Source organism: Gillisia sp. CAL575 (assembly GCF_000403785.1).
In the GTDB taxonomy this organism is placed as follows: Bacteria; Bacteroidota; Bacteroidia; order Flavobacteriales; family Flavobacteriaceae; genus Gillisia.
The window spans coordinates 1-57,671 of record NZ_APHJ01000039.1; the positions used below are offsets into that span (position 1 = coordinate 1).

The window sequence follows — 57,671 nt, forward strand, 5'->3', positions numbered from 1 at the left end:
CCACAATCATAGTGATGCTGGTGGCACTCAAGAAGTGACCACAAATAGGATGCTGAGCAGGTTATTTTTGTGTTGAATTCTTACTGAAGCAAAGCTTCATCAAAAATTCAACACGTTAAAATATTATAAGTATGAAATAAGAGAAATTAAAATATTATCTTTAAGAAATAAGGTTATTGCTTTTCATAGGAAACGATGTTGGCAATAGTTTTTATTCCTCAGTATTCAATTCTGTCAAATGTTTGTCAATTTCTTGCCATTTAGTTTCATTTCCACCTTCTGTGTAATAAGTGATAGTTCTATTTCTAGCTAAGACTATATTTTTCGGATATGAATTTCCAAATAATTTCCTCCCATTTTCAGTAATAAATGTTATATCATATTGAAAGTCATTCTGTTCTAAAAACCTCGAAACTTTATCTAAAGAGTCATCCGTAATTGAAATAAATTTTACATTTTTATTAGAATATTTACTAACCAATCTGTTTAATCCTGGAATTTCTTTTCTACAAGGCTCACACCAAACAGCCCACCAATTAATTACAATAATCTGTTCTTTAAAATTATCTAAATTGATTTTTTCCTTAGCCATATTTGTAAGTCCAATTTTTGGAAATGTTTTTCCTTTTAAAAGAGGTTTCTCAATTACTGAGATTTTTACGGAGTCTGCTAAGGTTGATTGATTAATCCAAGCATAGTTAATTCTATTTTCTATCGTGTCAAATTCTTTAATTCTTAATGATGCTCGGTTTGTAGAATTATTAAAGTTTATATCGACATCATTTTCTTTTTCATTTTCTGAATTTTGTCTAAAATCAAACGTACTAAATTGTTTTATTTTATTATTAGAAGCTAGGGCGAACCAATTTCCAGACTGTTTTCCTTGTTTTAAAGTTCCAAGATAAATATCGATTGAATCATTATTTGATTCCAATAAGGAATGACTCTGAATTTTAAAAGGTAAACTTTTTTCAAGCGGTTTTAAGATTTCGGGATAACCTTGTTTTAATTCTGTCGTTTTGTAAAGATTCTTTTGTTCTTTTTGACATCCAGCTAAGATTGTTGTGATGAATATCAAAATAAACATTTTCTTCAGCATTTTTTTTTTCGTTTAAATTATTGCCAACACGTTATATCCTTATTTATAAACACCTTAACCCTCACCATTCTCAGGATATCAAATGTTTTCAATAATAAAAGGGAGAAATTCTAAATAGGTAGGGCACCCGGAAATTCTGTATTTCAAAAATAATTCAATTTTTTTAAATCGACTAACTCTTTAGTCTACGAGTTATAAACACTTATTAACGAAGTGAGTGATTTTTTTACCTTATCCTCAATAAATTAAATTTTATTTTTTTTATGCAATTCAAAATAAAAAGGCAGCAAAAACTCCTGCTGCCTTTATGAATTACTCCTTTTCAATCCGGATCTTTACCGATTTGCTTATGGGGGTGTTACTTCGTTCTGCAAAATGATTATATGGCACTAAAGGATTGGTTTCTGGAAAATAAGCTGCGATATTACCAGGTGGAATTTTATACGGCAACACTTTGAACTTATATGCAGTTCTTTTTTTACCATCGTAGGTACTAGTTAAATTTACAATTTCAAACTTCTTTAAATTTCGTTGATCCATGTCACTCTGATTCATAAATATCACCCGTCGCTCATTATAAACTCCGCGATACCTGTCGTCCATCCCATAAATAGTAGTATTAAACTGATCGTGGCTTCGTATGGTCATCAGCATCAATTCATCTTCTTGTAATTTATGGTCTGGCAGTTTATTCAGTGTGATTTGCGCTTTTCCATTAGGCAACATACTAAAATCCCTTTGTCGGGAATTATTGGGAAGGTAATATCCAAAACCTTTAGAATTTTCACTCGTCTTTTCAAAGCCTTTGGCTACCAGATCTATTTTCTCCCGAATAAGATCGTAATCTTCTCCCATCGCTTTCCAAGCCACAGGATGGTTTTCCTTAAAAAAGCTATGACCAAGATTCCCTATGATTTCTGGTTCACTCATAATACTTTGGGAAGCAGGTTTCAAGATACCTTTAGATTGTCTTACGCGGCCCATACTGCTTTCCATTGTTAAAAAGCGTGGGTTTCCATTTTTCTCATCTTTTTCAGACCTTCCAAAGGTTGGTAATATCAAAGCAGTTTTTCCTGTAACCAAGTGAGAACGGTTTAGTTTTGTGCTTATTTGCACCGTCATTTGACAATTATTCAGCGCTTCTGCAGTATAATCGGTATCTGAAGCTGCCATTAGAAAATTACCTCCTAATGCAATAAAAACACGTGCTTTCCCCGTGTGCATGGCTTCCATAGATTCTACAACATCGATCCCTTTTTTAGTAGGCGGATCAAAACCCATGTGTTTTTTAATACGTTCATTAAATTCTTCATCTATAAAGTGCATAATCCCCACACTGCGATCGCCTTGCACATTGCTATGCCCACGCACCGGGCAAGTTCCAGCATTGTCTTTCCCTATAGCACCTTTTAAGAGCAATAAATTCACGTATTCACGAATAGTTTCTACCCCGTTTTTATGTTGGGTAAGTCCCATTGCCCAACACACAATAATTTTTGATTTTTTAGCTAAAATCTCTACTGCTTCGTTAATTTTTTCGTTTGAAACTCCCGTCATCGCCAATAACTCCGCTTCATTAAACGATTTTAAATCGTTTAATAATTCTGAATAACCTTGGGTGTAATCGCTTAAAAAAGCATGATCAAAAACAGTTTCATCTAAAGCATCTTTTTCTGCAAGACGTTTTAAAATTAGCTTCATCAAAGGAATATCCTGATTGATATTTACAGCTAAATGCAGGTCGGCGATATCTTCTCCACCCCCTAACAGCCCTTTAATATTTTTCGGATTTTTAAAATTTACTAAACCAGTTTCTTCTAACGGATTAATTGCGATAACGTAACCTCCGTTCTGCTTGCACTTTTCTAAAGCAGTTAACATTCTTGGGTGGTTGGTACCGGGATTTTGCCCTGCAATTATAACTACCTCGGCTTCATAAAAGTCTTCCAGCTTGGTACTTCCCTTTCCAATTCCTAATGTTTCGCCTAGAGCAACACCACTAGATTCATGGCACATATTACTGCAATCTGGCATATTATTGGTGCCATAAGCACGTACAAACATCCCATATAAAAATGCGGCTTCGTTACTGGACCGGCCCGAAGTATAAAAAATAGCTTCGTTTGGTGAATCTAAGCTGCGTAATTCTTCTGAAATTAAATCAAATGCGTCTTGCCAGGAAATCGCTTCGTAATGAATTTTACCTTCTCGTAAAACAAGAGGTTCTATAAGTCTTCCAAATTTATTCAGCTGAAAATCGCTTAATTCTGAAAGTTCTTCTATGGAATATTTTTTAAAAAATTCGGCATCAATATGACTATGAGTAGCTTCATCTGCCAAGGCTTTGGCACCATTCTCACAATATTCTCCAATTTTAGACGGTTTTTCTGGATCTGGCCATGCACAACTAGGGCAGTCAAATCCATCCTGTTGATTTATAGTAAATAGGCCACGCATAGAATCTACCACGCCCATTTCTTTAAAAGTATGCTTTAAAGTTTCTTTAATGGCGAGCTTTCCAGCAGCATGGGTTATTGGATCTTTAAATTCGAGTTCTCGAAATTCTGTAGGACCTCGATGATTTACTTTTCTAATTATTTTATCTTCCATGTTAATGAGTAAGAGATTTAGGATTAGGGTAATTGTTAGATTCATCTTCGCCACGATCTTCCAGACAAGTAAAATCTTTTTCCAATAAAATATCTATAGTTCTTCCGTTGGAAGTTGGGACAGAATGGGAATACCCAACCTTGTTATTGGTGTCCCAACCTTGTAAAAGTTCTTCGGAGATTTGTAATGAGATTTTATTATTGGCAAAATCAACTTCCAAATTTTTGGTAGCTGAAACCCTTACGGCATAAGTGAAATCTAAATTCGGAAAATTGGTTTGTTCTTCTATAAATTTCTCTCTGCATAATTGTTCAACTTCATTCTTTGTTAATCTAAATCGCACCGAATTTCCGCGAATCCTTATTTTCATTGTTCTATTTTTTAAATTAGATGTTGGGTAATTTCAACAATCCCTTAAAGTTAATGGATTAGTTCTGAAAAATAAAAAAGAATATTATTCCATTTAAGACTTTTCTAATGACTTTATGATCTATATAAATTCAGAAATAAGTAACTGAAATTAATTTCCGACACCTCAAAAAACATATAAATCGTTTTGGAATTCTACTTGAGATTATGATAAATGATGAAATCACATAATCTGGTAAATTTGAAATAAACTTCAACTGAATCAAAAATGCTTAAATTTAGAACAGATTAAATTTGTGGCTAACTGAAGCAACAGAGAGTTTAGCAAGAAGACAAATTTTTAAAACTTAATTTGTATACCCGTAAAGCGTCATAAATTGAAAAAGCACTTCATTCTGAACCTGTTTCAGAATCTCAGAACATTAATCATTAGTTTGATAAATTGAGGCCCTGAAATAAATTCAGGCTAACGAAAAAATTATATGACTTCAAGCGGACATACAGAAAACTTACTTTTTATAAACTGAAATAATAAAACATTGATAAAGGAATCTGAAATAGAAGTTTTTATACTGGCAGGAGGAAAGAGTAGAAGAATGGGAAGTGACAAAGGACTTGTCAATTTTAAAGGAGAACCAATGATTTTACATATTATAAGAGTCCTTGAAAAGCTAAAGATGCCAACCAGTATTATAAGTAGTAACAAAACTTATAGAAAGTTTGGAAAACCTGTTTATCAGGATCTAATTCCTGATAAAGGACCTCTTGGCGGATTATATACTGCTTTGGAACGTTCTAATTCTCCAATGATCATTCTTCTGGCTTGTGATATGCCTTCTATTAATCTTGAAGCTTTAAATAGGTTAATTGAATTAGCTATTTTTGGCAAAATGGTCGTGTCTACTAATGGTAAACAGATTTCTCCACTTTTTGCCTGTTACCCAAAATCTTTGAAAAAAGCGGCAAAACTTGCTATATTGAAAGATGAACTGAAAATGCTAGATTTTGTCTCTAACCAATCTTATAAAGTTTTGGATTTGGCAGATGAAGAAAATACGCTGGTATTACAAAATTTGAATACAAAAGAAGAACTAATTACTGCTGAGAACCGCGAAGTGTTTAAAGGTTGAAAAATTTAGGAAGTATTAATTTCTGACTATATAAGATTATATTCTTAAGAATTGCAGAGGCTTTATGGGTTCTAATTTATAAAAGAATACATCGTTTCATTGAAATAAACTTATGTGTCTTAATCTTTCCCTACTCTAAGGAAATTCAATTTAATTGAATAGGTTTTTTTGGCAGCAATATTAAAAACTTAACTGCTCTTTAAAAAGGTAGGATTGCCTTCTGGAGATTTCCACTTCTTCCCCAGAATTCATTTCTATTTTTAATTTTCCGTTAAACCAGGACACCACTTTTTTAACGTGATTTATATTTATTAGTTGTTGTCTATTGGCTCTAAAAAAAACATCGTTTGGTAATTTTTCTTCAACTTGTCCCAAGGATTTATAGATTAGCGGATTGTTGTTTTTGAAAAATACCCGGGTATAATTACCAACAATTTCAAACATATAAATATCCTGAATTTTAACCAGCCAGCACTTTTCTCCATCTTTAATAAATATCTGTTTATCTAAACTTAAAGCAGCTTCAGTATTATTTTCTGAAGAAGAACTGTGAGTTAGTTTCTCAATTACTTTTTTTATGCTTTTAGTAAATCGTTTTTGATTGATAGGTTTCAGTAAATAATCAAACGCATTGTATTCAAAAGATTTAATAGCGAATTCATCAAATGCAGTGGTGAAAATTGTGATTGGAACGTCATCTAACATTTCCAATAAGTCAAAACCATCTTTTTCTGGCATATTGATATCTAAAAACAAAAGATCTGGATTTGTTTCATTAATTAGCTTAAAACCTTCATCTACATTTTTTGCTTCGCCTAAAAGTTCAATTTCCTTGTGGGCTTTTAAAAGTTCTTTTAACTCATTACGAGCCAGTCTGGAATCTTCTACAATAACTGCTGTTAATGATATCATGCTACTGGGATTTTAATTGTGGCAACCACTCGATTTTCTATTTCATTTAGATTGAAAGTCGCTGCCTCGCCATACAGGAGTTCTAGACGCTGCTCAATGTTTTTTAAACCTAATTGAGTACTATCAGGACTTTGTATTAAATTTCCTGTATTTGCGACTTCTATGAGTAATTGATTGTCCTTTTTAATTGCTGATAAACTAATTTTCCCTCCATCTTTCAAATTTGAAATCCCATGTTTAATCGCATTTTCAACCAACATCTGAATGATCATTGGAGGAATTTGGACGTTTAAAGATGACTTGTCAATGTTTGATTCAAAGAGAAGGCGATCTTCAAATTGTATTTTAGAGATTTCAATATAATTTTCCACCATTTCCAATTCATCTTCTAAGGCGATAGCATTTGAATCACTTTTTGTCAGTGAATATCGCAAAGTTTCAGATAAGCTGGTGAGCATATTTCTTGCTCTATCTACATCTTCTAACATCAAACCACGAATATTGTTCAAACTATTAAACATAAAATGCGGATTGATTTGCCCTTTTAAGGTGTTTAACTGGGACTCTTTTAAATTCGCAAGTAATTCCGCATTCTTAACTCTTGCTTTCTTAACATCATTGTTTAATGTTAATGAGGTAGTTATAGAATACCAGATAATCCATACAAACCAGTTATAGATATTAGTTCCCAAATTACCTTCTTTTGGAGATTCCTTATGTTGAATATATTCATAAAGAACATCTAAAATTGGCCATAGAATTAGATTAAATAGTAGGCTAGCTATTGCTACAAAACCTATAAATTTAATTATTTTAAATCCAAAATGCTCATCTATTTTTCTAAATCTAGCTATACCATATTGTATAGCTGCGGTGAGTAGAATAGCTATAATTAACCATAGTAAACCCTCTAATACAACGTAAACAGGCTTGAGTCTTCCATCTTCAACAGATGTTTGATACTTTAATATATATGATGGGATGAGAACAAGTAACCATATTATATAATTGGGCAAAGCAATTTTAGAAAATAAGTACTTCATCCTTAATTAGCTGATTTTTGAATAATCAAACTTAGCATTTTAATTTTCAATATTTTTTGCGAAATAATCATTTATCTACCTTTAATTCCTTCTATTAAACTTGAAAGGGATCTAAAATTATAATCAAAATAGTTTTCATACTGAAGATCCTGATTAATTCACCCTGTTATTAATTCAGTTATTAACTCGACAATAAAGATTGCAATAGCGATCATAGTGGTTTGTTTTATAATTATAGTTTAAATTTAAGAGAGAATGTCTTTCCACAAGGCAGTTTTATGATGAGTGGTAATTGAAGTAGGAGGAATGGGAAATTCCTTTTGGGTTAAATCTGACGGCGCAGGAAAACCTCATAAATAGCAATCCACAAATAATTTAAAGTTGCCAGATAAGATCTTGTCTTTAATTAAGAAAGTTATAAACTTTCTTTAATCCCTCATTGAAGGATTATCAAGAAAATCCAATTTTTATTAAAAATTCATGTAACATTTAGTTGCTCTAGTATCTAAAGGAAAACTAAATTTAAAAATCATGAAAACTTTTAAAATCTTTTGTCTTGTATTAGTAGTATGTATAACTCAAAACATTCAATCTCAGGAAGTATTCCAAGTTGAAGTTTCTGGGACGGGTCAACCTGTTTTATTATTTCCGGGATTCACTTCCACAGGAGAAGTATTCAAAGACATTACAGAAAACCTGTCTAAAAATTATGAAGTACACGTTTTTACTTTTGCAGGATTTGGAGGGGTGCCGGCAATTGAAAAGCCATGGTTTCCTAAGTTGAAAAAAGGTATGGAGACTTATATTTCTGAAAAAGGAATTAAAAACCCTATCATTATAGGTCATAGTATGGGCGGAACGCTTGGTCTTTGGCTAGCTACAGATCATCCAAAACTTATTTCAAAATTAATTATTATTGATGCATTACCAGCAATGGGTGCTTTGATGATGCCAAACTTTAAAAGTGAAAATATCACTTATGATAATCCTTATAATCAGCAGCTGCTAGATATGAACGAAGAGGAATTCGGAAAAATGGCCTCACAGATGGCTGTTTCTATGTCTACAAATAAAGAAAAGCATCAGCAATTAAGTGATTGGATAGTGCAAGCCGATAGAAAAACCTACGTGTATGGTTATACAGACCTTTTAAAATTGGATTTGCGGGAAGACCTATCCAAAATTGAAACACCGGTGGTTCTCTTGGGTGCTACCCATCCCTATGGAAAAGAGGCTGCAGAAAAAAATTATAGAGATCAGTATAAAAATCTAAAACATTATTCTTTGCGATTAGCTGAAGGTTCTGGTCATTTTATCATGTATGATGCTCCCGAATGGTTTGCAGAACAAATTAAATCTGAACTTGATCTTTAATGAACCAGAACAATCAATTCAATAAAATATATGAAGACAATTATCATAAGGTTTTTGGACTTTGTCTGGGATATGTGAGTGGGAATGAAGACTTGGCGAAGGAACTAGTGCAACAAGTATTTATTAAAGTCTGGGAGAATCTGAAAAATTTTAGAAATCAAGCAAAGCTTTCTACATGGATTTATCGAATAGCAGTAAACACCTGTCTACAGGAGCTTAGGAAGAAAAAGAAATATTCTTTAACAATAGAAATCCCCGATGAAATTGATACTGAAGTTTTTGAAAAAGAAGAACGTTTTAAAGCGATGTATCACTGTATCAATCAGCTATCCAAAGAAAACAAAAGTATCATCTTATTAGATTTGGAAGAAGTGTCTCAGCAAGAAATTGCGGAAATAATCGGGATATCTTATGAAGCACTCCGCACTAGAATTCATAGAATTAAAGATAAACTCTCAAAATGTGTAAAAAATGAATAATTATAAGGATTTCAAAGAACAGTGGGGGAAACGTTCTCAAAGCGAATTACCAAAGAATGCTGTTGCTGATATTATTACTAAAGGAAAAATAGTTAAAAGAAAACAGATAATTACACAGATCGTTCTTGGGGTAACTTGTGTGGTTCTGATTGGTTTCTTTTTCTATATTTCAGCCTATAATGATAAAACTGTGAGCATCGGGTTATTATTAATGATTGGTAGCTTAAGTCTGAGAATGTTGATAGAATATTTTTATACGTTTAGTACAAAAAAAATTCTACCAGATGAGACTTTACATACTTATAGCGAAAAATTAAAACGGTATTATAAATCGCGCTTATTTATTAGTTATCTGGTAACACCTGTTTTGTTTATTAGCTATATAGCTGGCTTTATAATGCTTTTACCTTCTTTTGAACAAAATTTGTCTTCAGGTTTTTATCAATACATTCTCTATTCTTCATTATTAATATTCATTATTCTAGCGGTATTGATTGCGATTCAAATTCGGAAAGAGTTAAGTTTAATTCGTGATTTAAAAATGGAAATTGAATGAATTATTTGAAGCAAATAATATATAGTAAGATCATTGATTGATGTACAAAACACAACCAGAACGAAAGTTTTGGTTGTTTTGTTTTAAAAATTTTGATTTACATAATTAAAAGGAAACTTTTGAATATGAAATCCCTGAATTTAATTTGAAATTCTAAATCTTAATAAGAATTTAATATGCAGAATAAAACCTTCTACTAAATTTTGTTTAACCTTAACACAAAATGGTTAAACATTTTTTATCTTTACATTAGTTTGTTAGAAGCTTAATTCTAGGAATCGCTAAAGAGAAGAAAAGATGTTCGGACTATTCAAAAAGAAATCAGAGAAGGAAAAATTACAAGAGCAATATGCAAAGCTTTCAAAAGAAGCTCATAGCCTATCAACTACAAATAGAAAGATGAGCGACCAGAAAACCTTTGAAGCAGAGGAAGTAATGAAGCAACTCGAAAAGCTGAACTAAACTCCTAGAATAAAATGCCAGAAGCTAAAAAACCCGATAATGTTGTTTTTAATCCAGAAACTCAAAAATACGATGCGGCACTAAAACCTTATGCAACTTCTGTTGGTGCACCGGTAATAACCACTCCAGATACTATTACATGGAAGAATCGAAGCATCAATAAAGTAAATCACAAGGTAGCGGCAAAATATCAAGAGCTTAAAAAAGAATACGATAAAATGATGGAGGAGTTTGAGTATAACAAGCTCATTTTTAATGCGAAATTCAATTTTGAACCTATTATTGGTGTAGTATATCATTTGTATAATCGAGAGAATGGAGAAAGCTTTCTCTCTATTATATCTCCAACGGAATGTAATTTTATTTCTTTAGGTAGTTTCTATTTAAATGTGGATCAAATTTGGGAGAAAATATAATTTATATGAATGAAACAAAAGAATTTACCGAAAGAGAATTAGACCGAATAATAGAAATGGCTTGGGAAGACAGAACTCCTTTTGAAGCGATTGAGTTTCAGTTTGAATTGCCAGAAAAAGAGGTTATTAAGGTGATGCGTGGCAACTTGAAAGAATCTAGTTTTAAGCGTTGGAGAAAACGTGTTAATAGTGGTGTAAGTCAGAAACATTTAAAGAAACGTTTATCTGATATCAACCGATTTAAATGCTCACGCCAAAAAGCAATTTCCGGAAATAAAATCAGCAAACGATAAATGGAATTATTTGAACAGACAGATTCGATATTTCCCACTTCTTATTCAGAAATACTTCAGCGTATTCGTTCTATAGATCCTGTTAAATACGGTTCCACCCGAAATTATATAAATGGATCAGTCACCTATTTATCACCCTATATTTCCAGAGGAATAATTTCAACAAAATTTGTGCTTGCTGAAATTTTAAAACAACGATACCAGCCCGCACAAATCGGAAAATTTATTCAGGAATTGGCTTGGAGAGATTACTGGCAACAAGTATGGATCGCAAAAGGAGAGGATATTAATCAAGATCTAAAACACCCGCAAACTGCTGTTTCCAATTCTGGGATTTCAAAAGCAATTGTAGATGCCAACACCGGGATTGAAGCTATAGATACTGCCATTAAGGAATTTTATAAAACCGGTTATCTACACAATCACCTTAGAATGTATATTGCTTCCATAGCTTGTAATAGTGGAAAAAGTCACTGGAAATTGCCTGCACAATGGATGTACTATCATTTACTGGATGCAGATTGGGCTAGTAATGCTTTAAGCTGGCAATGGGTAGCAGGATCTAATGCAAATAAGAAATATGTTGCCAACCAAGAAAACATCAATAACTACTGTTTTACTAATCAGCAGGGCACTTTTTTAGATGTACCTTATGAGACTTTGCCTTTATTGGAGATTCCCGAAATTTTAAAAGAGGTAGAACAATTAGAACTAAAAACACATTTACCAAATAAGCATTCCATTGTATTTAATATAAAGCTTCCAAGCTGTATTTATAATTTCTATAACCTGGATCCATTGTGGAAAAAGGAGATTTCCGCAAATAGGATTCTATTATTAGAGCCTTCGCATTTTCAAGAATACCCCGTTTCTCAAAAAACGATCGATTTCATTCTGAAAATTTCTGAAGAGAACATTCCAAACATTCAGATCTATGTAGGAGAGTTCGACGAACTTATTAAGGATCATGATTTTGGAGATATATATTATAAAGAGCATCCACTAAACAATCATTATAAAGGAACTGAAGAGCCTAGAGATTGGATGTTTGATGTTAAGGGCTATTACCCTTCGTTTTTCTCTTTTTGGAAAAAATGTAAAAAGCAGCTTGTCTTTTAGAAAGGCAAGACGGAAAATATTTTATTTAAGGCCTGATAATCACTAACAAGATTGTCAAGGCTCAATAATGACTTTCTAGCGGTATTTTAAGTTGTAATACTCATAAAATAAATAATGATTTACACTAAAGAACAAATAGAACAATTGGACCGAATAACTCGGCTAAAGATCATCAATTCTGTTACAGGCATAAAGCCTGCAAATCTTATTGGGAGCGTAAATAATAGTGGGCAAACCAATCTGGCTGTATTTAGTTCTGTAGTTCATTTAGGGAGTGATCCTGCGCTTTTGGGATTTATATGCAGGCCACAAACTTCTGAAGTTGGGCATACCTATAAGAATATTCAAGAAAATGGACAGTATACAATTAACCATATTCATCCAGAATTTGTAAAAAATGCTCATTACACCTCAGGCAAGTTTGATGAGGATATTTCAGAATTTGAACGTTGTAAACTTTCTGAAGAATATATGAAAGATTTTAAAGCACCTTTTGTAAAAGAAAGCAGCTTTAAAATTGGAATGCGATTTAAAGAAGCGCTTGATATTCGACTTAATGGGACTGTTTTAGTTATAGGAGAAATAGAACATCTGATACTTCCTGATACCGCATTAGTTGATGATGACATCGATCTAGAGGCCACAAATAGTGTTGGAATTTCAGGCTTGAATAGCTATTACTCATTGAGTAAAATTGAAAAATATCCTTATATAAGAGTGAACGAAGTCCCAGAATTTTAAATGAAAAAACAACATCTTCCTCAAAAAACATGTCCCGTTTGTCAGCTTACATTTTCGTGGCGTAAAAAATGGGAGATGAATTGGGATGAGGTAAAATATTGTAGTGAACGTTGTAGAAGAAATAAATGAAAAGTATCAATTTAATATTTCCGCATCAGCTATTTCAAGAATCGCCACTCTTTGAAAGGAATGCCCCTGTGATTATAATTGAGGAATATTTGTTCTTTAAACAGTATAAATTCCACAAACAAAAAATAGCTTTCCATAGGGCTAGCATGAAGCGATATGCAGATTTTCTTCAGAAAGAAAAAAATTTGGAAGTACGTTATGTAGAATCTACGGAAGAAATTTCGGATATCAGACTTCTTATTCCTGAATTAAAAAATCAGGGTGTGGAGCATATTTATTATATAGATCCAACAGATAACTGGCTTGAAAAACGACTGGAAAATAAGCTCCTTGAAAACGGAATTAAATCGACTAAATATCCCTCTCCTTTATTTTTAAATACTAAGGAGGATCTTGCTCCATTTTTTAAAAGCGGTAAAAAGAAATTTTTTCAGAAAACCTTTTATACAGAGCAGCGACAATTACGAAATATCTTAGTTAATCCAGATGGAACCCCAACTGGTGGGAAATGGAGTTTTGACGCTGAAAACAGAAAGAAGTACGAAGCCAAAAAGACACCGCCAGCTATTCAATTTCCAGATATAGATGAATATTATGAAGAGGCCAAAGAATATGTTGAAACTCATTTTTCAGATAACTTAGGGAATCTAACGCCGTATCAATTATATCCAACAAATTTTGATACTACCAGAGCCTGGCTAGATCAATTTTTTGAGCAACGTTTTATGGAATTTGGGAAGTATGAGGATGCCATTGTTGCTGAACATGGAATATTAAATCACAGTGTTTTAACCCCAATGCTGAATGTGGGTTTAATAACGCCTAGAGAAGTTATAGATGCTTGTTTGCTGTATGCTGAAGAAAACAAGGTGCCTATTAATTCTACCGAGGGTTTTGTTAGGCAGATTATTGGGTGGAGAGAATTTATTAGAGGCGTCTACGAAACTAGCGGAAGTAAAGCACGCACCACCAATTTCTGGAAATTCAAGAAGAAAATACCAGTTTCTTTTTATGATGGTACCACAGGAATTCCGCCGATAGATCTCACTATTAAAAAAGTGTTAGAAACGGGTTATTGCCATCATATAGAGCGCTTAATGGTTCTGGGAAATTTTATGATGCTGTGCGAATTTGATCCAGATGAGGTATACAAATGGTTTATGGAACTGTTTATAGATTCTTACGATTGGGTGATGGTGACTAATGTTTATGGAATGAGTCAGTTTGCAGATGGAGGTTTAATGGCTACCAAACCTTATATAAGCGGGAGTAATTACTTAATGAAAATGAGCAATTACAAAAAAGGAGAATGGCAGGCAACTTGGGATGGGCTATTTTGGAGATTCATGCATACCCATCGTGAATTTTTTCTATCGAATCCTAGGTTAGGGATGCTGGTGAGAATGTATGATAAAATGCCTGTGGAAAAGCAAGAAAAGCATCTTCAGAATGCTGAAGACTATCTATTGAATTTATCAGATTAATACAATTGATTCATAGAAAATCCAATATCTGAGATAACTTTTTAAGCCGGAATAGTTTTTTATAAGTGGTTATAATTCAGTATTTTAAATAATAGATAAAAACATCCCTCAACATTTAAACCTAAAGTGTTCTTGGAAAGCACGTCTTAGTAGTACTAACTTTTCCCGGATTTATAATAAATATAGGTAACTGCAAATTTAGGGTGTAAACAGAATAAAAATAATAATTATGATGCTATTTGATACAACTGATAAAAACAAAGACTATCTAAAAGAGAAAAAGGATACAGTAGGTAAAGCATTCTCTTTTGTAGATAAAATTAAAATGGGTGGTGTAAGCTCTGGAAAATTAGAAGTAGAAGAATTTAGTGCTAAACTGCAACCCAAAGATCTGCTCCCTTCAGCAGTTAATTATGCAACGATTGTATTAAAGCCTAATGGGGTCATTGTACATTTTAGGAATGAAGGAAAACGATATTCTTGGATAATCCCTTATTATCGATTGGTTATTTATAACACGCGAACCTTTACTATTCACGCAAATGGGCATTTTATAAAGTTAAAGCGAAACAAGAACTTTCAAGATAATAAAAAATTTCTTGATAAGATGATAGATCTTAAAAACGACTCTTTAAATTTAGAGTACTACGATGGTTAAGAGGAAACATCACTAAAATCCACGATCATGTCAAAAACTATAATTCTATTCATATTAATAATAACTACTATGCAGACAGCTAGCATTTTTGAATTCAATAAAAAAGCAGATATCTCTAATTGGAATATTGTAGATGATGTGGTGATGGGTGGTAGGTCATCTGGGAATTTCTATTTGGATAACGAAGGTCATGGGATTTTTGAAGGTAAAGTTTCTCTGGAGAATAACGGTGGATTCTCTTCTGTGAGATATAGCTTTGAAGAAAAGAGCACAAAAGGCTTTTCCAAGGTAGTTATTAAAGTTAAAGGGGATGGGAAAAGTTATCAGTTTAGAGTGAAAAATAAATCTTCAGATTATTACTCATATATAACCTCATTTAAGTCTTCCAAAAATTGGGAAACTATTGAATTGCAACTTTCAGAAATGTATCCAGCATTTAGAGGTCGTGACCTCGATATGCCAAATTATGATAAGGAGAGTATAGAAGAAATAGCTTTTCTAATCGGAAATAAAAAAGCAGAATCCTTTAAACTAGAAATTGAATCTATTGTTTTGAAGTAATTTTAGATAATTACGTCTGCGTCTATTTTTAAAAATCCAATACTTCAAAAAAACTATAGATAAATAGTAGCGTCCACAAGATCGTTCGCATCCAATTCTTATTCACCAAGGATCCCAAATCAATTTCGCTCGAATTCTCATTTGAAATAATAGCGTGGATAGGTACAAAGATCGCAAACGTAGAGATCCATATTAAAATGATAATTACTAGACTACTCACTGTATAAAAACTAGTATTTGTGAACACTTGATAAATAGAAATCCCAAGTTGCCCAAACATTAGCGGAATGACTATTGTGCTAAAACGAGAAGTATATATTCTGTGCCATCTTACGAGGTTTTCTGTGTTATAATGAAGAAAACTTGGATATACAATACGCTGAATAATCCATATTAAAACAACTAATCCAAAATCTAATAAAAGCCGAATAATATCTATTTGCATTATAGGTGCTTAGTGATTTTCGAACTCATTGGGTTAGTAATAGAAAAATAATAATTGATTAAATCTCCTTTATCGTCCACTAAATATTTCTGAAAATTCCATTTAACACTAGAACTTTTCTTTCCGTTTAAGTCTTTTGACGTAAGCCATGTATACAACGGATGTTGTTTACTTCCTTTTACATCTATTTTTTCGGTAAGTAAAAATTTAACACCAAAATTCAACTCACAAAATTCTTGAATTTGTGAAGCATCTCCGGGCTCCTGTTTACCAAACTGATTACAAGGAGAACCAATAACAACAAGCTCTTCAGGATAGCTATCACTAAGCTTCTGCAATTCTTTATATTGTTTGGTAAAACCACATTCTGAAGCCACATTCACAAATAGTATTTTCTTGCCTTTAAATTCTGAAAGCGAAATTGGTTTGCCATTTATTGAGTTAATAGCAATATCATAGATTGATTGTCTTTTTGATTCTGATGAAGTATTTGGGGACAATTTTGCTTTATCGATAGTTTTCATGCTAATTTATTTTTCTTTACAAAATTCAATTTAAAAGCTGGAAGGTGAAGTTAATCAATTATTAAGCTATTGCTAAATAAACAAGATGGATAGGTTTTATAATATCTATGTGTTATTGAATTAAATATCAATATCAATATTTTTATAACTTAGTCTATACGCTTATCAGAGCTAAGGAGAAGATTTTAATAATTTTAAAAGCTTAAATAATGAGATTAGAACTAAAGGATTATGCATTCGTTGGAATTCAAATCATCTTATTTATAATCTATTTTTTAGATCTCCAATTTTTGAATTTTAATATTCCATCCTTGGTCAAGGTTGTGGTAGGGATATGTATAATGCTTGGGATTTTAATTATTCTGATTTCAATTTTTCAACTCAATACAAATATATCTCCCTTTCCTTCGCCCAGATCTAAAACAATTTTAATAAAAAGTGGAATGTTTAAATATATGCGTCATCCTATTTACAGTGGTATTATAATGTGCAGTATTAGTTATGCTATATATTCTGGCTCCATCTACAAGCTGATCATTGCTGTAATTTTATATTTCCTATTTTATTTCAAATCTATTTATGAAGAAAGAAAATTGTGTCAGCAATTTTTAAACTATGAAAATTATAAGAAAGTCACAGGTAGATTCTTTCCGATATTTAAATGATAAAATTAGATCGAAACAGGATTTCTTACTAAATCCTTTATAATCTTTCTTTTCTAATCGCTCTTTTTGGTCTAGATGCAGAATAAAAAACAGTATTCAGAATTCATCTAAATATGGCTGGAAATGATAATTATCAGTTCATCTAGGTTACAACTAGCTTAAATTGAGTACATCAAAGGAATATCTTTAATACAAATTTTATGGGTATAAATACTTTCGGAATAGTTGGTCTAAATAAAGAGGAAGTATTGAGTTCTCGTCTCAAACATGGTTCTAACACCATAGCATTCAAGAAAAAAAATCAAATACTTGAGGCTCTAAAAAGTTTGCTAAAAGAACCAATGGTGCTCTTATTATTGGTTGCTTCTTCCATATATTTTATAGTAGGAGATATTGGAGATGGTATCTTTTTAGCCATTGCCATTGTGTTAGTGGCAGCAATTTCTCTATACCAAGATTCCAAAAGTAAGTCTGCCTTAGACAAATTAAAGAAAATTACTAAGCCTCATTGTAAAGTTATTAGGGAAGGGGAAGTTTTAACTATTGGCACAGAGGAGCTTGTGCTACGAGATAGTGTCATGATGGAAGAAGGCACCACCATCCCGGCGGATGCTATAATTGTACATTCGAATGATTTTTTAGTGAACGAATCTTTACTTACGGGAGAATCTTTTTCTATTTATAAAGATAAAACTGAAGATAATAATTTAATATACATGGGCTCTTATGTTACGGGAGGTTTGGCAATTGCCAGCGTATCAGCTATTGGCATTAAAACCAAGTTAGGAGAAATAGGAGAAAGTGTTGAAACCATAGATCAAGAAAAGACTCCATTAGAGAAACAGATAAATAATTTTGTAAAAAAAATGATAGGTGGGGGAGCCATTGTTTTTATCATTGTCTGGATACTTAACTTTAGAAGCTCATTAGATTTATTAGATAGTTTCTTGAAGGCATTAACTCTTGCAATGAGTATTTTACCTGAAGAAATCCCTGTAGCATTTACCACTTTTATGGCATTGGGAGCATGGCGACTAATGAAGCAAGGAGTAATTGTAAAGCAAATGAAAACGGTAGAATCTCTGGGAAGCGCTACCGTTATTTGTGTAGATAAAACTGGTACCATCACTCAAAATAAGATGAGTTTAGTCTCCATATATGCTGCTGAAACAAAGGAATATCAAGATCCAAAGGAACCTTTAAACAAAGCAGGAAAAGAACTTATTAGAATTTCTATGTGGGCCAGCGAGCCAATTGCGTTTGATCCTATGGAAATAGCCTTACATGAAGCATATTCTGATAATTTTCTTGTGGATGAGCGATTGGAATATAAAATAATTCACGAATATCCTCTTGGCGGGAAACCACCAATGATGACTCATATATTTCAGAATAGTAAAGGAGAGAAAATAATAGCAGCAAAGGGAGCTCCCGAAGCATTTTTAGAAATATCTAATCTAGATCCTGAAGAAAAGGATGAAATTCTTAAGGTTATTAAGCATTTAGCAAAAAAAGGATACAGACTTCTAGGAGTAGGATTAGCCGATTTTAATGGTGACAAATGGCCCAAAACACAGCAGGAATTTCAGTTTAGTTTTAAAGGCCTTGTGGCTTTTTACGATCCTCCCAAAAAAAATATAGAAAAAGTTTTTCAAGGTTTCTATAAAGCTGGAATTAAAGTAAAAATAATTACGGGAGATATTGCTGAAACTTCTATGGCTATTGCACAAGAAATAGGCTTTGAAGGATATGATAAAAACATGAGCGGAGATGAGCTTATGGAGTTGTCAGATTCTGAAATTCAAGAAGTGGTCTTAAAGACTGAGCTTTTTACCAGAATGTTTCCTGAAGCTAAACTCAGAATTATAAACGCCTTAAAAGCGAATGGAGAAATCGTAGCGATGACGGGAGATGGTATAAATGATGCCCCAGCTCTTAAAGCTGCCCATATTGGAATTGCCATGGGAAAAAAAGGGACAGAAATAGCAAAGCAAGCTGCCTCTTTAATTTTACTGGAAGATGATTTAGAAAAGATGATTGACGCAATTGCAATGGGGCGCCGTATCTATACTAATTTAAAGAAAGCAATTCAATATATCATTTCCATTCATATTCCTATTATACTCATTGTTGCTATTCCATTAATGTTAGGTTGGATCTATCCTAATATTTTTTCTCCTATTCATATTATTTTACTGGAGTTAATAATGGGGCCTACCTGTTCTATAGTTTATGAAAATGAACCCATAGAAAAGGATATTATGATTAAAAAGCCTAGACTCCTTTCTACCACATTTTTTAATTGGAAGGAACTAACAACAAGTGTTTTGCAAGGTTTGGTAATTACGTTAGGAGTGCTTGGAATATATCAGTTTTCTGTGAGTTATGGTTATGATGAATATACAACGCGAACCATGGTTTTTACCACTCTTATTTCAGCAAATATTTTTCTAACCTTTATTAATCGTTCCTTCTATTATTCTTTACTCACTACTTTCAGATACGTAAATAAGTTGATTCCATTAATAATTGGAATCACCGTTGGAATTACATTGATGCTGCTATTTATAGCACCTATAACTAAATTCTTTGAGTTTCAGTCATTAGACATTTTTCAAATTATAATAAGTGTTTCTACCGGATTCATCTCAGTTATTTGGTATGAACTGGTAAAATGGAGAAAGCGAATTAACAATATAGACCACTCGAAAAGTATAAGGTTTAGCTGAGTTTCAGTAAACATAATAAACTTCATTATTTCAGATTAATGATAATTATCATTGTTAAAATTGGTTTGTCTCTCTAGTTTTAAACATTAATAATTCTTAACTTATTCGAAATGAAACCATTTAAATATTCGATTTTCTTAAGTTTTTTGCTTCTTAGTTTAAATTTAATGGGTCAAGATAAATGGACTCTGGAATTTAAGCCAGGACTAAATTTCCCGAGTACAGATATTGGCGAAACTAGCTTGCAAACTGGTTTTGGTTTCGAACTGATTGGAGCGTACAAAATTTCACCTCAGTTCGATGCGTATGCGGGTTGGGGATGGAATCAATTCACAACGAAGAAAGCTCTTATAACTGAAGAAAGCGATATCAGGGAAACCGGCTATAGCTTCGGGTTAAAGTTCTCAAATCCTTTTCTTAATTTCTCTAAAACATTCTATGTGCTAAATGCTGGTGGAATCTATAATCATTTGGAAGTAGAGGATAGATTTAATGAGACCCTTGGAGATACTGGACACGGATTTGGCTGGCAGGCTTCAGTAGGACTGGAATATTTTATTGCAGATAACTGGTCTTTACGTCCAGAATTGAGATATCGCTTTTTATCAAAAGACTTGACATATTTAAATATTACTGAAAAAATTGAGCACAAATATATTTCCTTCGGTTTGGGACTTGCTGTAAGTTTTTAGCAAATATTCTCATTCTGCTTTATCCTGTTCATAGCTGATTAATATCATTTTTACTAATTTCAACACAGGTTATATTTGAGTTTGGAATAAATTCAACTTAATGGGGAGAGATAAAACCATAATAGACAATACAAAAGATTTCTTTGCTGAAGTAGGAGATATGTCCTATTTCACTCTCCGATTTTTTAGGGAGGTATTTAAGCCGCCTTTTGAGTTTAAGGAGCTTATGCGCCAATGTTTTAATATGGGTAATAGGTCATTATTACTTGTAGTGGTGACGGGGTTTATTTTAGGATTGGTATTTACATTACAATCCAGGCCCACTCTAACAGAATTTGGTGCAGAATCTTGGATGCCTTCTATGGTGGGTATTTCTATAGTACGTGAGATAGGTCCAGTTATTATTGCTCTTATTTGTGCAGGTAGAATTGGTTCTGGAATTGGTGCAGAACTAGGCTCTATGAGGGTTACAGAACAAATAGATGCTATGGAAGTGTCTGGTACCAACCCTTTTAAGTATTTAGTGGTTACAAGAATTGCTGCTACAACATTAATGTTACCGTTACTTATCGTTATTGGAGATACAGTAGCATTATTAGGATCGGCACTTATAGAAAATCTGAAAGGGGAAGTCTCCTATCTTCTATATTTCAATCAAGTATTTGATGCTATTAGTTATGCTGATATTATTCCTGCAACTATCAAATCTTTTTTCTTCGGATTTGCGATTGGCTTAGTAGGTTGTTATAAGGGATATTATTGTTCTAAAGGAACAGTTGGAGTAGGAGAGGCCTCGAATTCAGCAGTGGTATATACTTCTATGCTTTTATTTGTAATAGATTTTATTGCAGTATTTATAACCGATATATTTTTTTAAAGCTAATGGAATCAGAAAATAAAACAGCGCCGGTTCTCGAACTCAAAGATTTACGAAAAAGCTTTGGAGAAAATCATGTATTGGATGGTTTTAATCTAAAACTTTTTAAAGGTGAAAATCTGGTAGTGATGGGCAAATCTGGCTCTGGGAAGTCTGTAATGATAAAATGTTTGGTTGGTTTAATTGAAGCTGATAGCGGCAGTATAAGAATTAAAGATCATGATATTACTAAGTTGGGGCAAAAGGAATTGGACATTTTACGTACAGAGATTGGTTTTTTATTTCAGGGAAGCGCGCTGTATGATTCTATGACCGTTCGGGAAAACTTGGAATTCCCACTAAGACGCCATAAGAAAAAGCTCGAATTAAAAGGGAATACAGAATCGCTGGTCTTAGAAGCCCTAAATAATGTGGGTTTGGCAAACTCCATAGATCTTATGCCAGCAGAACTTTCTGGAGGAATGCAGAGAAGAGTGGCTTTGGCCAGAGCACTTATTTTAAAACCAAAAATAATTTTGTACGATGAGCCAACAACGGGTTTAGATCCCATAACATCTAAAGAAATAATACAACTTATGCGAACTATTCAAGACACTTATAGTACCTCTTCCTTAATTATAACCCATGATGTGGATTGTGCACGAGTTATTTCTAATAGAATGATATTATTGGTGGATGGTGTAAATTATGCTGAAGGCACTTATCAAGAATTAATAGCTTCACAAGATCCAAAAGTGCAAGCATTTTTTAAAAATTAATAGATATGAACAAGTCAACTTCACAAAAAATAAGATTAGGGGTATTTGTAGTGGTAGGATCCCTACTTCTTATCGCCGCCCTATATTTTATAGGAAACAGGCAGCATTTATTCAGTAAAAACATTTCTATTTATGCAGAATTTGCCAATGTTAATGGATTGCAACTGGGAAATAACGTGCGCTATTCTGGAATTAATGTTGGAACAGTAGCTAAAATTGAAATGCTTGGGGAATCTAATATCATTGTAGAAATGATGATTGAAGAAAAAACAGCAAAATTTATTCGGAAAAATTCGATTGCTACTATTGGTTCTGATGGATTGGTAGGGAGTATGGTGGTTAATATTCTACCAGCAACAGGAGAGTCTCCTTTTGTTATTTCCAGCGACACTATTGTATCTTATAGTAAAATTGGAACAGATGAGATGCTTTCTACTTTAAATGTTACCAACGAAAACGCAGCACTGCTTACCGCAGATCTATTAAAGATTACCAATAAGATTTTAGAAGGCAAAGGTACCCTTGGAGTTTTGATAGCAGACACTACAATGGCCGGGAACATTAAAGAAACCATAGACAAACTCAAAGCCACTTCCAAAAGTACTTCTAATACTATGTATAATTTAAATAGAGTTATTGCCAAGATAGATATGGAAAAAAGTGTAGCTGGTGTTCTATTAAATGATACCGTTGCAGGTAATCAAATAAAACTAGTCTTGGATAATTTAGAGCAATCCAGCAAGGATATAAATAGCGTTACTGAAGATCTAGGAGGTATTGTTGCTGAAATAAAAAAAGGAAAAGGGACTCTTAATTATCTAACTACAGATGAGGAGTTGGTTAAGAATTTAGACTCTACTATGATATATATTAAAGAATCAACTTTTAAGTTGAATCAAAATATGGAAGCCTTAAAGCATAATTTCTTCTTTAAAGGATATTTCAACAAGTTAGAAAGACAAAAGGAAAGAGATGATAAACGCAACTAATTTGATGGACATGAAAGTAGAACATTTAGAGGAAAGAATTAATGATTATATAGATTCTATTTAGACAGTTGTAGATAAAAAGGTACAGTGGAATGATCTTATAAAACCACTATTACATAAAACCTTGAAAGAAATTGCTGTGAAGTATGAGCTGGGATGGAGTGTGCAGGAACTCAATTGGATACACAATAATGAAGCATTAAATATTTCGTTCGATTCTTTTGCAAAAGACTTAATAGATTGCACAAATCAGATCCCCACATTTCAATTCATTCCGGGCGGAGCATTGGTGTTCTCACAAACCTATAGTGGGGATGTTTTTATTTTTATCCTATTTCCCGAAATAGATTAACTACCCTCAGAAAACAATATTGCTGAGTTAGGGTTATATAATCCATTAGATATAACTGAAAAGTTTATTATAGAAAAAATTGATGAATTCCTGAAAGGAATGATTCAATGGGAGCTTCCTAATAAGCCAAGAAAGTTAGGCTTTAATCAATCTGCTTAATAAGTTTATAATAGCTATAGTAAGTTTTTGTTTATTTCTAATGCTTCAACGGCAGCACGATAACCTATTTCAAAAATAGCATCGAGGGTTTTTAAATCAAAGATTCTAAACTTTGTAAGACCCGTGGGGGAAATAACAAAATCACAATCTTTAAATTTGTGAAGCGATTGATTCCCTAAACTTATTTGTAACGATCTATTGAGAATTTGATAGGAATGAATTAAATCTCCAATTTTTATAGTCTCTAATGGATTTACAAATACTCCAATTATTTGATTGCAAAGAGGTCTCAAAGGTTCTACCGGGAAATTATTAAGAAGTCCACCATCAACATAAACTCCTTTTTTAATTGGAATAGGAGTAAAAATTCCAGGAAATGAGGCTGAAGCTAGTATTGGTTTTATTAATTCTCCTTTATTAAAGATCTTAATTTTACCATCTATCAAATTTGTGGCGGTAACAAAAAGCTCTTTCTCTAAAAACGCAAAATTATCTTCTTTAAATATGCCTTCAAAATCTTTATAAAACTTTAGAGTGTCTATAAATCCTGGTTTATTTATCGCATAGCGGCGATAATTGAAGACAGAGATTTCTTTAAAAAATATAAAAATATCTTGCCAAGAATTTCCAGCAGCAAACATCGCTCCAACGATTGCACCAGCACTCGTGCCAGAAATGTGAGTGATCTCTACACCATATTCCTCCAAGGCCTTAAGCACGCCAATATGCGCAACTCCTCTTGCACCGCCACCAGATAGTACTAATCCAATTCCCATATTTCATTAAATTTATGTAATCTATATCTGAAATTCTAAACAAAATCTAACCGATTTTTCTGGCTATTTGTATTTAATATTCATTCTCCAAGCCACTATTTCCTAATAAAAGGAATTTTATTCAGCTTATATTTTCTAATTCTCATTAAATATAATTTACATTTATTGGGATTCATATGACTATTATCATATGTTCTTTATTGGTAAATAAGTATTTTTAAGTTACTATTTAGTGCGAGTTCTTAACCGCTATGATCTTCTTATGTCGAGAACTAGTACTTGTTTAGAGATATTTAGCTAACAGTAATTGCCTTATAATGGGAGAAATAGCTATATCTAAGGAATAGACTATTTTGTTTTCAGTCCCAATTCTAATACTTACTAAATTTTAAAAAGATGGATAAAATACTTGTGCCAATAGATTTTTCTGAACATTCAGAGTTTGCATTACGAGTAGCAGCCACTATTGCAAAAAGAAATAAGAGTGAACTTGTAGCGCTTCATATGTTAGGGCTCTCTGATGAAGGCTTAACTAGAAGAGAAACTGAAGAATTACAAGAATCGATATTAAATTTGAAATTTTCTGATAGTAAGTTTACAGATTTTCTTGATCGTGTATATTTAAATGGAGTTAAAATTCAGCCATTTGTTCAACGGAATAAAGATTTTTTTGAAATAGACCGCATTGCAAAAAAGCTTGGAGCCTGTTTAATAGTAATGGGTTCTCATGGTAGCAAAGGAATTAGTGAGGTTTTTGTTGGCTCCAATACAGAGAAGGTAGTAAGGACTTCTAGTTTGCCTGTATTGGTTATTAAGACTCCAGTGGTTAACTTTAAATTTAATAAAGTGGTATTTATATGCGATTTTAATGAAGATTATATTATGCCATTTTGTAACGCTTGGAACTTCTTTAAACCCTTTAAGAGTTTATTTAAGCTCCTTTACATAAATCTACCTGAAAACTTTTTAAACAACCATGAAATGGAAGAAAAGGCGATGGAATTTATTAAAAAATCTGAAATAGTGGATTTTAATTTTTCTGAAGATGTGATCTTTTACAATGATTATAACCTGGAAAATGGTATATACCATTATGCTAATAAATTTAAAGCAGATGTAGTTGCAATTCCTACACGAGGGAGAAAAGGGCTTGCTCACTTCTTTTCTACAAATAAAGGAGAGTCTTTGGTAAATCATTCGGATATACCAGTTATAAGTTTTAAAAAATAGATTTATTTAAGGCTTCCCTGCTATTTCTGTAATTAATAAATCTAAGTAATGATTACAGTAATGGATTGGAATTATGCTGTTTTAAAACAGGTTTCAGAAATTCCAGAGGAATACTCACAGAAAAAGTTCCTGTATAAGAAGGACAAATAACGCAATCGGCGAAATAATATTCAACAGATAGATTATTGATCACAAAATTATCTTTGCTGCTATAAAAATCATCTGCTGAAATTTCCCAACAGTCGTAATAAACGTCTCCAGACTTTATTTTATTGGAAAGCACTTCATTTAATATATCCCTTAACTCCTCTTCAGATCCTGTATTAAAGAAATCTTCATATTTCATAAATTTAGAATGAGTCAAATCAAAATTGAGACAATCGAAAGAATAAGATGGATGTAATGTTCCACTATAAAAATTCTCATTGTAGAATAGTACGCTTATTAGTTTATCATCCAGACTAAAAATTTTGTAATCTACCTTTTTCTGCGATCTATTATCCACCGTAAGTGTAGGGTCACAATTCATATTTTCTTCTTCTAGAATAGCCTTCTCCACTCCTTTAATATCCAAATAATCATTTTCTAAATAGCTATTGAAATTAGCATAGGATTCCTTAATATTTTCATTTAGGTATGGGTATTTATAGGTGATAAGATAACATTCTTCATCTTTTATAAACGATCTAGATAAAACGAGCTCTTTTAATTCAGCTTTATCATCTTTTTTATTAAGGATTGATGCTCTTTTTATATTTATAGACTGTTCTTTCTTAAATTCATTCTCCTCTAAAACTATAATAGAATCCTTATTGACAGTGATGCTATCCTTACTAATTTCCAAACTATCAGTTTCTAGTTGATTAGAAGTTTCCTTTTTACAAGAAATTAAGCTTATACAAAATATTAAGGTTATTAGGATCTTCATAAAAGATGAGTTTAATATAAGAATAATGAAGTAAGAATTATACTTACTTTTAAATAATGACGAATCCAATATTATTTAATTACACAGAAAGATTTCTATAATAATCTTCTATATTGTTAAATAAAAATGAATGCTTTTTTTGCATAAATGGCCAGAAATCAGCTATTTAATTCTACTAGCAAAACTAACTCCTGTTTTAGTCTTTAAAAATGATAATTATCATTTTATTGATTTTCTCCTAGTTGAAGCTTTTATAAAGTATTTCTTATAATTATAATATTCTTTTTAGGGAACTCTTGAGATATGAAATATATCTATTCAATAAAATAACTAAGATCCTGTATAGTTTGTAATAAATTGAATAGATGACTCTTGTCATTTTTTTCATTAAATCTTTGTCGTAATTTTAAGTATTCCTTTAAAAACTAGACTCATGCGAAAAATTTTAATTCCGACAGACTTTTCTGAAAATGCTTTAAATGCCATTAAGTATGGGCTTGAATTATTTAAATATGAGCATTGCGAGATTTATATTTTGCACACGTATGCAGATGAAGTTTATAATACTAAAGGTCTTTTGGCTCGAACGGAGTTTGATGTATTGAAACAACAAGTACTTAGAAATTCTGAGGAAGAATTAGAAAAACTGAAACAAGAAATCCTTTCATTTTCTCCAAACCCAAATCATGAATTAATTACCTGCTCAGAATTTGAAACATTAGTAGATGCAGTCAATGATCTAGCAGATAAAGAAAATATAGACGTTATAGTTATGGGGACTCGAGGAAGAACCAACGATAAAAAATTGAGCTTTGGGAGCAATACTCTGAGTGTAGTTAAGTATGTGAAATGCCCTGTGCTTGCCATTCCAAATTCTTTTAGAAAAAGAACTCCAACCAAAATTCTATTTCCTACAGATTATTTATTACCATATAAGAGAAGAGAAATTAAACTTTTAAGCACTTTGGCAGCTAGTTTTGTTGCAAGCATTACATTTCTACATGTTTACAAGTTTGAACAATTATCCTATAGACAGCTAGATAATAAAGCCTTTTTAGAGAGTTGTATAGAAAATAACATAACAGAGTGTATTACGGTTACTGGAGAGGATCTTACCTCTACAATAAATAATTACATAAAAGCGAATGACATAGATATGTTGGTGATGGTAAATGCCAGACATTCCTATTTAGAAAGCATTTTGTACAATTCTACCATAGAAAAAATTGGATTGAAATTAGAACTTCCATTTTTAATACTCCAAAACTTACAACGTTATTAATACATTAGATATGAAACGTATTTTATTACCAACAGATTTTTCTGATAATGCTTTCAATGCAATTTGTTATGCTGTTCAATTTTTTGAAAAAGAGAAATGTGAGTTTTTCCTTTTACATACATATACACCTGTAACTTATAATGTGGGAACTGCAGCAGACAGTTATTCTACCTTTGAACTTCTGGAAATTTTGAAAATTACAGTAGCACAAAATCTGGATAAAACAGAGAAACGTTTGAAAGATAAATTTAAAAACCCAAATCATAGTTTTCAAAAAATTAGCTCTTTTAATATGCTAGTAAATGAAATGCAGGATCAGGTAAAGGATAAGAATATAGATCTTATTGTTATGGGTACTACGGGAGCAACGGGAGCCAAAGAAATATTTCTGGGAACTAATACAATGTTTACCATCAAAAAGGTAAAATGTGCAGTGATGGTTGTGCCTGCAAATTTTAGTTACGAAGAACCAAAGGAGATCTTATTTCTAACCGATTTTAAATTCTCATATAAAAACAAATATTTGACCTTTATAAGAGATCTGTGTAATTCCCATAATTCTAAACTACATATATTTAATATTGTTCATGAAGAGAATACAGATTCCAAAAATGAAATGACGATGGATTTCTTGGATAAATACTTCGAAAATAATGATCATAAATTTCATGTCTCAGAAAATAAAAAGCTTCAAGAAGCGATCGTTGAATTTGAATTAAAAAACAAAATCAACTTATTAGTAATGATTCATACCAAACATTCCTTTTTTGAAAACATATTATTTGAACCTGTAATCAATAAAATAGTATTTCATACACAAGTTCCTTTTTTGGTAATTCCTTCAGAAGAAAGTATGACGAATTAAAAGCATATACAAATGAAAAACATACTGGTTCCAACAGATTTCTCTAAGAATGCGTATAGTGCTTTACATTATGCCACACAGTTATTTAAGAATGAAAATGTCACTTTTTATTTAGTCAATTCTTTTGAAGCCGAGGTAATTAAACAAACAAATGGAATTTTATCCGCAAAAAATGAAGAGATCATCGAGCGTTTAACCAGTAAATCTCAAGATAAATGTAATCAGGTAAAGCATAAAATAGTTCTGGATACAGGAAATAAACAGCATAAGTTTGAAATAATCTCCACCTTTCTAGATCTTCAAAAGATTATTAATACTCTAATAAAATCTAAAAGTATAGATTATGTAGTGATGGGAACTAAAGGGATAACAGGTGCAAAAGATGTATTGTTTGGTAGTAATACTGTTAGAGTTATCAATAAGTTAAAAGGAGCACCGCTCTTGATGATTCCTAATGAAATTGAATTTGTTGAGATCAATAAAATTGGATTTGCTACAGATTTTACAAGGAAATTTACAACCAAGGAAATAGCTCCAATTATAGAGTTTGCGAAAGCTCATAATGCTGTATTAAATATATTGTTTCTGGGCAAGCAAGAAATTATTACTGAAATCCAACGGAAAAATATACATGATCTTAAAGATATGTTGTTCGAGATTGATTATAAACTTTTTGAAGAAGAAATATTATCCAATAAAACAGAGAGTCTATTGCAATATGTTATGTACTTTGACTTTAATATTTTGGCAATGGTATATTATAAGCACAGTTTGTTGGAAAACGTTTTAAGAGAATCCATAATTAAAAATATGGGATTGTACTCCAACCGGCCTTATTTAGTAATTCCTACTGCCAGCTGATAATTATCATAGAAATTAAGCCGTACGGCTAGTACATTTAACAGATGAAAATTAAATACTTAGAAATGAAAAAGAAAATTTTATTACCAACAGATTTTTCCAAAAATTCATGGAACACCATCGTATATGCTAGTGAATTATATAAAAACGATGAATGCGAATTTTATTTACTTAATGCATTCAAGTTTGAGGTAGTAAATTTAGGTATAAATACACCAGGCGATTCTGAAGATAGACTCTATAAAATATCTAAATCTAAATCTGAAGCTCAATTAGAAAAAGTTTTAGAAATGATCAATATGAGGAATCTTGATTATAAACATACCTATTCTATACATGCAGTAAATGGTAGTCCTTTAGATGCAATTAAAGATTTTATAGAAACTAAAGACATAGAGCTTATTATAATTGGAAATAAGGGAGACACAGATGCTTTAGAAATTGTTTATGGTAGAAATGCTATTTCCATGATGGAGAAAATTAGAAATTGTCCTGTTCTAGTTATTCCTCATCATCTTCAGTATAAGGATCCCAAAGAGATTGTTTTTCCTACGAGTTACAAGACTCATTTTAAGAGACGGGAATTAAAATTCATTTTTCAAATTTCAAAATTAACTAATTCACCGGTTAGAGTTTTACACGTAAGTAAATCGAACTCACTCGATGCTGAACAAAAGGAAAAGAAAGCCTTACTGGAAGAATGTTTAGACGGAATAGTGTATACATTTCATTGGTTAGATTTTGATAATGTTCAAACAGGATTACATTTATTTGTACAAAGTAGAGGTAGTGAAATGATTGTTTTTATAAATAAAAAACATGCTTTTTTTGATACACTTTTTTCTAAACCTTTAGTAAAGGAGCTTGGGCAACACGCAAAGGTTCCTGTGTTAGTATTACATGATTTACGTAATTAAGCTTTTTAATTATAAAATAAAATATTAGGTAAGATGATAATATGGCACTTTATATTATGCTAGAGACTATTATAGAATGAATGTTTGGAATTAATATTCTGCGTATTTATATAAAATGGACAAATGGATAATGAGGAAATTTTTATACAAAAATCATCAGGAGAAGGAGAGAAATTTTCAATTCCAAAACTTCATAATTCATTAAAGAGGAGTGGAGCAGATGATGCTAGTATTAAGAAGATCATAAATATTGTTCGTGATGAGTTATACCAAGGGATCTCCACAAAGGAAATTTACAATCGGGCATTCGCATTATTAAAAAAGAACAAGGCGATATATGCCTCGAAATACAAGCTCAAAAAGGCTATTTATGAACTTGGTCCAACTGGATTTCCTTTTGAAAAATTCATCGGGGCTTTGCTGGAATTTTCTGGCTATGACATTCAAATAGGTAAAATTTTACAGGGTAAATGTGTAACTCATGAGATAGATGTAATTGCAAAAAAGGAGAAAGAATATATAGTTGCAGAATGTAAATTTCACAGTGATCGCAGTAAAAAGTGTGATGTAAAGGTTCCGCTATATATTCATTCCAGATATCAAGACATTATCACAAATTGTAAAGACTCCAAAAACTGCCCCACAGAAGGTTGGGTAGTAACAAATACCCAGTTTACTAAAGATGCATTGATTTACGGTAAGTGCAGTGGTTTGCATCTATTAAGCTGGGATTATCCATCTGAAAACGGGATAAAAGATAGAATAGACCGGCTAAGATTGTACCCAATAACTGTATCCACACTTCTAACAATTAGAGAAAAACAATTTTTAATAAGTAGAGATGTGGTATTGTTAAAACAGCTCTTAAAAGATAAATTTTATTTAGATCACTTAGGTATCTCTGATAAAAGAAAAGAGAAGATCTTCAAGGAAATTAACATGCTCTGTAACCCTATAAGAAATAAATCATGAAATCTATAAAAATTCATTTTTTAGGTGCGTCTTGCACAGTTACTGGTTCTAAGTTTTTATTGGAATCTCAAGAAGCAAACATTTTAATTGATTGCGGGATGTTTCAGGGGATCAAAGAATTAAGAGAAAAGAACTGGGAACCTTTTCCAGTAGATGCTTCTATCATAGATTTTGTTTTACTTACGCATGCGCATTTAGATCACACTGGTTATTTGCCAAGGTTGGTGAAACAAGGTTTTCGAGGAAAAATTATAGGTACAGCGCCAACTCTTGGAATTACAGAAATCATTTTGAGAGATAGTGGCAAAATTCATGAAGAAAGTGCTGAACGAGCCAATGAAGAAGGATATACAAAACATCAACCAGCAGAAGCTTTTTATACAATTAGAGAGGCGGAGAATACTCTTGGATTTTTTAGATCTGAAGAAATAGATCACTGGATCACATTAACAAAGAACATAAAATATCGGTTTCAATATAACGGTCATATTTTAGGCGCCACATTTATTGAGCTAGATATTTCAGGAAAGATTTTTGTTTTTTCAGGAGATATTGGGAGAGAGCATGATTTGCTTTTATACCCGCCGAAAAAACCAGAGTATGCAGATTATCTTTTTGTTGAGAGTACTTATGGGAATAAGTTACACCCAGTAGAAAGTGTTTCAGAAAAACTTGTTGGCTTAATTAATGAAACCATAGAGAACAGAGGGACTCTTATTATTCCGTCTTTTGCAGTAGAAAGACTTCAGACTTTAATGTTTATTTTATGGAAACTCTACAAAGAAAATCTCATCCCAGATATTCCCGTTTTTATAGATAGTCCAATGGGTAATAATGTACTATCTGTTTTCCAAAAATTTCCAGACTGGCATAAAATTCCACCAAAGGATTTTATAGCGATGCAAAATCGTATGAATATCATCACTTCATATAAAGAAACTTGGGAGACGATAGACAATCCACGCCCAAAGATAGTTATTGCGGGTAGCGGGATGGTTACAGGAGGACGGGTACTGACTTATCTGCAACAATTAATAGATAGGCCAAGCACATTGATAATGCTAGTTGGTTACCAGGCAGAAGGGACTCGTGGGAGACAATTGTTTGAAGGTGCGCAAGAAATTAAATTTTTCGGAAAGTATTATCCTGTGAAAGCCAAGGTGCATCATATAGAAAGCTTATCTGCGCATGCAGACCAAAATGGATTATTGGACTGGATGAGCGAAATTAAAAATACTCCAGAAGAGGTGTTTTTGATTCATGGAGAACCAACAGCTCTTGATGCTTTTAGAGTAAAAATAAAAGATACTTATAATTGGAAGGCTACTATCCCTAAACTCAATGAGATCAGAGAAATTAAAATCGAAATTTCAGAATAGATATTAGTTCTATTGATAAGCCTAAATTTAATTTCGTCTTAGACAATAGGAAACTGTAAGATGTATTTCTGAACTTGAATGCTTTTGATGAAATTCAATCTCTGAGTGATCTCATATGAGAATTTACTCAATTCCTTGTTTCATGTAAAAATCTTGAAGCAAGCAGAAAAGCCCCATTGATCTAAGTAGTTTAGAAAAAGATTTAAATCCTTTACTTTAAAAGTTAGAAATTTAAAAACTATTTTTTTGAACTTCTAAGAAGACTTATGAAAGTTGGCAAATAAAAAAGAGTACTAAGCTAGTTTATCTCAATAAGTATGAAAGCAATAATAATTTTTAGAAATATTAAAATTTATAAGCTTAGTTTTTTACTCTGCTTATTTTTTACAAGCTGTTCTTCGATCAATTTGGTAGAGCAATATACCAACCCAGTTATTCAAAATACAAACATTAGGAAAGTGCTGGTAATTGGAATGACGCCGAATAATGACATTCGAAGAATTTTCGAAAAAAAGGTGGCAAATGAATTATCTAAACAGAATCTGATCGCTGTAAAGAGTTTTGATTTTTTTGAAAAGTCATTTACAGAAATTCAAAAATCAGAGGAGCAACTTAATCAAATTCAAGCGCAGTTAATTGAAGCAAATTTTGATGCTATTCTGTTAGCAAAAGTTACCGGTCAGGAGGAGAAAATCGCATTAACCCAATCATACAATGATATTTTAAGAGATTTTGATTCATTTAAAGATGATTATTATTCCAATCAGGGAATTTATGCTAGCCAGGAGTCTGAAAGCTATGTATTATATCACACCGAAACCTCACTTTACTGTTTGTGTCCGGCTGCACAACGGCAAATACTTTACAAGGCTTCTATAGATATAGTAGACACAAAACCAATTGAGAAGAACATTAATGATTATATAAAAGTTCTGTTTAAAAATTTAAAAGATAACAAAATCTTTTCGAGATAAATTTTTAATTCCTCTATGTAAAAATTCTATTTATGAAGTATTAAAAGAGGAACATTACTGGCATAACTCATTTTTGTTCGTTCTGAACCAAATATGAATCGTTCCAAGAAAGATTCTTCTTCATCTAGAAACATTGCATGAAGATCTATATGTAAAAGTTGAGTTACTGTGCTAATTGCCATTGCAGCTGGAATTCTATTAACCACAGAGAAATTATATTTAATATCTTTAAAAACTTTTCTAACCCGAGTATCATCTTTTTTATCCTCTGTTGTAATGGGATTGTTATTGAGTTCCATTACAGTAACTTTAGGTTCGTGCCTAGATATTATTTCCTTTAAAATAGTAATTCCAGCAGTATTAAAATCTTCACTTCTGAAGGTTGAAAAAAGAACGTTTTCAATTTTTGAGAATTTAAAGCTTTCTGGTATCACGAGAACTGGACATTTTATTTTTCTAATTACCCGAATGGTATTGCTACCAAATAAAATTTCCCTAGCATTGGTAGTTCCATTGGTGCCCATTACAATCAAATCTATTTTATGAGTGGCCAGAGTTTCATTGATGGCATGTACAAGATTATCAAAGTCAAAAACCGGTTTATAAGTAAAATCTTCTTGTAGAAACTGTAGTTTCAAAGATTTTATTAATTCTTTAAGATCCTTCTTATTGTCATTGGTTATTGCTTCATAAACCGAGGCTTCAGGTGCTGCAGCAACTAAATCTGCAGAAAGAAAATCTGAAGATTTTTGAACATTCAGGATATAAAAATTACAGCTATTTCCTTTCAAGAATTCTAGAGCGTAATGAATAGCATTCAAGGAGTTCTCAGAAAAATCTGTGGGTAATAGTATATTTTTCATCGTAGTGGATTATAACATTAAAATTAGCAGGAAACTAGCTAAAATAGAATGATAAAAGTCATGTATCACTATAATTGTTTAGCTACCAAATTATTGGAATATGCTTTCTATGCACATCCGTTTCACTTGGGCTGCTCATCGAGAGGTTTTATTTCTCAAATCTCGATAACACATACTTTGTAAATTACGATCTTTATTATTAAAAGCCTAACATTGATCGAAATAGGGATGATTTTTAAGGTTTAGCCTTTTCCCAAAATGGGTCTAGATAATCTTCTTTAGAACCAGCATCGATATGTATTTTTTCAATTTCTTTCAATTCTTCTGTTGTGGCTATTTTTTGAATTTCATTAAACAGGATTCTTTCTTCAAAACGGATATGTGCTTCCAGTTCTTCTTCCAAAAGACTTAGAGAGTTTTGAAGGTTTTGTTGACTATGAAAAAGCCGTTCTATACGGCGATGTTCTTTTAGAGCTCTTACTATAAGAGGATTTTTACCGTCTAAAATTGGAAAGATATAATTCTCTTCTAGTTTGAAATGCGGTTCAATTTCGTTTTCAAAAAACCAGTTTGCGTATGTTTTCAATCGATCAATAGAAATATTTTCTTCAAATCCTTTTCGAATTTTCCATGAAAATAGCAATCCAAAATGATGTTGACGGCTAAGGGGTTTTAAAGCTTCGTGACGTTTTAATGGCTTTTTTTTCTCCATAAATTAGCTTTTACTTATAGTTTTAAGAAGGTGAATCCGGAATCTAATTTCCCAGTGAGTGTTAAAATTTCAGTAGTGTTCAACATTTGTTTTAATTCACTGCGAATAGATACAAACCCATCATGAAGAGGGCAGGGGTGAGCTTCTGTACACTCTGCCAATCCGAGTCCGCAGCCATTATAAATAGAATCTCCATCTATTGCAAATACAATATCTATAATCTTAGTCTTACTATTATGAGCAATAAAAAAACCACCTAAGGGTCCTTTTTTGGATTCAATCACTCCATTTTTTACTAGCTTCTGCATAATTTTGGCAGTAAATGCCTCTGGTGAATTCACAGCTTTGGAGATTTCACCAATGTTAGAACGCATCCCTTTTTTAGATTGCTGCGCGATATGTAGAGTGGCTCGAATGCCGTATTCACATGCTTTTGAAAACATTTTTTTTAAATTGAATTAAAATTCTACTTAAGAAATTTTAATTTTATAATTGGAATAGAAAAGTTCGCTACTATTCTAAAAGCCTTGCATACTCTTTTTTAGAAACCATTAATTCCTGAATTTCTTGGAGAATGGCTTCCCCTTTATTCTTGTTGTACCAAACTTGAAGGTCTGTTTTTAGTTGATCTTCTATTTGACCATGTTCCTGAATATAGTCATTAACCACTTTAGAGGCTGCTTTGGATCTTGGCCCCCAATGATTAATCACTTGCAAATCTTTATCCAGAATAATGAGTTTGGGAATAGACCGCGACCCTTTGGTTAAAAACGAATCCATAAGGTCCGGATTCTCATCACGTAAAACAATTTTAAGCTTTATATTTTCACAATTTTCAGCTATTTTATTGAAAAAAGGAAGGCTTTGGACTGCATCTCCACACCATGTTTCTGTTATTATTAGCCAAGTTTGTTCTTCATTTAAATCTTTAAAAATATTTTTTTGCTCTTCAGACAGCTGGATGGTTTTATCTAGGCGTTTATTCCTGCTAAAATTAAGTTTAGTATAATTTATTTTTTCAGGACTAGATTCACCAGTTGTTCTTTCTTCAGCTACCATTTGCTTGAAAAGTAAATTATATTCTGCGTAGCTCATTGCTTTTGCAACCGAACTTTTTAATAATTGTATCATTTCATTAAAATTTATAAATTTTATATCACTTCTTCCAAACGGATTTTATTAAGGCTGTTTTTCAACTTCAGAATTGTTAGTTCGGCTTTTTTAAGAGAGCTTTCAAATTTAATTAGATTAACTTCTAAAACTTGATTTTTCAGCAACTGCCTATAATAATTAATTCCGTCCATAAGATTGTCGCAAAAAGTTCCCCAATTTTTCAACATTCGTTTCTGCACATTATGCGTGCGATTAATTTCTTGTTCGAGAAAATTGATATATAATTCTATTTCACGTATAAACATATGTGGCCTGTCAACTTGATGCATAAGATTAGAACGGCCATAAATATGATCGCTCATTTCTTGTAAAGTAGATAGCTTTGAAAAATTCACAATATTAGGGCCAGGACAAATAGTAACAGCCTTTTGTTTTTTTAGGAATGGCACTTCATAATTTAGCGCAGCCGAATTACTAAGTCCAACGCAGAGACACTCCTTACTTAGCACATCCTCTTTCTGCTGTTCGAGTTCTAGTTGAGATAAATCGCTTTCTTCCAGCTGTTTGATCTTTAATTTTTGATATTTACGAGAAGCCGTACAGATTGGCTTTTTTGTAAATTCGGTATTAGAAACCAAAAATTTCTCGGTACATGGACTTCCTGGAGCTCCTTTATCAATTCGATTGAGTCTTTCGTTTTCTGCACTGGTGCCTTTTAGATAACTGAATCCCACTCCAAGTGGAGAAGACTGGCTTCTTATCACATCTTTTTCTTCAGATTTAAGTAAGAGCTGAAGCGTCTCTTCATCCACGGTTGTTGCTTCAGGACAAAGTAGGAAAGGTGTTCCCCAACCGGTACTGTCCACTTTAAAATAATTATGTAGCATAGTATCTTCTGCCGAGGTACCAATTCCACCTTGTACAGTAATTTTAACAGGATGAGGCTTGGAAAACCCTTGTAGACCCTTAGCAATAATTGCGGGATTATATAAGCTGAATAAGCTTTCTTGTAGTTCTTCTTTTTTCTCCTTGAATTCATTTAAAATAGGACCCATCAGCAATCCTGGAGTAGCAAATACATGACCACCACAGTTTAAGCCAGATTCAATCCTGAACTCACTTACCCAGATTCCTTTTTTAGCCAGATATTTACCTTGAATAATTGCAGACCTATAATCACTTACCTTGATCACTACTTTTTTATTGAAGTTGCCCCAAGATATGGCATTAAATTCTGTGAAATTCTCCATATAATTGAATAGTCTAGGATTCATCCCTGCAGAAAAAATAATAGCAGAATTCTTTAAATCACTAATGGCGTAAGCTTTTAAAGCCGTTAGTGCATCTGAAGCATTCTGGATAGGAATATCCTCTTTATCCAAATTTTCCTTGTCTACCTTGGTCATGATATTCACCTCAATAGCCCCCGGCACCATTTTATCTTTAAGCGAGTTCCACAAACTCTCCTTTTTTAAAGAATCTTTTGCTAGCATAAACTCATGAAATGTTCTTTTGAGTTCTCCTGTATCTGGGAGCATCTCAAAATATTTCATAAGATCTGAGCCTAAGGCAAAAGATGAATTCTTTACCTTTTCAAATTTAGAATTCACTAAGTTTTGCATTAGGTTTAGGTAACTGCTAATGCGCTTTACTCGATAATCTTTTTCTTTAATGCTTATAGGAATATAAGTTTCGTTATTTGCAAGGGAGTAATACTTCCGCATTGCTTCTACTAAATTATCCTCGATAATAGATATAGCTGAATTTATACCAAAACATGCGACCTTTATTGGAGAATCTATAGAATAGGCCAGACCCATTACTGGAATATGGAATTTATGTGCTGTTGTTATTTGCATAGGAATCGATCTTTAATTGGTAAAGATGTGCAATCCACTGTGTGTATAATATGACACAGGTCATGTGTTGATTGATTTCTGCTAAAGACTTTCTAAGATTTAAATATTTTACGGAGCGCTGGCTCTTCATTTTATCCGAAGATCTTTTGCAATGGTTATGCACCCCTTGAAAGAAACTTGATTATAGTATCTCTAAGTTTAATGAGTCTTACAAAATGAACAGTTGAATTCTAAAAATCTTTTCGTTTTACCATCTTGTAAATGATCCCGATTGGGATCGCCACCCAAAGCGCCAACATTACGGTAGAAATTACCAAACCTAAATTTGTGCCAAAGAATTTCTGAAAAACTGCTCCTGTATATCCCAAAAGTGCAGAAATATCTAGTTTCAATAAGATAAGTACTCGTGAAAGATCCACAGGGTTGAGCATAGTTGCTATTAATGAAAATTTATCTAAGGGATAATTCTCAAAATAAATAAGGGACATTAAAAAAAGACCATCATAAATCACAGCCATAAACAACCACAACAAAATAGCATAACCAAAACCTTTTATTTTATTTTCATTTGCTAATGCAATAATAAAAGCTAATGCGGTAAATATTAATGTTAGAAATGTGCCTGTAATAAGCAGTAATGAAAAATCCCAAATAGCACCACTCTTAAAAATTCCGTAGAAAACAAATGGCAATCCAAGACCAATAATAAGACTCATGGAAAGTGAAAGGGCTACCCCAAAATACTGGCCTAAAAAGATGGAACTACGTTTAACCGGTTGTGCCAGTAGTAGTTCTGTAAATTCTCTGGAACTATAATAATACATCACCCCGAAAATAGTCCCGATCAATGGCACTAGGATAATAATAACGTTCATCAGGGTAATTACAGCTTTGGAAAGGTCGTTATTTAAAAACAAGAGTACCGTCCCTAATAATAAATAAAAAAGGAAATACACATAACTCCAGCGGCTACGCATGAGATCGTAAAAACTATATTTTAATATTTTAAGCATAATTTGAAGTTAAAATGGAGGCAATTGCATGCTCAAAGTCGGGTTGTAGCGTCTTAATTTTTAACTGATCTATAGAGCCTTTAAAATAAATTTTTCCTTCTAGTAGGAATACTATTTCATCAGCTATTTCTTCAACAAAACTCATAATATGTGAGGTTATTAGGATTGTTTTTCCCTTTTCTTTTTCAACTTTGATTAGTTCTTTGAGGCGTAAGTGAGATATTGGGTCTAGACCGGAAGTAGGCTCATCCAAAATCACTAGTGGACTATCAAACATAAAGGTGAGCACCAAATTGACCTTTTGTTTTGTTCCTCCAGAAAGGTTACTTAGCTTTTTGTCTAGAAAGGGCTCTAGCTTAAAAAGTTCAATCAAATGCTGATCATCAGCTTTTTTTTCAGTACGTAGGTCTTTTATCATGTTAATAAGCTCCTTAACCTTCAAATTTCCTGGAAAATTTGCTATTTGAGGTAGGTAATCTATATCATTTCTATATTTCCAATTGTTTTTTACCGGCATCCCATTTAATGCTATACTTCCTGAATTTGGTATTACCATGCCCAAAATGCTTTTAATGAGCGTGGTTTTCCCAGAACCATTCGGCCCCAATACTGCGATAATACCACCTGATTTAATTTCCAGGTTGATACCTTTCAGCACTTCATTTTTATCAAATTTTTTATAAAGCTTATCTATAATTATCATGGCGAATTGGTTTTAATAAAGGATTCTCATCCAATAAATTATCTGGTGTAAAAACGGGAGAAACCTTTTCAGAAAAATCTATGATATCTATAAACAGGCTTCTTAAAAGAATGATCGTTTCTGGGGTACGATTAACGATATATGAAAACAATTTAACAGGACGGTAGGGGATATCTCCAATTCCGTTTTTATCCAGATCATAACCGGTATAATTGCTCCAATAATTTTGGTCGAATTTATTATCGTTAAGTCGGCTGTTATAAGAGACATCAAAAGAATTGTATAGAAAATTATTCTTTTCAAAAACATTAAAGTAACAAGCACCACGAACTTTTACCGCCCATCCATTATTTTTAAAATCATTATGAGTATAGTTCACTCGGTTGGAACCTTCCACATTAATTCCTACCGTGTTTTCTTCAAAAGTGTTATGTGTAATTTCAGAATCGTTTATTTCTTTCAGCAATAATCCAAAGGAAGCGGAACCCCAATTTTTTTTGAAAGTATTGTTTTTCATTATTATAAATTTGGAAAACATCACTGCCACGCCCGCACCATTATTTTCAAAAGTGTTATTTATATAGGTGTCATTGTTTGAAAACATAAAGTGCAAACCATAACGAAGGTTTTCTGAACTATTATTTTCACTGATAGTAATATCATCTGAAAATTCCAGATAAATTCCATCTCTCACCTTTTTAATTTTATTTCCACGAACTTCTATATTCCTACAATACCAAAGCTGAATGCCGTTGCCAGAACTATATTCGTGCACCGCATCCCCAACAATTGTATTGTTTAGAACTTTGCCGTTTTTAGATTTTTCCAGATAGATTCCGAAGAACAATCGCTCCAGTTTTAAATTCTGAAGAAGAAAGTTCTCACTTTTCACAACTCTTACCGCAGCATAATCGGTGGTGTAACTAGTGCCCACATTTACAATAGTCAATCCATCTATAGTGACATTATTAGCTTGGATAGTGATGATTTCTCCTTTGTTTTGACCATCTATTACGGGGTTGTTTTGCCCAATAATTGTGAGTGCTTTGGTGATCTCTATATTAAATTCATAATAGGTTCCTTTTTTTACAAGGATCGTATCGAAATCAACTGCATTTTTTACCGCTTCTGTTAGGGATTTATACGCACAAGATTTACAAACCTTCAAAACATTTCCAAAGATTGAATTGCTTATTAAGAGCATCAAAATGATCGATATATAGGAAAAGTATTTCATTCTGAAATTGCTAATTGGAAATTATTGGATGGTTCTAGTCTGAAAAAAGGGATTTCATATTGATTGTATAGACGATCAAAGAAACTTACCTAACAATTAAGAATTTAGAATTTTCTGATGCCTCTATCCAATGTGGAACTTCTTTTTCAAAATTTAAATGCTGATGCTGGGATATATTATAAACCTCATTTTTTATATGGAATTTAATTTTACCCTCAAGCATAATTAAATAGGCCTCTCTGGGGGAAGTGTGTTCCGGGAATACAGCTCCTTTCTCTAAACTTATGGATAGAATATCTAAATTCTCACTAGTATTAATTTTTTGAACCTTTAATTTATTAAAGGCTTGTTGCTCAATATCTTTTTCTATAGTATACATTACTTTATTATTTTTTTATTTATAGATTCCCAGTTATATAAATCTCCTTTATACTTTTCCCTTGCTTGCTGTGCAGCTTTTTCTGAAATAAATGCTGAAAGATTTGCACCCATAGGGCTGGAAATATTGGGACTAATTAAATACGTGGCAGTTTTAGCATCGATGAAAGTGCCCTGCTTTTCGAAATTATTGATCAGATAGAGTTGATAATCTGTATCCTTATTTTCTTCGGAATAATTTAGCATGCATTCTATGGCATCAAAATTATACGCCTTACCATTTTCGTTTACCAGCTGACTTGCATACTGCCGATCAACTATCGTCATCTGGCAATATTCACAAGCATCACTTCCATAACCTATTGGCTGCTGTTTTACTTCACAAGAAATGAAAATCAATATAATAATTGATGAAAAATAGATAGTTCTCATGAATATTTGTGTTTTTTTGACCATTCATATTTCCCTACAAAAAATGCCATTAATGTTAACAACATCCCTGCAAACATAAGATATGCTCCCAATGCCGGATAAGAATCTACATCAAAATTCAGCATTTTCTGGTGTCCGAAAAGTGGTGGTTTATAACTCATGGGCGAACCGTCTAGATTAGTCATTTTCATGATTGCATTGGGGTCAAGATTGGTTCCATAATCTGTGAGCCACACATTAAAATCGTACATTCCTAAAACCCCTAAAATCGACATTAATAGCAACCAACCTAATAGCAACCAGGCATTCACTTTTCCAAAGAACGCTAAAACCCCTAAAAGAACCCCTAAAGCGGCCATGCCTCCAATAACAAGTGGGAAAACATTAAATTCCCACATTTCTTCTGGTTTAGGTATGGTTTTCATTCCTATATAATGATTTAGACCGTCTATGTTCTGAATATCAAACTCCTGTACTCCTTGAATTCCGGTTATGTATATATCCATCCCCATAGGTTCAGGATACTGCGGTGCACCAAGCATAATATTCCATAAAGGAAATTTGAAAAGTCCCAATAATAGTAAAGAACCCACTATCATTATTAATCCAGCTTTTTTCATGGTTACAATGATTTAATATTGGTATTTATAAAGAAAAAGACGGGAGAGATAAACGAGCTCCCGTCTCTTTAGTAGATACTCCTCCATAAAGAGAAATATCATTCAACTAATTTCAGATTCATTAATCATCACCTAGCGACCAGCTAAGTTCAAGATTAGAAGATTTTGGAGATACTCTAACATAACCTTGCATTTCTTGGTGAAGTGCTGAACAGAAATCTGTACAGTAGAAAGGCCAAACTCCTACTTCCTTAGGTTCCCATACCGTGGTTTTGGTTTGTCCAGGCATAATAAGCAATCCTGAATTATTAGCACCAATCATGGCAAAACCGTGAGGTACATCAAAATCCTGCTCGTGGTTGGTAATGTGGAAATACACCTTATCTCCAACTTTAACCCCTTCAATATTATCTGGAGTAAAGTGACTACGAATCATAGTCATATAAATATGAACTTCATTTCCCTTTCGTTCTACCCTAGCATCTCCGTTAGCGATAGTGGCATATTCATGTTTATTTTCTGCTAGTTTATAAATTTTTTGAGAATTTTCTTTGATAATACTCGCTGGGATTCCGGCAGCATAATGAGGTTCCCCATGGGTTGGGAAATCCAGTAAAAGCTCCATTTTTTCTCCAGTAATATCAAATAATTGTGCAGAATGTTCTAATTCTGGTCCTGTTGGTAAATAACGATCTTTTGTGATTTTATTCATTGAAACTGCATATTTACCAAAGGGATGCGCAGAATTTCCTCCAGGAATCATAACGTGTCCTACAGAATAATAATTTGGTTTACGATCTATCACTTCGAGAGTTTCCAAATCCCATTTTACAAGTTCTGAAGAGATAAAGAATGTGGTATAACCATTTCCTTTACCGTCAAACTCGGTATGAAGAGGACCTAATCCAGCTTGTTTTACTGTACCCCTTAATATTTCTTCGAATTTCAAGATCGGAATTCCATAAGCATCTCCATCAAATTTCTTGTTTTCGATGGCTTTTATCATCTTGGTAAATGAATGTATAGTTAAATCTGCAGAAAGTTTTCCGTTTCCAATAATATATTCACCAGATGGATCTATATCTACACCATGTGGAGATTTAGGAGTTGGAAGTAAGAAAACAGCTCCTGGAACTTCTAAAGGATCTACTACCAACACCTCTTTCATCATAGTAGAAGTAGCGGTATGAGTAAAATCGTCATAAACATTATGAGCATAATTAGCAGGCATCATTTTTCCACCGCCATTATTTACATATTCTTCGATTTTTTTCCAGTTTACGGCTGCAATAAAATCCTTATCATTTTGGGAAGCGTTTACCTCTAGTAAAGAGTTTGCTTCTTCAGTATTATAAGTGGTAAAAAAGAACCAGCCATGTGATTTTCCACGTCCTGGGTGAGAAAGATCGTAATTAAATCCAGGCATCATAAGTTGAAATTTAATGCTCATTTTGCCATCTTCTGGATCTACGCTAATAAAAGAAAGCGCTCCTTTAAACTTGCCTTTATATTCATTAATTGCAATATCCTGTTGCGGTACTGGTACAGAAAATCTTGTGCCGGCAACTACATACTCTGTATTTTCGGTCACAAAAGAAGAACTGTGGTTACCTGCAGAATTTGGAACTTCAATAATTTCAGTAGTTTCAAAAGTTTTTAAATCGATTTTAGCAATCCTTGGAGTGTTATTTCCATTAATAAAAACCCAGCGTCCATCAAGTTTCCCACTGGTTTGTGATATGTCTGGATGATGAGCATCATCCCACGGAATAAAACCATGAGATGTGTTTAGCATAGGTTTAGTTTCTTCAGAATAACCATATCCACTGGTTGGGAATTGTGAAAAAACAGGGATTTCCTTAAACATTCTCCCTGAAGGTAAGCCATAAACAGTTAAGTTACCGCTGTATCCACCAGAAACAAAAGCATAGAACTCATCGTGCTCACCTGGTGCTACGTAGACTTTTTCAGCTGCATTTGAAGCTAAAGCCCCTTTATTTCCATCTTTAGAATCTTTAGTATTGCAACTAAATAACCCCGTTATTAGAAGAAGTAGTATTGATATATTTAATGATGTTTTCATGATATATAAATTTTATTGAATTTTAATTTGTAGGTAAGATTACTTTATCTACTACATGAACGATCCCATTCCCGGCAGGAATACTGGCAATAATTTTTGCACCACCTACATATACGTCATCACCTTCTACTTCCACTGTAATGCTTTGATCACTTGCCTGTCCCAATTTTTTAAATTTTTTGAGGAATTCTATATCATAGTTACCAGGTGTTACATGGTGCTTAAGGATAAATGAAAGTTTCTCTTTGTTTTCGGGTTTCAATAGATCTTCTACAGTACCGTCAGGGAGCTCTTCGAAAGCTGCATTAGTGGGTGCAAAAACCATTAGAGGTCCTGCATTTACAAGTACATTTTCTAATTGAGCTGCTTTTACAGCAGCAACAAGCGTAGTATGGTCTTTACTTCCTATGGCTATATCCAGGACATTTGGTGTAGACTCATCATCCTTAATAAAGGCTTGACCTTGTCTTTCACCTGTTTCTGAAGCGGAGATTTCAGAACTGGTATTTTTATCACTTTCTTTAGCTTCCTGATTATCCTTGCAACCTACAAAGAGTAGAATTAAAGCAAACAAGCTATATAATTGAAAAGTAGTTTTCATAAGAGTGTTTTTCTGATTGATTCTTATTTCAAGGTTCTGAAATATTCTAGAATTTGGCGGGCTTCTTCTTCTGTTAAACCTTGATTTGCCATAGGAGAACCATTATGTTCTATAAGGAGTTGCTTGGCGATTGGATCATCTTGAACCATTTCACCAGGATTTAATATCATATTCATTATCCACTCAGGAGATCTTCTATCCAATATACCTACAGGAGCGGGTCCTATAAACTTTTTATGAGTTTTGTGGCAAGCAAGACATTTGGAATCAAAACCTGCTTTTCCTTTAGCAACCATTCCTTGGTCTATTTCATTAGGAAGTTCCAGATTTTTCACCGGCCCAATTCCTTTGTTGGACATGTCTATGAGATCGGCTTCAGGCATTTTTTCTACCTGCTTTACTTCATCTTTTTTTTCATAGTTTCCCAGTTGAACTTCATCATTCTCTTTTTTATCTTCTTTATCGCCACAACTTATTAGTAGGCTTATTCCGAATAAAAAAATAATTTTAATTAGATTTCTCATAGTGTGAAAGATTGATTATATAAATCAAAAGTATTAGAAATGTAGAAGGCAGAATATGACACTAATCATATTTAGGACTAAAAAGTCTTAAATAAGAAGGAAAGAGATAATGGATTAATTGAAAGAGCAGGTTAATTTTATAAATAAATGATAAATCACTAATTATCTAATTGTATATCCGTTTAGAGTGAAATGACCAATTTCTCTATTTAAAATGGTCGTCGCGTCGCCCTGTTCTTATTTTAGAGTTTCATGCTTACATAAATAAGATGATGATACAAGTTCAGGATGACAAAAACAATCTATAATTAATTCGTGCAAAATTATCTATTGAAAAAAAGCGGGCATTCAATTCTTGAATGTTTAATTCTCTTTTAAATAAGATTCCATATATTGAAATTACCCATGCTTCAAAACTGGACTTTCCATTTTAAGAAATAGAAAAATACCTATAGGTAAACGTTCGAGGAAATATCTATAGATAAAGAATCTTGGTTATTAGTATTAGGGTATTATTAGAAAGGGTAGAAGCATGTCAAGAAGATTTTTAACTGCTTAATCATTCTTTTTATTCTTATCGCTATTAACCATATTCACCACGAGTATAACTAAGGCAACACAAACAACTCCAAAGAAAATAATTAGTGCAGTTCCCATACCCCAGTTAACTAGGGGAATAATAGTTTTTAAAATCATAATTTCAATTATTTAAAGGTTGATTATTTGTAATTGGTTGGCATTCGTAATTAGCGCCAACATTTTCTGTCATCTGTTTTGGAGATACGTAAGGAATTCCAAGACCAAGTCCTCTTAAAATAAATAGTATAGCTATAATACTTAAAAATACGGGGATAGATCTCCTTACATGCTGACGAACTTTTCCAGATAGAAAATTTCCAACCCAGATGGCAGTTGTCATTAATGGGATAGTTCCTATACCAAACAGCAACATATAAAGTGTTCCCTGTAATGCGCTTCCTCCAGCTATGGCACCAAATACAGCCATATAAACCAAGCCACAAGGTAAAAATCCGTTTAAGAATCCTACGGTAAAGAATGTGTCTGGGTTTTTCTTTTTAAGTGCTGTACCTAAATTGTTTTTCACTTTTCCAATCAAACCATAAAGAGGTTTCGAAAAATTATATCTATTAAAGATCTTCGTTGGAAGAAATATAACGACTAACATTAAAACTCCTATAAAAACAGAAAGTTGCTGCTGCATCCCAAAAAGCGAAAGACTTTTTCCAACAAGTCCAAATGCTAATCCTATTATGCTATATGCGAAAAGCCTTCCGAAGTGATATAGAAAGATCTGAAAAAGTTTACGTAAATTATTATCCCTATCTACAGGCAGTAAAAATGCAATAGGGCCGCACATTCCTACACAATGCAAACTTCCTAATAGACCAAATATGAAGGCTGATAATAGCATATTTTAGTGATTGATCTCTTTTTTAAATAAATACTCGGTATTCTTATAAGTCCAGTTGACCATAATATTCCATCGTCCATTAATCATTTTCTCATTAGGAATTATCACCTTATTTGTCTCCAAACCTGTTAGTGGAATTTCAAAATCGAGCACTTTGTTAGAAGGACGATATAAGTGAATAGTACCTTCAATTTCAGTTAGATCAATAGCTTCAGGTAAAACCACAATCCAGTCGCTGTTTTTTTTTACAACGTAAACATTGTTTTGTAATGCCAGCGCATTTTCTTCGGCGTCAATTTCCTCTTGATAGTGTAACTCGGCCTTATAATAGTCCTCAACAACCAGATCCTGGTCATAATCTTTATTTGTTAGCATGGTGACTACAAAGTACATGATGAAGCTAATAAAAGCCACCAATACCAGTACCATCCCTGTTCCCCAGTTCATTTTCATAATCTTTATTTTTTATAAGTTTTACAAGCCCTTATTGAGATTTATTACAAACCACAAACCACAAACTCCTAAAATCTATCTATAACTTCTTGGTCCCAGAAAATTAGTTTTAGTAGTTTCAATTAAAATATCATCACTATAGACTTCAATCTTTATCTTATCTTTTTCGTTTTTGAGGGCACTCTGGTTTATTTCAATAAATAAGGTGCCTTCTGCCATTCCACGTGCAGGAACAGAAAGATCGCTTTTAACCGATACTATGGTTCCTTTATGAGAAACTAGCTCAAAATGTATGTTGTCAAAACCTTTGGAAGTTTTATTTAGCAGTTTATAGGTGTAAACATTGCTAATTATATTTCCTTCTTTGTGCTCATACAGTTGTCCTGGAAGTCTAAAAATATTAGCTTCTATATCGCTTCTTAAGAACAACATTCCCGTTAATAGTGAGACGAGAATAAATAGAACCGCGGTGTAGCCTTTTAGTCGGGGAGTAAATTTGAATTTAGACTTTTTCTCAATGTTCTCTTCACTTGCGAAACGAATTAATCCTTTTGGCAAGTCTACCGCTTCCATGATATCATTACAGGTATCTATACATGCGGTGCAATTCACACATTCCAACTGAGTTCCATTTCTAATATCTATTCCAGTAGGACAAACATTTACACACTGAAAGCAATCTATACAATCCCCTTTCCCACTAGCTTCTCTATCTTCATTTTTTTTGAATTTTGCCCGACCTATATCTTTTTCTCCACGCTTATGATCATAAGCAACAACAATCGATTTGTTGTCTAGTAATACACCCTGTAATCTACCATAAGGGCAGGCAATTATGCATACCTGCTCTCTAAACCATGCAAAAACGAAATAAAATACACCTGTAAAAATCACTAAGGACAGCAAGGTGCTTAGATGTGCTTCTGGACCATCCAATACATAAAGAATCAGTCGGTCACTTCCAATTAAATATGCGAGAAATACATTGGCGATCAAAAAGGAAATCACAAAGAAAATACTCCATTTTATCCCTTTTTTTCTGATCTTCTCTGCATTCCATTCTTGTTTATCTAACCGGATCTGTCTCCCACGATCACCTTCAATCCAGTATTCAATCCTTCTAAAGACCATTTCCATAAAAATGGTTTGCGGACAGATCCATCCGCAGAAAATTCTTCCAAAGGCTACAGTAAATAAGGCGATAAAAATTACGCCTATCAGCATAATAATCACAAACAGGTAGAAATCCTGAGGCCAGAAAGGAAAACTAAATATATTAAACCGTCGTTCTAACACATTGAACATTAGAAACTGATTTCCATTTATCTTTATAAATGGGGCGGCTGTTAGAAAAATAAGTAATAAGTAGCTTACATATTTACGATATTCATAAAGCGGTCCCGAAGGTTTCTTGGGATACACCCAAGAACGCTTCCCTTCTTTGGTTAAGGTGCCAATACTATCCCTAAATCTTTCGTTCTCCTGCTTTTCCAAAGTATTATTCTTAATTTAATTTCTCAATCTTATTATGCCCTGCTCGTGGGGAGAATCTAAAAAGCAAGCCAAGTTTACTATGAACTCTTTTCGCAGTCTCAGTTCATTTAATTTATTCCATCGTCACCTCATTAAAAGTAGAATCTTGCATTTCTACATTTACTTCCTCTACAGGCGCATCTGGATCTACATATAATTCTCCTTCAGGTTCTTTAGGTTCTGCTGGTGTGGTACCTTGAAGACTCAAAACGTAACTAGCTACTTGAGCGATTTCTTCTGGTTTTAAATTAGTTTTCCAAGCGACCATTCCTTTACCAGGACGTCCTCCTTCAGAAATTGTATTAAATACATTCTTGATTCCACCACCAAGTATCCAATATGGATCTGTAAGGTTAGGTCCAATTCCACCTCCGCCATCTACTTTATGGCAAGCCACACAATTAGCAGCAAAAACGCTCTTACCTGCAGAGATATCAGCTTCTCCTGTTAAGAGTTCCACTGAATTTGCAGTAAGTAATCCTTTAGCATTCTTCTTGTATTCTTCTACTGCCTCCTGAGCTTCCGCAACTTCAATTAGATATTCTTCTTTTTGAGTGGTTCCCCCAAATACATGGTAGTTAAGCATGTAGGCAAATGCAATAATAATACTTGCATAAAAGCCGTAAAGCCACCAAGGCGGTAAATTATTATCTAGTTCCCTGATTCCATCATAGTCGTGATCAAGAATTATCTCGCCTTCATTTTCTACAGGTTTTTTATCCAATAAATTTTTATAAGCTTTTCTCCACCAGTCCAGTTTTGCTTGCCTTTTTGACTGTTCTGCAAGATCTAATTGTTCTTTGGCTTCTGCTTTTAAACTTTTATATAATACGTTATCTAATGCTCCTACAGATATTTCTATGGCAATGGCAATAAGTAGCACCATTGCAATTATTAACCAAAGAAATGGATAGACTTCAAACGCATTTTTATCAGTGTTTTCGAGACTTACTTCTGCCATAATAATGGCCAACGCAACAAGGCCAACTACTCGTAATATGGAATAAACTTGTTTCATTATTAATTTTTTTGAAGTGGTTTAGTATTGTCTTGCTCATCTTCTTTTTCCAGTGGAAGATTACTCACATTGTTTATATATTCTTTTTTTGCAGTGATCACCCACCAGAAAAGTGCAACAAAAAAGATGAAGAAAATAAGTAAAGAAATAAGAGGATAGATCCCAACACCTTCTATACTTTCCAATGGACCTTTAACGAATTTAAACATTGCCTTATTTTTTAATTAGTAGTTATTTCCTGTAAGTCTTTTGCTTTAATGTCGGTACCTAAACGTTGTAGGTATGCGATAAGTGCAACGATCTCACGATTGCGCATTTCGGTAAATTCCAGATCATTTTCTGCAGCATATTTTTTATCAGCTTCATAAGTGGAAGCGAAATCTGGATCAGAATACAGATTTTTCTCAATTTTAGTTCCCTGCTTCAGCATCGATTCATCAGCATTGGCAACTTCTTCATCAGAATATGGTACCCCCAACGTTTGCATCGCTCTCATTTTGGTTTGGGTATTGCTCTTATCTAATTCATCTTTAATAATCCATTGGTAAGATGGCATAATTGAACCTGCAGAGGTGCTTTGAGGATCGTACATGTGATTTAAGTGCCAGTTATCGGAGTATTTCTGGCCAATCCTATGTAAATCTGGGCCCGTACGTTTACTTCCCCATAAAAAAGGAAAGTCATAACGGTATTCTCCAGCTTTAGAATATTCTCCATAACGCTCTACTTCGCTTCTAAATGGCCTTACCATTTGTGAATGACAACTAACACATCCTTCGCGTATATAGATATCGCGGCCTTCAAGCTCTAATGGGGTATAAGGTTTAACGCTAGAGATCACCGGCACATAATCATCTACCAATAGAGACGGGATAATTTGTGCTGCTCCTCCAATAAGGATGGCAATAGTTGCAAAAATGGTCAATTTAACAGGCCTTCTTTCCAACCAACTGTGGTAAGCTTCTCCTTTTGTACGCTTACTAGTTACACGAGTAAGAGCTGCTGCTTCTGCTAATTCATCTTCTACTGCGCTACCTTGTCTTGCAGTTTTAATAAGGTTGTACAACATTACGATTGCTCCAACGATATACAGACTGCCTCCAATTGCACGCATCCAGTACATCGGAATAATTTCTGAAACCGTTTCCAAAAAATTTCCGTAGGTCAGGGTTCCATCAGGATTAAATTGTTTCCACATAGAAGCTTGAACAAATCCGGCGACGTACATAGGCAATGCGTACATAATTATCCCCAACGTTCCAATCCAAAAATGGACATTCGCTAATTTAACAGACCATAATTTTGTTTTGAATAGTCTAGGGACCATCCAGTATAACATACCAAAAGTTAAGAATCCATTCCAGGCTAAGGCGCCAACGTGAACGTGTGCTATAATCCAATCGCTGAAATGCGCAATTGCATTTACATTTTTTAGTGAAAGCATAGGGCCTTCAAAAGTGGCCATCCCATAACCAGTGATAGCAACCACCATAAATTTTAAAACAGGATCTACTCTTACTTTATCCCACGCTCCACGTAGGGTAAGTAAACCGTTGATCATCCCTCCCCAAGAAGGGAAAAGTAGCATTATAGAAAAGGCAACCCCAAGGTTTTGTGCCCAATCTGGTAAAGAAGTATATAATAAATGGTGTGGGCCTGCCCAGATATAGATAAAAATAAGCGACCAAAAATGGACTATGGAAAGCCTATAAGAATACACGGGACGGTTCGCAGCTTTAGGTACAAAATAATACATCAATCCAAGAAACGGAGTTGTAAGGAAAAATGCTACTGCGTTGTGTCCATACCACCATTGTACTAAAGCATCCTGTACTCCTGAATACACAGAATAGCTTTTAAAAGCACTAACAGGTATTTCAATATTATTAATTATATGTAGTACGGCTACAGTTACAAAAGTTGCCAAGTAAAACCAAATTGCCACATACAAATGTCGTTGTCGCCTTTTAACCATGGTTCCAATAAGGTTGGCTCCAAATGCAACCCAAACTAAGGTTATCGCAATATCTATAGGCCATTCCAATTCTGCGTATTCCTTAGATGAGGTAAAACCCATAGGAAGTGTAATCGCAGCTGCCACGATAATGGCCTGCCAGCCCCAGAAGTTAAAATTACTTAAGGCATCGCTCCACATCCTAGCTTTTAATAATCGCTGACTAGAATAATATACTCCTGCAAAAATGGCATTTCCCACAAATGCAAATATTACTGCGTTGGTATGTAAGGGTCTTAGTCGACCAAAACTCAACCATGGAATACCATCGGTTATGTTTGGAAACAAAAACATTAGGGCTAATAATAAGCCTACGCTCATCCCAATTAAACCCCAAAACATGGTGGCGATAATAAACTTTTTTACGACCTTATTATCGTAGTAAAACTGCTGTAATTCCATAGTTAGTTGGATTTCTCTTTAGAATCAGATTGATTTTTTTCCTGGTTAGGTTTAACTAGTTCGTCATCAAAAAGCATACGAACAGAAGGGGTGTAAACATCGTCATACTGTCCTTTTTTGACAGAAACGATAAACGCGACGAAGAAAATCAAAGCTACCACCACGCTAATCCCTAGCAACATGTATATAATATTCATAGTTTTTGAATCTTGGCGTAAAAGTATTTGTGAGGAGAAGCAAAAAAAATGACGAAAATCAGCTTTTGGTTGATATAGGTAAAAAATTAAGCAATCACACCTCCAGATAGAGACCTATTACCGCTATCTCTTGCCTCATTTGTTGAAGTTTTCTTAGCTTATAATTAATTCCGTTTTTATAGTACGCGATAGATTTATTAATAATCTTTTCTAAATAGATAACTGCTGCCGCCAATTGATTTGTAAGGGACTTTAGATGCTTTCCAGTTTCTGTCTCAAATTCAATTTTCACATTGTAGATATCACTCTTGAGTCTGTTTACAAATCCCTCCAATATGTCAATTACAACTAAAGACTTGGTTTTAGGATCTGGAGATTGAATTTCTTGATATAAGAGATTTACAATTTCTATTGCTGAAAAGTCCTTTTCAAGGAATAGCTTATAAGTATAATTATGATGTTCCATGTTTTAATGTTTAAGATTCCTTGATAATTTTCTGCTGAATAGATGCGTGGCTACACTAGTAAATGCAACAATACTTATACTGCTTAATGGCATTAAAATAGCAGCAATAACTGGTCTTAAATGTCCTGTGACCGCAAAGGAAAGGCCAATCAAATTGTAAGAAAGTGACAGTAAAAATGCCCATTTAATGATCTTAATCCCATTTTTAGATAGATCTATATAATCTCCCAAATTCTTAAATGCTGATGCATCCAAAATCCCATCGCAAGCAGGGGAGAAGACATTGATATCTTCAGAAATCACGATCCCAACATCACTTTGTGCTAAAGCTCCGGCATCGTTGAGTCCGTCGCCAACCATCATTACTGTTTTGCCGTTTTGCTGAAGTTTTTTAATAAACTCAAGTTTATGTCCTGGTTGCTGATTGAAGAACATTTTAGTATCTCTGGGCAACATTAATTCAAGATTTTCACGCTCACCATCATTATCTCCAGAAAGGATAATAAGGTCTCTTTCGGCTTTTAGAACTTCAAATAATTTTGAAAGCCCCTCTCGGTAGGCATTGCTGAAAGTGAAACAACCTTTATAAATATTGTTACTACTTATATGAACTGAAGTTTTCTCAGGTTTTTTCAACTTAACAGAAGGAGTCGAAACAGATTCAGTTTTTACAAAATCGGCAGATCCAATTTTAAAACTATTATTCATGTAGATTGTTTCGATACCTTTCCCAGTGTGTTCTAGAAATTCATCTGGAGTAACAATATTGTTTTTTTTGAGAAGTTGATAAAGGGATCTACTAAGAGGGTGGTTGGAAGCTCTTAGACTGCCACTTAATATTCCCTCTTCAGCTTTAGTTAGTTCTATACCTTCATAAGAAATACTATTTCGTTTATTGGTAGTGATGGTTCCGGTTTTATCGAAAACGATCGTATCAATTTTTGCCATTTGCTCGATAACCGATACTTCTTTTAAGTAAAATTTCTCCCTTCCAAAAATGCGAAGAAGGTTTCCAAGTGTGAAAGGTGCGGCTAATGCAATGGCGCAAGGGCAAGCAATAATGAGTACTGCTGTAAAAACATTTAAGGCTTTCGATGGGTCATAGATCAACCAGAAAAGGCCAGAAAGTATTGCGATGCTTAATACCGCAATGGTAAAACGTTTGCTTATCTGATTGGTAAGACTTTGAAAGCTACTTAGCTTGTTTTTACTAAAGATTTCATTACTCCAAAGTTGTGTAAGATAACTCTGCTGTACTGCTTTTAAGGCTTCAATTTCTATTATGCCACCTTGCTGCCGACCTCCTGCAAAAAGTTTGTCTCCACTTGTCTTAATAACTGGCTCGGCCTCGCCGGTTACAAAACTATAATCTATAGAAGCTTTCCCCTTAATAAGAACGGCATCCATAGGGAGCAATTCTTCATTCCTAATTAGGATACGATCACCTTTTTTAATTTTGTAAACTTGTACCTGCTCTTCTATTGAATTATTTAAACGAGTGACTGCAATAGGAAAATAGGATTTGTAATCTCTTTCAAAAGAAAGAAAGGAGTAAGTTTTCTGTTGAAAATACCTTCCTAGAAGTAAAAAGAAAACCAATCCACTTAGGCTATCAAAAAAACCGGTGCCCAAATTCAGGATAATTTCAGCAGAACTTCTTAAAAATAAAACAGCGATCCCTAAGGCAATTGGAACATCTATATTTAGAGTTCTGGCTCGTAATCCTTTAAATGCTGAAACAAAATAATCTGAACCCGAATAAAAAACTACAGGTAAGGTAAAACCAAACATAAGCCAACGAAACAAAACTTTAAATTGATCTAGCCAAAACTCCTTGACTTCAAAATATTCAGGAAAAGACAGAAACATGATATTACCAAATGCAAACCCCGCAACTCCTAGTTTGTAAATAAGAGTTCGATCTATTACAGTGGCTTTTTTATTGTAATTCTCTAGCGAAATAGAAGGTTCGTATCCAATTCTATTTAATAAGATCACTAACTCCTTTAAGGAAATGCATTCTGAATTATAATTTACTCGAATAGATTTTTTGGGGAAATCTACCTGAGAGCTTTTGATAGCAGGATTTAATTTATTCAGGTTTTCCAAGATCCAAATACATGAGCTGCAATGAATGCTAGGAATAACGAAAGAAATAACTTGTGTATTGAGATCGTTGAATTCTAATAATTTTTCTACGATATCTGTATTATCCAAATAATCATACTTCCCTTCTAGATTTTTAGGGCTTGTTCCAGGTGATCTCTCGAGATCGTAATAATAGCCAAGATCATTTATATTTAGAATATCAAAGACGGTTTTACACCCCGAACAACAAAATGATTTCTCATCATAATGTATAATTTCATCTATACATTTTTCTCCACAATGATAACAAGTCTCCATATTCTCTATATGTTATAAACGCGAATATTATGGATTTACGGTTTTAAAAAAATGACCCCTATCATATTACATGCTATAAATAGTAATTTTTATAATCTCGTTTAATCTCAGGAAAAATGACTTTCATCATTATTTAACAAGTACTACTGTCTCAACTTTGTGCAGATATAAAATCAGAATTAATATGAAATCTTACAGCGATTTAAAGATGTTAACAGCAGTACTCCTTATAAGCTTCGGAGTAAATGCTCAATCTTACAAACTAAATAATACCAACTCCAATCTTTTGGTAGATGGGACTTCCAACATTCATGACTGGACCATTGAAGCGGAAAATACAAATGGTTTACTTATAGTAAATTTTAATGAGGAAAATCTCGAAAAGATAACCAAGCTAGAATTTAGCGCGGTAGCTGAAAGCTTAGTAAGTGGGAAAAGCGGAATGGATAAGAATACTTATAAAGCTTTAAATACAGATAAATATAAGAACATCACATTCACTTTAAATAAAGTGAATGGTATCGAAAAGATTTCTGAAAGCGATTATAAAGTGAAAACAACCGGAAGTCTTACTATAGCTGGAGTGAAAAAACAAGTTAGTCTTAATTTCAATGTCAAACGTGCAACTGATCAACTTGTTCTCACCGGTCAATACAAACTGAATATGACAGATTTTGGAATCGACCCTCCAACTGCAATGTTCGGCACCATTAAAACAGGTGAAGAAGTACTAATAAAATTTGAATCACACTTTAAAAAATAAACCTAACCTTAAAATTCAATTAAAATGAAAACTATTATTAAATACATCAGTTTAGCACTAATGGTCTTAGTGACCATTCCTACAATTGCTCAGAACCAACGAGATTTCGATAATTACAGAAATCCCGATCAAAGAGGAATTAACCAATTTGAAGCACCAAAAGACAGTGTTTCTACTTTTGATGGACTACATGTAAGAGTTGGTGGTGCATTTGCACTTCAGTTCCAAGAGATAGATCATGAAAATTCTGGAAATTTATCTACCCCTGTATTACAAGATATAGGTGGCAACTTTAACCTGGCAACTGCTAATTTAGATTTTGATGTTGCGCTTTATGATGGCGTACAACTTCATCTAAGAACTTATTTGTCTTCCCAGCACCATAACGAAGCATATGTTAAGGGTGGTTATCTTCAAATAGATAAGTTGGACTTTATAAGTGAAGGTTTTGCTGAAGGTCTTATGAAAAATATGAGAATTAAAATAGGCCATATGGAGGTAAACTACGGTGATACCCACTTTAGAAGATCAGATAACGCCATGGCATTATACAATCCATTTGTAGGAAATTATCTAATGGATAGTTTTACAACCGAGGTTGGAGTTGAAGTTTATTATTTCAATAAAAGCTTTTTTGCAATGGTAGGTGCTACAAATGGTAAATTAAATCAATATGTCACCAATCCAGAAGTTACTAGCCCATCTTTAGTGGCTAAGCTAGGATATGACGATTATGTAACAGAAGATTTGAGGTTTAGATTAACAGGTTCTGTTTATCATACTGCTCAAACAGCTAGTGCTTACCTATACAGTGGTGACCGTGCCGGATCTCGTTACTATGATGTGTTTACAGATGTAGATGGTGCGGGAGATGGTTTTAGAGCTGGTAGAATTAATCCAGGTCTAAGAAACGAATTGACTTCTTTTATGATTAATCCATTCTTAAAGTATGGTGGTCTTGAGTTCTTTGGAGTTTTTGAAAGAGCTTCTGGAAAAGCTGCAAACGAATCTGATGAAAGAGTTTGGAATCAATACGCTGG

The 57,671-nt window shown here is 33.2% G+C and carries 63 protein-coding genes (1 of these 63 running past the window's edge); 30 read left to right on the plus strand and 33 right to left on the minus strand.

What is annotated here, in order from left to right; genetic code table 11:
* Positions 1 to 211: 211 nt before the first annotated feature.
* The 3 genes from I130_RS12475 to I130_RS12485 form a co-directional block, all read right to left on the minus strand.
* Positions 212 to 1,087, minus strand: coding sequence for a TlpA family protein disulfide reductase (locus tag I130_RS12475; RefSeq protein WP_034923687.1), 876 nt, complete (start codon positions 1,085 to 1,087; stop codon positions 212 to 214).
* Between the two features lie 324 nt (positions 1,088 to 1,411).
* The gene (locus tag I130_RS12480; protein WP_034923690.1) at positions 1,412 to 3,709 is read right to left on the minus strand and encodes an FdhF/YdeP family oxidoreductase; all 2,298 of its coding nucleotides are present in this window, start codon (positions 3,707 to 3,709) and stop codon (positions 1,412 to 1,414) included.
* Between the two features lies 1 nt (position 3,710).
* Positions 3,711 to 4,079, minus strand: a complete 369-nt coding sequence (locus I130_RS12485; protein WP_034923693.1) for a DUF7009 family protein — start codon at positions 4,077 to 4,079, stop codon at positions 3,711 to 3,713.
* A 538-nt stretch (positions 4,080 to 4,617) separates the two neighbouring features.
* On the opposite strand from I130_RS12485, the gene I130_RS12490 reads away from it, so the two are divergent.
* On the plus strand, positions 4,618 to 5,208 hold the full coding sequence (locus I130_RS12490) for a molybdenum cofactor guanylyltransferase (protein ID WP_034923696.1): 591 nt from the start codon (positions 4,618 to 4,620) through the stop codon (positions 5,206 to 5,208).
* Positions 5,209 to 5,388: 180 nt separating this feature from the next.
* On the opposite strand, the gene I130_RS12495 is transcribed toward I130_RS12490, so the two are convergent.
* Positions 5,389 to 6,120 (minus strand): LytR/AlgR family response regulator transcription factor, encoded by a 732-nt coding sequence (locus I130_RS12495; protein WP_034923699.1) that lies wholly within the window; start codon positions 6,118 to 6,120, stop codon positions 5,389 to 5,391.
* Complete coding sequence (locus tag I130_RS12500; protein WP_034923702.1) at positions 6,117 to 7,163, minus strand: sensor histidine kinase; 1,047 nt, start codon at positions 7,161 to 7,163, stop codon at positions 6,117 to 6,119. Before I130_RS12500 ends, I130_RS12495 begins: the two co-directional genes overlap by 4 nt.
* 531 nt (positions 7,164 to 7,694) lie before the next feature.
* On the opposite strand from I130_RS12500, the gene I130_RS12505 reads away from it, so the two are divergent.
* The 12 genes from I130_RS12505 (at position 7,695) to I130_RS12555 (ending at position 15,435) form a co-directional block, all read left to right on the plus strand.
* Entirely contained in the window at positions 7,695 to 8,537 is an 843-nt protein-coding gene (locus tag I130_RS12505; RefSeq protein ID WP_034923705.1) for an alpha/beta fold hydrolase, read from the plus strand.
* Positions 8,537 to 9,016, plus strand: a complete 480-nt coding sequence (locus I130_RS12510) for an RNA polymerase sigma factor (RefSeq protein WP_034923708.1) — start codon at positions 8,537 to 8,539, stop codon at positions 9,014 to 9,016. The genes I130_RS12505 and I130_RS12510 overlap by 1 nt, the downstream gene beginning before the upstream one ends.
* Positions 9,009 to 9,572 (plus strand): hypothetical protein, encoded by a 564-nt coding sequence (locus tag I130_RS12515; protein ID WP_034923710.1) that lies wholly within the window; start codon positions 9,009 to 9,011, stop codon positions 9,570 to 9,572. The genes I130_RS12510 and I130_RS12515 overlap by 8 nt, the downstream gene beginning before the upstream one ends.
* 297 nt (positions 9,573 to 9,869) lie before the next feature.
* Positions 9,870 to 10,034 carry a Lacal_2735 family protein gene (locus I130_RS16650; protein ID WP_034923712.1) on the plus strand — a complete coding sequence of 55 codons (165 nt, stop codon included), beginning with the start codon at positions 9,870 to 9,872 and terminating at the stop codon, positions 10,032 to 10,034.
* A gap of 14 nt (positions 10,035 to 10,048) precedes the next feature.
* Complete coding sequence (locus tag I130_RS12525; RefSeq protein WP_034923715.1) at positions 10,049 to 10,450, plus strand: DUF2452 domain-containing protein; 402 nt, start codon at positions 10,049 to 10,051, stop codon at positions 10,448 to 10,450.
* Between the two features lie 5 nt (positions 10,451 to 10,455).
* Positions 10,456 to 10,743, plus strand: coding sequence for a TIGR03643 family protein (locus tag I130_RS12530; RefSeq protein WP_034924178.1), 288 nt, complete (start codon positions 10,456 to 10,458; stop codon positions 10,741 to 10,743).
* A complete protein-coding gene (locus I130_RS12535) occupies positions 10,744 to 11,862 on the plus strand; it encodes an FAD-binding domain-containing protein (protein ID WP_034923718.1) in 1,119 nt (372 codons plus the stop codon).
* Between the two features lie 114 nt (positions 11,863 to 11,976).
* Positions 11,977 to 12,603, plus strand: coding sequence for a flavin reductase family protein (locus I130_RS12540; protein WP_034923721.1), 627 nt, complete (start codon positions 11,977 to 11,979; stop codon positions 12,601 to 12,603).
* Positions 12,604 to 12,732, plus strand: a complete 129-nt coding sequence (locus I130_RS16495) for a DUF2256 domain-containing protein (RefSeq protein ID WP_083932920.1) — start codon at positions 12,604 to 12,606, stop codon at positions 12,730 to 12,732.
* On the plus strand, positions 12,729 to 14,216 hold the full coding sequence (locus I130_RS12545) for a cryptochrome/photolyase family protein (protein ID WP_034923724.1): 1,488 nt from the start codon (positions 12,729 to 12,731) through the stop codon (positions 14,214 to 14,216). Before I130_RS16495 ends, I130_RS12545 begins: the two co-directional genes overlap by 4 nt.
* A 229-nt stretch (positions 14,217 to 14,445) precedes the next feature.
* Entirely contained in the window at positions 14,446 to 14,874 is a 429-nt protein-coding gene (locus tag I130_RS12550) for a hypothetical protein (protein ID WP_051119712.1), read from the plus strand.
* A 27-nt stretch (positions 14,875 to 14,901) separates the two neighbouring features.
* Positions 14,902 to 15,435, plus strand: a complete 534-nt coding sequence (locus tag I130_RS12555; RefSeq protein WP_232224089.1) for a CIA30 family protein — start codon at positions 14,902 to 14,904, stop codon at positions 15,433 to 15,435.
* A 28-nt stretch (positions 15,436 to 15,463) separates the two neighbouring features.
* On the opposite strand, the gene I130_RS12560 is transcribed toward I130_RS12555, so the two are convergent.
* A complete protein-coding gene (locus I130_RS12560; RefSeq protein WP_034923728.1) occupies positions 15,464 to 15,880 on the minus strand; it encodes a hypothetical protein in 417 nt (138 codons plus the stop codon).
* Positions 15,880 to 16,404: a glutathione peroxidase gene (locus tag I130_RS12565; RefSeq protein WP_034923731.1), complete on the minus strand. Its 525-nt coding sequence runs from the start codon at positions 16,402 to 16,404 to the stop codon at positions 15,880 to 15,882. Before I130_RS12565 ends, I130_RS12560 begins: the two co-directional genes overlap by 1 nt.
* A gap of 209 nt (positions 16,405 to 16,613) precedes the next feature.
* On the opposite strand from I130_RS12565, the gene I130_RS17005 reads away from it, so the two are divergent.
* The 7 genes from I130_RS17005 to I130_RS12600 all read left to right on the plus strand — a co-directional run bounded on the left by I130_RS17005 (position 16,614) and on the right by I130_RS12600 (position 23,466).
* A complete protein-coding gene (locus I130_RS17005; protein WP_034923734.1) occupies positions 16,614 to 17,069 on the plus strand; it encodes a methyltransferase in 456 nt (151 codons plus the stop codon).
* A 200-nt stretch (positions 17,070 to 17,269) separates the two neighbouring features.
* Positions 17,270 to 19,798 (plus strand): cation-translocating P-type ATPase, encoded by a 2,529-nt coding sequence (locus I130_RS12575; RefSeq protein WP_034923737.1) that lies wholly within the window; start codon positions 17,270 to 17,272, stop codon positions 19,796 to 19,798.
* Between the two features lie 110 nt (positions 19,799 to 19,908).
* Positions 19,909 to 20,490 (plus strand): outer membrane protein, encoded by a 582-nt coding sequence (locus I130_RS12580; RefSeq protein WP_034923740.1) that lies wholly within the window; start codon positions 19,909 to 19,911, stop codon positions 20,488 to 20,490.
* A 100-nt stretch (positions 20,491 to 20,590) separates the two neighbouring features.
* Complete coding sequence (locus I130_RS12585) at positions 20,591 to 21,367, plus strand: MlaE family ABC transporter permease (RefSeq protein WP_034923743.1); 777 nt, start codon at positions 20,591 to 20,593, stop codon at positions 21,365 to 21,367.
* A gap of 5 nt (positions 21,368 to 21,372) precedes the next feature.
* Positions 21,373 to 22,125: an ABC transporter ATP-binding protein gene (locus I130_RS12590; protein ID WP_034923746.1), complete on the plus strand. Its 753-nt coding sequence runs from the start codon at positions 21,373 to 21,375 to the stop codon at positions 22,123 to 22,125.
* A 5-nt stretch (positions 22,126 to 22,130) separates the two neighbouring features.
* Positions 22,131 to 23,114 carry an MlaD family protein gene (locus I130_RS12595; RefSeq protein ID WP_034923748.1) on the plus strand — a complete coding sequence of 328 codons (984 nt, stop codon included), beginning with the start codon at positions 22,131 to 22,133 and terminating at the stop codon, positions 23,112 to 23,114.
* Between the two features lie 124 nt (positions 23,115 to 23,238).
* Positions 23,239 to 23,466 (plus strand): hypothetical protein, encoded by a 228-nt coding sequence (locus I130_RS12600; protein WP_034923751.1) that lies wholly within the window; start codon positions 23,239 to 23,241, stop codon positions 23,464 to 23,466.
* A 173-nt stretch (positions 23,467 to 23,639) separates the two neighbouring features.
* On the opposite strand, the gene I130_RS12605 is transcribed toward I130_RS12600, so the two are convergent.
* A complete protein-coding gene (locus I130_RS12605; protein ID WP_034923754.1) occupies positions 23,640 to 24,401 on the minus strand; it encodes a patatin-like phospholipase family protein in 762 nt (253 codons plus the stop codon).
* 396 nt (positions 24,402 to 24,797) lie between these two features.
* On the opposite strand from I130_RS12605, the gene I130_RS12610 reads away from it, so the two are divergent.
* Positions 24,798 to 25,631: a universal stress protein gene (locus tag I130_RS12610; RefSeq protein ID WP_034923757.1), complete on the plus strand. Its 834-nt coding sequence runs from the start codon at positions 24,798 to 24,800 to the stop codon at positions 25,629 to 25,631.
* 52 nt (positions 25,632 to 25,683) lie between these two features.
* On the opposite strand, the gene I130_RS12615 is transcribed toward I130_RS12610, so the two are convergent.
* Positions 25,684 to 26,559: a DUF3298 and DUF4163 domain-containing protein gene (locus I130_RS12615; RefSeq protein ID WP_034923759.1), complete on the minus strand. Its 876-nt coding sequence runs from the start codon at positions 26,557 to 26,559 to the stop codon at positions 25,684 to 25,686.
* 433 nt (positions 26,560 to 26,992) lie between these two features.
* On the opposite strand from I130_RS12615, the gene I130_RS12620 reads away from it, so the two are divergent.
* The 7 genes from I130_RS12620 (at position 26,993) to I130_RS12650 (ending at position 33,809) form a co-directional block, all read left to right on the plus strand.
* Positions 26,993 to 27,841 carry a universal stress protein gene (locus I130_RS12620; protein ID WP_034923762.1) on the plus strand — a complete coding sequence of 283 codons (849 nt, stop codon included), beginning with the start codon at positions 26,993 to 26,995 and terminating at the stop codon, positions 27,839 to 27,841.
* Between the two features lie 10 nt (positions 27,842 to 27,851).
* Complete coding sequence (locus I130_RS12625) at positions 27,852 to 28,706, plus strand: universal stress protein (RefSeq protein WP_034923765.1); 855 nt, start codon at positions 27,852 to 27,854, stop codon at positions 28,704 to 28,706.
* A gap of 12 nt (positions 28,707 to 28,718) precedes the next feature.
* Positions 28,719 to 29,567, plus strand: a complete 849-nt coding sequence (locus I130_RS12630; RefSeq protein WP_034923769.1) for a universal stress protein — start codon at positions 28,719 to 28,721, stop codon at positions 29,565 to 29,567.
* Between the two features lie 65 nt (positions 29,568 to 29,632).
* The gene (locus I130_RS12635; RefSeq protein WP_034924180.1) at positions 29,633 to 30,484 is read left to right on the plus strand and encodes a universal stress protein; all 852 of its coding nucleotides are present in this window, start codon (positions 29,633 to 29,635) and stop codon (positions 30,482 to 30,484) included.
* Between the two features lie 123 nt (positions 30,485 to 30,607).
* Entirely contained in the window at positions 30,608 to 31,456 is an 849-nt protein-coding gene (locus tag I130_RS12640) for a restriction endonuclease (RefSeq protein WP_034923772.1), read from the plus strand.
* Positions 31,453 to 32,835, plus strand: coding sequence for an MBL fold metallo-hydrolase RNA specificity domain-containing protein (locus tag I130_RS12645; protein WP_034923775.1), 1,383 nt, complete (start codon positions 31,453 to 31,455; stop codon positions 32,833 to 32,835). The genes I130_RS12640 and I130_RS12645 overlap by 4 nt, the downstream gene beginning before the upstream one ends.
* Before the next feature lie 317 nt (positions 32,836 to 33,152).
* On the plus strand, positions 33,153 to 33,809 hold the full coding sequence (locus I130_RS12650) for a hypothetical protein (RefSeq protein ID WP_034923778.1): 657 nt from the start codon (positions 33,153 to 33,155) through the stop codon (positions 33,807 to 33,809).
* A 26-nt stretch (positions 33,810 to 33,835) separates the two neighbouring features.
* On the opposite strand, the gene I130_RS12655 is transcribed toward I130_RS12650, so the two are convergent.
* The 24 genes from I130_RS12655 to I130_RS12765 form a co-directional block, all read right to left on the minus strand.
* On the minus strand, positions 33,836 to 34,672 hold the full coding sequence (locus I130_RS12655) for a universal stress protein (protein ID WP_034923781.1): 837 nt from the start codon (positions 34,670 to 34,672) through the stop codon (positions 33,836 to 33,838).
* Between the two features lie 235 nt (positions 34,673 to 34,907).
* On the minus strand, positions 34,908 to 35,384 hold the full coding sequence (locus tag I130_RS12660) for a hemerythrin domain-containing protein (RefSeq protein ID WP_034923784.1): 477 nt from the start codon (positions 35,382 to 35,384) through the stop codon (positions 34,908 to 34,910).
* Positions 35,385 to 35,398: 14 nt separating this feature from the next.
* The gene (locus I130_RS12665; protein ID WP_034923788.1) at positions 35,399 to 35,827 is read right to left on the minus strand and encodes an RrF2 family transcriptional regulator; all 429 of its coding nucleotides are present in this window, start codon (positions 35,825 to 35,827) and stop codon (positions 35,399 to 35,401) included.
* A gap of 70 nt (positions 35,828 to 35,897) precedes the next feature.
* Positions 35,898 to 36,515 carry a thioredoxin family protein gene (locus I130_RS12670; RefSeq protein WP_034923791.1) on the minus strand — a complete coding sequence of 206 codons (618 nt, stop codon included), beginning with the start codon at positions 36,513 to 36,515 and terminating at the stop codon, positions 35,898 to 35,900.
* A 20-nt stretch (positions 36,516 to 36,535) separates the two neighbouring features.
* Positions 36,536 to 38,356 carry a hypothetical protein gene (locus tag I130_RS12675; protein WP_034923795.1) on the minus strand — a complete coding sequence of 607 codons (1,821 nt, stop codon included), beginning with the start codon at positions 38,354 to 38,356 and terminating at the stop codon, positions 36,536 to 36,538.
* A 230-nt stretch (positions 38,357 to 38,586) separates the two neighbouring features.
* Positions 38,587 to 39,369, minus strand: coding sequence for an ABC transporter permease (locus tag I130_RS12680; protein WP_034923798.1), 783 nt, complete (start codon positions 39,367 to 39,369; stop codon positions 38,587 to 38,589).
* Positions 39,362 to 40,072 carry an ABC transporter ATP-binding protein gene (locus I130_RS12685; RefSeq protein ID WP_034923801.1) on the minus strand — a complete coding sequence of 237 codons (711 nt, stop codon included), beginning with the start codon at positions 40,070 to 40,072 and terminating at the stop codon, positions 39,362 to 39,364. The genes I130_RS12680 and I130_RS12685 overlap by 8 nt, the downstream gene beginning before the upstream one ends.
* The gene (locus tag I130_RS12690) at positions 40,056 to 41,309 is read right to left on the minus strand and encodes a nitrous oxide reductase family maturation protein NosD (RefSeq protein ID WP_051119715.1); all 1,254 of its coding nucleotides are present in this window, start codon (positions 41,307 to 41,309) and stop codon (positions 40,056 to 40,058) included. Before I130_RS12690 ends, I130_RS12685 begins: the two co-directional genes overlap by 17 nt.
* 85 nt (positions 41,310 to 41,394) lie before the next feature.
* Complete coding sequence (locus I130_RS12695; RefSeq protein ID WP_051119716.1) at positions 41,395 to 41,688, minus strand: cupin domain-containing protein; 294 nt, start codon at positions 41,686 to 41,688, stop codon at positions 41,395 to 41,397.
* Positions 41,688 to 42,119, minus strand: coding sequence for a nitrous oxide reductase accessory protein NosL (locus I130_RS12700; RefSeq protein ID WP_034924184.1), 432 nt, complete (start codon positions 42,117 to 42,119; stop codon positions 41,688 to 41,690). Before I130_RS12700 ends, I130_RS12695 begins: the two co-directional genes overlap by 1 nt.
* On the minus strand, positions 42,116 to 42,739 hold the full coding sequence (locus I130_RS12705) for a hypothetical protein (RefSeq protein WP_034923806.1): 624 nt from the start codon (positions 42,737 to 42,739) through the stop codon (positions 42,116 to 42,118). The genes I130_RS12700 and I130_RS12705 overlap by 4 nt, the downstream gene beginning before the upstream one ends.
* Before the next feature lie 121 nt (positions 42,740 to 42,860).
* Positions 42,861 to 44,822, minus strand: coding sequence for a Sec-dependent nitrous-oxide reductase (gene nosZ, locus I130_RS12710; protein WP_034923809.1), 1,962 nt, complete (start codon positions 44,820 to 44,822; stop codon positions 42,861 to 42,863).
* Between the two features lie 22 nt (positions 44,823 to 44,844).
* The gene (locus I130_RS12715) at positions 44,845 to 45,423 is read right to left on the minus strand and encodes a fasciclin domain-containing protein (RefSeq protein WP_034923812.1); all 579 of its coding nucleotides are present in this window, start codon (positions 45,421 to 45,423) and stop codon (positions 44,845 to 44,847) included.
* Positions 45,424 to 45,446: 23 nt separating this feature from the next.
* Positions 45,447 to 45,947, minus strand: coding sequence for a c-type cytochrome (locus tag I130_RS12720; protein ID WP_034923816.1), 501 nt, complete (start codon positions 45,945 to 45,947; stop codon positions 45,447 to 45,449).
* A 555-nt stretch (positions 45,948 to 46,502) separates the two neighbouring features.
* A complete protein-coding gene (locus tag I130_RS16715; RefSeq protein WP_198012055.1) occupies positions 46,503 to 46,643 on the minus strand; it encodes a hypothetical protein in 141 nt (46 codons plus the stop codon).
* A gap of 4 nt (positions 46,644 to 46,647) precedes the next feature.
* On the minus strand, positions 46,648 to 47,379 hold the full coding sequence (locus I130_RS12725) for a sulfite exporter TauE/SafE family protein (RefSeq protein ID WP_034923819.1): 732 nt from the start codon (positions 47,377 to 47,379) through the stop codon (positions 46,648 to 46,650).
* A 3-nt stretch (positions 47,380 to 47,382) separates the two neighbouring features.
* Positions 47,383 to 47,832, minus strand: coding sequence for a FixH family protein (locus tag I130_RS12730; RefSeq protein WP_034923822.1), 450 nt, complete (start codon positions 47,830 to 47,832; stop codon positions 47,383 to 47,385).
* 75 nt (positions 47,833 to 47,907) lie between these two features.
* Positions 47,908 to 49,326, minus strand: coding sequence for a cytochrome c oxidase accessory protein CcoG (gene ccoG, locus I130_RS12735; protein ID WP_034923825.1), 1,419 nt, complete (start codon positions 49,324 to 49,326; stop codon positions 47,908 to 47,910).
* A gap of 112 nt (positions 49,327 to 49,438) precedes the next feature.
* The gene (locus I130_RS12740) at positions 49,439 to 50,383 is read right to left on the minus strand and encodes a cbb3-type cytochrome c oxidase N-terminal domain-containing protein (protein WP_034923829.1); all 945 of its coding nucleotides are present in this window, start codon (positions 50,381 to 50,383) and stop codon (positions 49,439 to 49,441) included.
* 2 nt (positions 50,384 to 50,385) lie between these two features.
* Positions 50,386 to 50,592 carry a cytochrome c oxidase subunit IV gene (locus I130_RS12745; protein ID WP_034923832.1) on the minus strand — a complete coding sequence of 69 codons (207 nt, stop codon included), beginning with the start codon at positions 50,590 to 50,592 and terminating at the stop codon, positions 50,386 to 50,388.
* Between the two features lie 11 nt (positions 50,593 to 50,603).
* The gene (gene ccoN, locus I130_RS12750) at positions 50,604 to 52,799 is read right to left on the minus strand and encodes a cytochrome-c oxidase, cbb3-type subunit I (protein ID WP_034923835.1); all 2,196 of its coding nucleotides are present in this window, start codon (positions 52,797 to 52,799) and stop codon (positions 50,604 to 50,606) included.
* A 2-nt stretch (positions 52,800 to 52,801) separates the two neighbouring features.
* Positions 52,802 to 52,996: a cbb3-type cytochrome oxidase assembly protein CcoS gene (gene ccoS, locus I130_RS12755; RefSeq protein WP_034923837.1), complete on the minus strand. Its 195-nt coding sequence runs from the start codon at positions 52,994 to 52,996 to the stop codon at positions 52,802 to 52,804.
* A gap of 94 nt (positions 52,997 to 53,090) precedes the next feature.
* Positions 53,091 to 53,462, minus strand: coding sequence for a hypothetical protein (locus I130_RS12760; protein WP_034923840.1), 372 nt, complete (start codon positions 53,460 to 53,462; stop codon positions 53,091 to 53,093).
* Between the two features lie 3 nt (positions 53,463 to 53,465).
* Positions 53,466 to 55,868, minus strand: coding sequence for a heavy metal translocating P-type ATPase (locus I130_RS12765; protein ID WP_034923843.1), 2,403 nt, complete (start codon positions 55,866 to 55,868; stop codon positions 53,466 to 53,468).
* A 184-nt stretch (positions 55,869 to 56,052) separates the two neighbouring features.
* Between I130_RS12765 and I130_RS12770 the strand changes: the two genes are divergently transcribed.
* Both I130_RS12770 and I130_RS12775 read left to right on the plus strand, forming a co-directional pair.
* Entirely contained in the window at positions 56,053 to 56,631 is a 579-nt protein-coding gene (locus tag I130_RS12770; RefSeq protein WP_034923846.1) for a YceI family protein, read from the plus strand.
* A gap of 24 nt (positions 56,632 to 56,655) precedes the next feature.
* Positions 56,656 to 57,671, plus strand: partial view of a hypothetical protein gene (locus I130_RS12775; protein WP_034923850.1) — the 5' portion only. The gene runs 256 nt beyond the window's last position; the window shows 1,016 of its 1,272 coding nt (coding positions 1–1,016); the start codon lies at positions 56,656 to 56,658; its stop codon lies beyond the right edge, outside the window.

Coding starts and splice junctions, on each gene's coding strand:
- I130_RS12475 (WP_034923687.1), bottom strand. CDS start 1,087: ATGTTTATTTTGATATTCATCACAACAATCTTAGCTGGATGTCAAAAA.
- I130_RS12480 (WP_034923690.1), bottom strand. CDS start 3,709: ATGGAAGATAAAATAATTAGAAAAGTAAATCATCGAGGTCCTACAGAA.
- I130_RS12485 (WP_034923693.1), bottom strand. CDS start 4,079: ATGAAAATAAGGATTCGCGGAAATTCGGTGCGATTTAGATTAACAAAG.
- I130_RS12495 (WP_034923699.1), bottom strand. CDS start 6,120: ATGATATCATTAACAGCAGTTATTGTAGAAGATTCCAGACTGGCTCGT.
- I130_RS12500 (WP_034923702.1), bottom strand. CDS start 7,163: ATGAAGTACTTATTTTCTAAAATTGCTTTGCCCAATTATATAATATGG.
- I130_RS12505 (WP_034923705.1), top strand. CDS start 7,695: ATGAAAACTTTTAAAATCTTTTGTCTTGTATTAGTAGTATGTATAACT.
- I130_RS12510 (WP_034923708.1), top strand. CDS start 8,537: ATGAACCAGAACAATCAATTCAATAAAATATATGAAGACAATTATCAT.
- I130_RS12515 (WP_034923710.1), top strand. CDS start 9,009: ATGAATAATTATAAGGATTTCAAAGAACAGTGGGGGAAACGTTCTCAA.
- I130_RS16650 (WP_034923712.1), top strand. CDS start 9,870: ATGTTCGGACTATTCAAAAAGAAATCAGAGAAGGAAAAATTACAAGAG.
- I130_RS12525 (WP_034923715.1), top strand. CDS start 10,049: ATGCCAGAAGCTAAAAAACCCGATAATGTTGTTTTTAATCCAGAAACT.
- I130_RS12530 (WP_034924178.1), top strand. CDS start 10,456: ATGAATGAAACAAAAGAATTTACCGAAAGAGAATTAGACCGAATAATA.
- I130_RS12535 (WP_034923718.1), top strand. CDS start 10,744: ATGGAATTATTTGAACAGACAGATTCGATATTTCCCACTTCTTATTCA.
- I130_RS12540 (WP_034923721.1), top strand. CDS start 11,977: ATGATTTACACTAAAGAACAAATAGAACAATTGGACCGAATAACTCGG.
- I130_RS16495 (WP_083932920.1), top strand. CDS start 12,604: ATGAAAAAACAACATCTTCCTCAAAAAACATGTCCCGTTTGTCAGCTT.
- I130_RS12545 (WP_034923724.1), top strand. CDS start 12,729: ATGAAAAGTATCAATTTAATATTTCCGCATCAGCTATTTCAAGAATCG.
- I130_RS12550 (WP_051119712.1), top strand. CDS start 14,446: ATGATGCTATTTGATACAACTGATAAAAACAAAGACTATCTAAAAGAG.
- I130_RS12555 (WP_232224089.1), top strand. CDS start 14,902: ATGTCAAAAACTATAATTCTATTCATATTAATAATAACTACTATGCAG.
- I130_RS12560 (WP_034923728.1), bottom strand. CDS start 15,880: ATGCAAATAGATATTATTCGGCTTTTATTAGATTTTGGATTAGTTGTT.
- I130_RS12565 (WP_034923731.1), bottom strand. CDS start 16,404: ATGAAAACTATCGATAAAGCAAAATTGTCCCCAAATACTTCATCAGAA.
- I130_RS17005 (WP_034923734.1), top strand. CDS start 16,614: ATGAGATTAGAACTAAAGGATTATGCATTCGTTGGAATTCAAATCATC.
- I130_RS12575 (WP_034923737.1), top strand. CDS start 17,270: ATGGGTATAAATACTTTCGGAATAGTTGGTCTAAATAAAGAGGAAGTA.
- I130_RS12580 (WP_034923740.1), top strand. CDS start 19,909: ATGAAACCATTTAAATATTCGATTTTCTTAAGTTTTTTGCTTCTTAGT.
- I130_RS12585 (WP_034923743.1), top strand. CDS start 20,591: ATGGGGAGAGATAAAACCATAATAGACAATACAAAAGATTTCTTTGCT.
- I130_RS12590 (WP_034923746.1), top strand. CDS start 21,373: ATGGAATCAGAAAATAAAACAGCGCCGGTTCTCGAACTCAAAGATTTA.
- I130_RS12595 (WP_034923748.1), top strand. CDS start 22,131: ATGAACAAGTCAACTTCACAAAAAATAAGATTAGGGGTATTTGTAGTG.
- I130_RS12605 (WP_034923754.1), bottom strand. CDS start 24,401: ATGGGAATTGGATTAGTACTATCTGGTGGCGGTGCAAGAGGAGTTGCG.
- I130_RS12610 (WP_034923757.1), top strand. CDS start 24,798: ATGGATAAAATACTTGTGCCAATAGATTTTTCTGAACATTCAGAGTTT.
- I130_RS12615 (WP_034923759.1), bottom strand. CDS start 26,559: ATGAAGATCCTAATAACCTTAATATTTTGTATAAGCTTAATTTCTTGT.
- I130_RS12620 (WP_034923762.1), top strand. CDS start 26,993: ATGCGAAAAATTTTAATTCCGACAGACTTTTCTGAAAATGCTTTAAAT.
- I130_RS12625 (WP_034923765.1), top strand. CDS start 27,852: ATGAAACGTATTTTATTACCAACAGATTTTTCTGATAATGCTTTCAAT.
- I130_RS12630 (WP_034923769.1), top strand. CDS start 28,719: ATGAAAAACATACTGGTTCCAACAGATTTCTCTAAGAATGCGTATAGT.
- I130_RS12635 (WP_034924180.1), top strand. CDS start 29,633: ATGAAAAAGAAAATTTTATTACCAACAGATTTTTCCAAAAATTCATGG.
- I130_RS12640 (WP_034923772.1), top strand. CDS start 30,608: ATGGATAATGAGGAAATTTTTATACAAAAATCATCAGGAGAAGGAGAG.
- I130_RS12645 (WP_034923775.1), top strand. CDS start 31,453: ATGAAATCTATAAAAATTCATTTTTTAGGTGCGTCTTGCACAGTTACT.
- I130_RS12650 (WP_034923778.1), top strand. CDS start 33,153: ATGAAAGCAATAATAATTTTTAGAAATATTAAAATTTATAAGCTTAGT.
- I130_RS12655 (WP_034923781.1), bottom strand. CDS start 34,672: ATGAAAAATATACTATTACCCACAGATTTTTCTGAGAACTCCTTGAAT.
- I130_RS12660 (WP_034923784.1), bottom strand. CDS start 35,384: ATGGAGAAAAAAAAGCCATTAAAACGTCACGAAGCTTTAAAACCCCTT.
- I130_RS12665 (WP_034923788.1), bottom strand. CDS start 35,827: ATGTTTTCAAAAGCATGTGAATACGGCATTCGAGCCACTCTACATATC.
- I130_RS12670 (WP_034923791.1), bottom strand. CDS start 36,515: ATGATACAATTATTAAAAAGTTCGGTTGCAAAAGCAATGAGCTACGCA.
- I130_RS12675 (WP_034923795.1), bottom strand. CDS start 38,356: ATGCAAATAACAACAGCACATAAATTCCATATTCCAGTAATGGGTCTG.
- I130_RS12680 (WP_034923798.1), bottom strand. CDS start 39,369: ATGCTTAAAATATTAAAATATAGTTTTTACGATCTCATGCGTAGCCGC.
- I130_RS12685 (WP_034923801.1), bottom strand. CDS start 40,072: ATGATAATTATAGATAAGCTTTATAAAAAATTTGATAAAAATGAAGTG.
- I130_RS12690 (WP_051119715.1), bottom strand. CDS start 41,309: ATGAAATACTTTTCCTATATATCGATCATTTTGATGCTCTTAATAAGC.
- I130_RS12695 (WP_051119716.1), bottom strand. CDS start 41,688: ATGTATACTATAGAAAAAGATATTGAGCAACAAGCCTTTAATAAATTA.
- I130_RS12700 (WP_034924184.1), bottom strand. CDS start 42,119: ATGAGAACTATCTATTTTTCATCAATTATTATATTGATTTTCATTTCT.
- I130_RS12705 (WP_034923806.1), bottom strand. CDS start 42,739: ATGAAAAAAGCTGGATTAATAATGATAGTGGGTTCTTTACTATTATTG.
- nosZ (WP_034923809.1), bottom strand. CDS start 44,822: ATGAAAACATCATTAAATATATCAATACTACTTCTTCTAATAACGGGG.
- I130_RS12715 (WP_034923812.1), bottom strand. CDS start 45,423: ATGAAAACTACTTTTCAATTATATAGCTTGTTTGCTTTAATTCTACTC.
- I130_RS12720 (WP_034923816.1), bottom strand. CDS start 45,947: ATGAGAAATCTAATTAAAATTATTTTTTTATTCGGAATAAGCCTACTA.
- I130_RS16715 (WP_198012055.1), bottom strand. CDS start 46,643: ATGATTTTAAAAACTATTATTCCCCTAGTTAACTGGGGTATGGGAACT.
- I130_RS12725 (WP_034923819.1), bottom strand. CDS start 47,379: ATGCTATTATCAGCCTTCATATTTGGTCTATTAGGAAGTTTGCATTGT.
- I130_RS12730 (WP_034923822.1), bottom strand. CDS start 47,832: ATGAAAATGAACTGGGGAACAGGGATGGTACTGGTATTGGTGGCTTTT.
- I130_RS12740 (WP_034923829.1), bottom strand. CDS start 50,383: ATGAAACAAGTTTATTCCATATTACGAGTAGTTGGCCTTGTTGCGTTG.
- I130_RS12745 (WP_034923832.1), bottom strand. CDS start 50,592: ATGTTTAAATTCGTTAAAGGTCCATTGGAAAGTATAGAAGGTGTTGGG.
- ccoN (WP_034923835.1), bottom strand. CDS start 52,799: ATGGAATTACAGCAGTTTTACTACGATAATAAGGTCGTAAAAAAGTTT.
- ccoS (WP_034923837.1), bottom strand. CDS start 52,996: ATGAATATTATATACATGTTGCTAGGGATTAGCGTGGTGGTAGCTTTG.
- I130_RS12760 (WP_034923840.1), bottom strand. CDS start 53,462: ATGGAACATCATAATTATACTTATAAGCTATTCCTTGAAAAGGACTTT.
- I130_RS12765 (WP_034923843.1), bottom strand. CDS start 55,868: ATGGAGACTTGTTATCATTGTGGAGAAAAATGTATAGATGAAATTATA.
- I130_RS12770 (WP_034923846.1), top strand. CDS start 56,053: ATGAAATCTTACAGCGATTTAAAGATGTTAACAGCAGTACTCCTTATA.